The 56,255-nt window shown below is 67.6% G+C and carries 49 protein-coding genes, 1 tRNA gene and 1 pseudogene; 24 read left to right on the top strand and 27 right to left on the bottom strand.

Translation table 11 applies throughout. The features are described 5' to 3' along the window. Nucleotides 1-37: 37 nt before the first annotated feature. The 6 genes from FB600_RS35075 to FB600_RS35050 form a co-directional block, all read right to left on the bottom strand. Nucleotides 38-113, bottom strand: a tRNA-Ile gene (locus FB600_RS35075). Between the two features lie 139 nt (nt 114-252). Next, nucleotides 253-2,670, bottom strand: a complete 2,418-nt coding sequence (rpoD, locus tag FB600_RS35070) for an RNA polymerase sigma factor RpoD (RefSeq protein ID WP_013690881.1) — start codon at nt 2,668-2,670, stop codon at nt 253-255. A gap of 97 nt (nt 2,671-2,767) precedes the next feature. Further along, nucleotides 2,768-4,648, bottom strand: coding sequence for a DNA primase (gene dnaG / locus FB600_RS35065; protein ID WP_096751502.1), 1,881 nt, complete (start codon nt 4,646-4,648; stop codon nt 2,768-2,770). Between the two features lie 52 nt (nt 4,649-4,700). Continuing rightward, the gene (locus FB600_RS35060) at nt 4,701-5,147 is read right to left on the bottom strand and encodes a GatB/YqeY domain-containing protein (protein ID WP_013690883.1); all 447 of its coding nucleotides are present in this window, start codon (nt 5,145-5,147) and stop codon (nt 4,701-4,703) included. 188 nt (nt 5,148-5,335) lie between these two features. Continuing rightward, nucleotides 5,336-5,548: a 30S ribosomal protein S21 gene (gene rpsU / locus FB600_RS35055; protein WP_006479415.1), complete on the bottom strand. Its 213-nt coding sequence runs from the start codon at nt 5,546-5,548 to the stop codon at nt 5,336-5,338. Nucleotides 5,549-5,627: 79 nt separating this feature from the next. Next, a complete protein-coding gene (locus FB600_RS35050) occupies nt 5,628-6,956 on the bottom strand; it encodes an NAD(P)/FAD-dependent oxidoreductase (RefSeq protein ID WP_261383541.1) in 1,329 nt (442 codons plus the stop codon). On the opposite strand from FB600_RS35050, the gene tsaD reads away from it, so the two are divergent. From tsaD to FB600_RS35030, 5 genes are all read left to right on the top strand, one after another. Then, nucleotides 6,955-7,995, top strand: a complete 1,041-nt coding sequence (gene tsaD / locus FB600_RS35045; protein ID WP_025101834.1) for a tRNA (adenosine(37)-N6)-threonylcarbamoyltransferase complex transferase subunit TsaD — start codon at nt 6,955-6,957, stop codon at nt 7,993-7,995. The genes FB600_RS35050 and tsaD overlap by 2 nt on opposite strands. A 196-nt stretch (nt 7,996-8,191) precedes the next feature. Beyond that, nucleotides 8,192-9,049, top strand: a complete 858-nt coding sequence (locus FB600_RS35040; protein ID WP_145758134.1) for a DUF4123 domain-containing protein — start codon at nt 8,192-8,194, stop codon at nt 9,047-9,049. 43 nt (nt 9,050-9,092) lie between these two features. Then, on the top strand, nt 9,093-11,660 hold the full coding sequence (locus FB600_RS35035; RefSeq protein ID WP_145758133.1) for a T6SS effector BTH_I2691 family protein: 2,568 nt from the start codon (nt 9,093-9,095) through the stop codon (nt 11,658-11,660). Between the two features lie 4 nt (nt 11,661-11,664). Continuing rightward, nucleotides 11,665-11,967: a hypothetical protein gene (locus FB600_RS37990; protein ID WP_227742803.1), complete on the top strand. Its 303-nt coding sequence runs from the start codon at nt 11,665-11,667 to the stop codon at nt 11,965-11,967. Further along, on the top strand, nt 11,934-12,758 hold the full coding sequence (locus FB600_RS35030) for a DUF6708 domain-containing protein (protein WP_261383540.1): 825 nt from the start codon (nt 11,934-11,936) through the stop codon (nt 12,756-12,758). Before FB600_RS37990 ends, FB600_RS35030 begins: the two co-directional genes overlap by 34 nt. Nucleotides 12,759-12,881: 123 nt before the next feature. Here FB600_RS35030 and folE2 read toward each other — a convergent pair whose 3' ends face one another. The 4 genes from folE2 to FB600_RS35010 form a co-directional block, all read right to left on the bottom strand. Then, entirely contained in the window at nt 12,882-13,688 is an 807-nt protein-coding gene (gene folE2 / locus FB600_RS35025) for a GTP cyclohydrolase FolE2 (RefSeq protein WP_013690889.1), read from the bottom strand. Nucleotides 13,689-13,851: 163 nt separating this feature from the next. Then, nucleotides 13,852-15,756: a 1-deoxy-D-xylulose-5-phosphate synthase gene (dxs, locus tag FB600_RS35020; protein ID WP_096751506.1), complete on the bottom strand. Its 1,905-nt coding sequence runs from the start codon at nt 15,754-15,756 to the stop codon at nt 13,852-13,854. An 86-nt stretch (nt 15,757-15,842) separates the two neighbouring features. Next, a complete protein-coding gene (locus FB600_RS35015) occupies nt 15,843-16,727 on the bottom strand; it encodes a polyprenyl synthetase family protein (protein WP_013690891.1) in 885 nt (294 codons plus the stop codon). Further along, entirely contained in the window at nt 16,724-17,017 is a 294-nt protein-coding gene (locus FB600_RS35010) for an exodeoxyribonuclease VII small subunit (protein WP_025100639.1), read from the bottom strand. Before FB600_RS35010 ends, FB600_RS35015 begins: the two co-directional genes overlap by 4 nt. A 267-nt stretch (nt 17,018-17,284) precedes the next feature. On the opposite strand from FB600_RS35010, the gene FB600_RS35005 reads away from it, so the two are divergent. Together FB600_RS35005 and FB600_RS35000 are read left to right on the top strand one after the other, a co-directional pair. Next, nucleotides 17,285-18,391: an aromatic ring-hydroxylating oxygenase subunit alpha gene (locus tag FB600_RS35005; protein ID WP_098152873.1), complete on the top strand. Its 1,107-nt coding sequence runs from the start codon at nt 17,285-17,287 to the stop codon at nt 18,389-18,391. 103 nt (nt 18,392-18,494) lie between these two features. Next, nucleotides 18,495-19,364 (top strand): sulfurtransferase, encoded by an 870-nt coding sequence (locus FB600_RS35000; RefSeq protein WP_145758132.1) that lies wholly within the window; start codon nt 18,495-18,497, stop codon nt 19,362-19,364. Nucleotides 19,365-19,379: 15 nt separating this feature from the next. On the opposite strand, the gene FB600_RS34995 is transcribed toward FB600_RS35000, so the two are convergent. The 3 genes from FB600_RS34995 to polA form a co-directional block, all read right to left on the bottom strand. Beyond that, nucleotides 19,380-20,255, bottom strand: coding sequence for a dienelactone hydrolase family protein (locus FB600_RS34995; RefSeq protein ID WP_013690895.1), 876 nt, complete (start codon nt 20,253-20,255; stop codon nt 19,380-19,382). A gap of 294 nt (nt 20,256-20,549) precedes the next feature. After that, complete coding sequence (locus FB600_RS34990; RefSeq protein WP_098152877.1) at nt 20,550-21,887, bottom strand: NAD(P)/FAD-dependent oxidoreductase; 1,338 nt, start codon at nt 21,885-21,887, stop codon at nt 20,550-20,552. A gap of 238 nt (nt 21,888-22,125) precedes the next feature. Continuing rightward, nucleotides 22,126-24,885: a DNA polymerase I gene (polA, locus tag FB600_RS34985; RefSeq protein WP_145758131.1), complete on the bottom strand. Its 2,760-nt coding sequence runs from the start codon at nt 24,883-24,885 to the stop codon at nt 22,126-22,128. Nucleotide 24,886: 1 nt separating this feature from the next. Between polA and FB600_RS34980 the strand changes: the two genes are divergently transcribed. Beyond that, nucleotides 24,887-25,654 carry a TIGR00730 family Rossman fold protein gene (locus FB600_RS34980; RefSeq protein ID WP_043217843.1) on the top strand — a complete coding sequence of 256 codons (768 nt, stop codon included), beginning with the start codon at nt 24,887-24,889 and terminating at the stop codon, nt 25,652-25,654. 139 nt (nt 25,655-25,793) lie between these two features. Here FB600_RS34980 and FB600_RS34975 read toward each other — a convergent pair whose 3' ends face one another. After that, nucleotides 25,794-27,944, bottom strand: coding sequence for an FUSC family protein (locus FB600_RS34975; protein ID WP_098152881.1), 2,151 nt, complete (start codon nt 27,942-27,944; stop codon nt 25,794-25,796). A gap of 568 nt (nt 27,945-28,512) precedes the next feature. Between FB600_RS34975 and FB600_RS34970 the strand changes: the two genes are divergently transcribed. Next, nucleotides 28,513-28,752: a hypothetical protein gene (locus FB600_RS34970; protein ID WP_013690900.1), complete on the top strand. Its 240-nt coding sequence runs from the start codon at nt 28,513-28,515 to the stop codon at nt 28,750-28,752. 232 nt (nt 28,753-28,984) lie between these two features. Here the strand turns inward: FB600_RS34970 and FB600_RS34965 are convergent, their stop codons facing one another. Further along, complete coding sequence (locus FB600_RS34965) at nt 28,985-30,511, bottom strand: AMP nucleosidase (RefSeq protein WP_096751510.1); 1,527 nt, start codon at nt 30,509-30,511, stop codon at nt 28,985-28,987. 156 nt (nt 30,512-30,667) lie between these two features. On the opposite strand from FB600_RS34965, the gene FB600_RS34960 reads away from it, so the two are divergent. The 5 genes from FB600_RS34960 to FB600_RS34940 all read left to right on the top strand — a co-directional run bounded on the left by FB600_RS34960 (nt 30,668) and on the right by FB600_RS34940 (nt 34,115). Further along, nucleotides 30,668-31,066 carry a hypothetical protein gene (locus tag FB600_RS34960; RefSeq protein ID WP_013690902.1) on the top strand — a complete coding sequence of 133 codons (399 nt, stop codon included), beginning with the start codon at nt 30,668-30,670 and terminating at the stop codon, nt 31,064-31,066. Between the two features lie 104 nt (nt 31,067-31,170). Further along, the gene (locus FB600_RS34955; protein ID WP_096751511.1) at nt 31,171-32,169 is read left to right on the top strand and encodes a homoserine kinase; all 999 of its coding nucleotides are present in this window, start codon (nt 31,171-31,173) and stop codon (nt 32,167-32,169) included. Continuing rightward, a complete protein-coding gene (locus FB600_RS34950) occupies nt 32,160-32,966 on the top strand; it encodes a BPSS1780 family membrane protein (RefSeq protein ID WP_017920532.1) in 807 nt (268 codons plus the stop codon). Before FB600_RS34955 ends, FB600_RS34950 begins: the two co-directional genes overlap by 10 nt. Before the next feature lie 107 nt (nt 32,967-33,073). Next, complete coding sequence (locus FB600_RS34945) at nt 33,074-33,535, top strand: MarR family winged helix-turn-helix transcriptional regulator (protein ID WP_098183324.1); 462 nt, start codon at nt 33,074-33,076, stop codon at nt 33,533-33,535. Between the two features lie 160 nt (nt 33,536-33,695). Continuing rightward, the gene (locus FB600_RS34940) at nt 33,696-34,115 is read left to right on the top strand and encodes an organic hydroperoxide resistance protein (RefSeq protein WP_096751512.1); all 420 of its coding nucleotides are present in this window, start codon (nt 33,696-33,698) and stop codon (nt 34,113-34,115) included. Nucleotides 34,116-34,282: 167 nt separating this feature from the next. Here the strand turns inward: FB600_RS34940 and FB600_RS34935 are convergent, their stop codons facing one another. Both FB600_RS34935 and FB600_RS34930 read right to left on the bottom strand, forming a co-directional pair. Next, entirely contained in the window at nt 34,283-34,459 is a 177-nt protein-coding gene (locus FB600_RS34935) for a DUF3563 family protein (RefSeq protein WP_080562447.1), read from the bottom strand. Between the two features lie 97 nt (nt 34,460-34,556). Next, nucleotides 34,557-35,642: a PHB depolymerase family esterase gene (locus tag FB600_RS34930; protein ID WP_145758130.1), complete on the bottom strand. Its 1,086-nt coding sequence runs from the start codon at nt 35,640-35,642 to the stop codon at nt 34,557-34,559. A gap of 202 nt (nt 35,643-35,844) precedes the next feature. Here FB600_RS34930 and FB600_RS34925 point away from each other — a divergent pair, with 202 nt between their 5' ends. Continuing rightward, nucleotides 35,845-36,543, top strand: coding sequence for a phosphatase PAP2 family protein (locus FB600_RS34925; protein WP_036055724.1), 699 nt, complete (start codon nt 35,845-35,847; stop codon nt 36,541-36,543). Nucleotides 36,544-36,643: 100 nt separating this feature from the next. On the opposite strand, the gene FB600_RS34920 is transcribed toward FB600_RS34925, so the two are convergent. After that, entirely contained in the window at nt 36,644-38,308 is a 1,665-nt protein-coding gene (locus FB600_RS34920; RefSeq protein WP_145758129.1) for a CHAD domain-containing protein, read from the bottom strand. A gap of 120 nt (nt 38,309-38,428) precedes the next feature. After that, complete coding sequence (locus tag FB600_RS34915; RefSeq protein WP_013690911.1) at nt 38,429-38,812, bottom strand: tautomerase family protein; 384 nt, start codon at nt 38,810-38,812, stop codon at nt 38,429-38,431. Between the two features lie 117 nt (nt 38,813-38,929). On the opposite strand from FB600_RS34915, the gene FB600_RS34910 reads away from it, so the two are divergent. The 4 genes from FB600_RS34910 to FB600_RS34895 all read left to right on the top strand — a co-directional run bounded on the left by FB600_RS34910 (nt 38,930) and on the right by FB600_RS34895 (nt 43,149). Further along, nucleotides 38,930-39,787 carry a LysR family transcriptional regulator gene (locus tag FB600_RS34910; RefSeq protein ID WP_025100622.1) on the top strand — a complete coding sequence of 286 codons (858 nt, stop codon included), beginning with the start codon at nt 38,930-38,932 and terminating at the stop codon, nt 39,785-39,787. A gap of 37 nt (nt 39,788-39,824) precedes the next feature. Further along, nucleotides 39,825-40,742 carry a DMT family transporter gene (locus FB600_RS34905; protein WP_145758128.1) on the top strand — a complete coding sequence of 306 codons (918 nt, stop codon included), beginning with the start codon at nt 39,825-39,827 and terminating at the stop codon, nt 40,740-40,742. A 201-nt stretch (nt 40,743-40,943) separates the two neighbouring features. Next, nucleotides 40,944-41,732: a sensor histidine kinase gene (locus tag FB600_RS34900; protein WP_098152890.1), complete on the top strand. Its 789-nt coding sequence runs from the start codon at nt 40,944-40,946 to the stop codon at nt 41,730-41,732. Nucleotides 41,733-41,811: 79 nt separating this feature from the next. After that, nucleotides 41,812-43,149 (top strand): hemolysin family protein, encoded by a 1,338-nt coding sequence (locus tag FB600_RS34895; RefSeq protein WP_036036947.1) that lies wholly within the window; start codon nt 41,812-41,814, stop codon nt 43,147-43,149. Between the two features lie 134 nt (nt 43,150-43,283). On the opposite strand, the gene FB600_RS34890 is transcribed toward FB600_RS34895, so the two are convergent. Next, nucleotides 43,284-44,192, bottom strand: a complete 909-nt coding sequence (locus FB600_RS34890) for an NAD-dependent epimerase/dehydratase family protein (RefSeq protein WP_145758127.1) — start codon at nt 44,190-44,192, stop codon at nt 43,284-43,286. 102 nt (nt 44,193-44,294) lie between these two features. On the opposite strand from FB600_RS34890, the pseudogene FB600_RS34885 reads away from it, so the two are divergent. Then, a pseudogene (locus tag FB600_RS34885) lies at nt 44,295-45,198 on the top strand (LysR substrate-binding domain-containing protein). Next, on the top strand, nt 45,185-45,832 hold the full coding sequence (locus FB600_RS34880; protein ID WP_145758126.1) for a thiamine phosphate synthase: 648 nt from the start codon (nt 45,185-45,187) through the stop codon (nt 45,830-45,832). Before FB600_RS34885 ends, FB600_RS34880 begins: the two are co-directional and overlap by 14 nt. A 61-nt stretch (nt 45,833-45,893) precedes the next feature. Here FB600_RS34880 and FB600_RS34875 read toward each other — a convergent pair whose 3' ends face one another. Both FB600_RS34875 and FB600_RS34870 read right to left on the bottom strand, forming a co-directional pair. Continuing rightward, on the bottom strand, nt 45,894-47,537 hold the full coding sequence (locus FB600_RS34875) for a DUF3459 domain-containing protein (protein WP_098152896.1): 1,644 nt from the start codon (nt 47,535-47,537) through the stop codon (nt 45,894-45,896). Nucleotides 47,538-47,797: 260 nt separating this feature from the next. After that, on the bottom strand, nt 47,798-48,205 hold the full coding sequence (locus FB600_RS34870) for a VOC family protein (protein ID WP_098183325.1): 408 nt from the start codon (nt 48,203-48,205) through the stop codon (nt 47,798-47,800). A 151-nt stretch (nt 48,206-48,356) separates the two neighbouring features. Between FB600_RS34870 and FB600_RS34865 the strand changes: the two genes are divergently transcribed. Next, nucleotides 48,357-49,028: a glutathione S-transferase family protein gene (locus tag FB600_RS34865; protein WP_145758125.1), complete on the top strand. Its 672-nt coding sequence runs from the start codon at nt 48,357-48,359 to the stop codon at nt 49,026-49,028. Between the two features lie 40 nt (nt 49,029-49,068). Here FB600_RS34865 and FB600_RS34860 read toward each other — a convergent pair whose 3' ends face one another. From FB600_RS34860 to FB600_RS34840, 5 genes are all read right to left on the bottom strand, one after another. Next, entirely contained in the window at nt 49,069-49,722 is a 654-nt protein-coding gene (locus FB600_RS34860) for a DUF1345 domain-containing protein (RefSeq protein ID WP_036036930.1), read from the bottom strand. A gap of 47 nt (nt 49,723-49,769) precedes the next feature. Next, complete coding sequence (locus FB600_RS34855; protein ID WP_145758124.1) at nt 49,770-50,471, bottom strand: RES family NAD+ phosphorylase; 702 nt, start codon at nt 50,469-50,471, stop codon at nt 49,770-49,772. Then, complete coding sequence (locus tag FB600_RS34850; RefSeq protein ID WP_013690924.1) at nt 50,468-50,893, bottom strand: MbcA/ParS/Xre antitoxin family protein; 426 nt, start codon at nt 50,891-50,893, stop codon at nt 50,468-50,470. Before FB600_RS34850 ends, FB600_RS34855 begins: the two co-directional genes overlap by 4 nt. A 400-nt stretch (nt 50,894-51,293) precedes the next feature. Beyond that, on the bottom strand, nt 51,294-52,211 hold the full coding sequence (locus tag FB600_RS34845; protein WP_025101175.1) for a metal-dependent hydrolase: 918 nt from the start codon (nt 52,209-52,211) through the stop codon (nt 51,294-51,296). A gap of 380 nt (nt 52,212-52,591) precedes the next feature. Next, nucleotides 52,592-53,317 carry a response regulator transcription factor gene (locus FB600_RS34840; RefSeq protein WP_013690926.1) on the bottom strand — a complete coding sequence of 242 codons (726 nt, stop codon included), beginning with the start codon at nt 53,315-53,317 and terminating at the stop codon, nt 52,592-52,594. Nucleotides 53,318-53,627: 310 nt separating this feature from the next. Between FB600_RS34840 and FB600_RS34835 the strand changes: the two genes are divergently transcribed. After that, nucleotides 53,628-55,373 (top strand): ATP-binding protein, encoded by a 1,746-nt coding sequence (locus FB600_RS34835; protein ID WP_261383539.1) that lies wholly within the window; start codon nt 53,628-53,630, stop codon nt 55,371-55,373. After that, on the top strand, nt 55,363-56,163 hold the full coding sequence (locus tag FB600_RS34830; protein WP_145758123.1) for a response regulator: 801 nt from the start codon (nt 55,363-55,365) through the stop codon (nt 56,161-56,163). The genes FB600_RS34835 and FB600_RS34830 overlap by 11 nt, the downstream gene beginning before the upstream one ends. Nucleotides 56,164-56,255: the final 92 nt, after the last annotated feature.

Genomic DNA, 56,255 nt, shown 5'->3' with positions numbered 1-56,255 from the left:
CGGCACAGACTCAGGCAGACATGCTCGGGGGGAAGTGTGGTGGGCCCGGCGGGGTTCGAACCCGCGACCAATCGATTATGAGTCGACTGCTCTAACCGCTGAGCTACAGGCCCTGATCTGACGCAGTGGGAAGACTGCATTGACACGCGCCCCGACAGACTGCACTCGGGGACGGCATTGTACCGAACAATTGGGGAGAGAAGAACCGCCGCCGACCTTCACGGCCGGCGGCGGCCACATGCTTGACGCCGATCAGTTCCCTTCCAGGAACGACTTCAGCTTGTCCGAACGGCTCGGGTGACGCAGCTTGCGCAGCGCCTTGGCCTCGATCTGGCGGATCCGCTCACGCGTGACGTCGAACTGCTTGCCGACTTCCTCCAGCGTGTGATCGGTACTCATCTCGATACCGAAACGCATCCGCAGCACCTTGGCCTCGCGCGGCGTCAGCGAATCGAGCACGTCCTTGACGACGTCGCGCATGCTGGCATGCAGCGCGGCGTCGGCCGGGGCGACCGTGTTCGAATCCTCGATGAAGTCGCCGAGATGGGAATCGTCGTCGTCGCCGATCGGTGTTTCCATCGAGATCGGTTCCTTCGCGATCTTCATGATCTTGCGGATCTTGTCTTCCGGCATCTCCATCTTTTCGGCCAGGGTTGCCGGATCCGGCTCGAGGCCGGTTTCCTGCAGGATCTGGCGCGAGATCCGGTTCATCTTGTTGATCGTCTCGATCATGTGAACCGGAATCCGGATGGTACGTGCCTGGTCCGCGATCGAACGCGTGATCGCCTGGCGGATCCACCACGTCGCGTAGGTCGAGAACTTGTAGCCGCGACGGTATTCGAACTTGTCCACCGCCTTCATCAGGCCGATGTTGCCTTCCTGGATCAGGTCGAGGAACTGCAGGCCGCGGTTGGTGTACTTCTTCGCGATCGAGATCACCAGGCGCAGGTTGGCCTCGGTCATTTCACGCTTGGCCTGGCGCGCCTTCAGTTCGCCCGCCGCCATCTGGCGGTTGGTTTCCTTGAGGTCCTTGAGCGGCAGCACCACGCGCGCCTGCAGATCCAGCAGGCGCTGTTGCTGCTCGTGGATCGCCGGCACGTTGCGCTGCAGGATGGCGCTGTACGAATGGCTTTCCGTGGCGATCTTCTCGGCCCAGGCCAGATCCGTTTCGCTGCCCGGGAAGCGCGAGATGAATTCCGAACGCGGCATGCCGCACTTGTCGACCACGATGTGCAGGATCTGGCGCTCGACCTGACGCACCTCGTCGACCTGGGCACGCAGCGTGTCGCACAGACGCTCGACGGTACGCGCCGTGAAGCGGATCGACATCAGCTCGTTCTGGATCGTTTCCTGCGCCTTCAGGTAGGACTTCGACTTGTAGCCTTCCTTCTCGAAAGCGCGACGCATCTTGTCGAACCATTCGCTGATCAGGGCAAACTTCTCGAGCGAGGTGCGCTTGAGCGCTTCGAGCTGGGCGGCGTTGGCGGTGGCCTGCGCGGCACCGTCGTCGTCCTCTTCCTCTTCGTCCTCGGCGGCCTCCTCTTCGTCCTCGTCCGCCTGCTCGGCTTCTTCCGCTTCCTTCGCGTTGAAACCGTCGGCGTCCTCGGCGTTCGGATCGTTCAGGCCGTCGACCAACTCGTCGATGCGGATTTCGTCGTTCGCGACGCGCTCGGCCATCGCCAGGATATCGGCGATCGTGGTCGGGCATGCCGAGATGGCCATCACCATGTGGCGCAGGCCGTCCTCGATGCGCTTCGCGATCTCGATTTCGCCTTCACGCGTGAGCAGCTCCACCGTGCCCATCTCGCGCATGTACATGCGGACCGGATCGGTGGTGCGGCCGAATTCGGAATCGACCGTCGACAACGCGACTTCGGCTTCCTCCTCGACCTCGTCGTCCGACGACGCGGCGGGCGCGTTGTCGTTCAACAGCAGGGTCTCGGCGTCCGGCGCCTGCTCGTAGACCGCCACGCCCATGTCGTTGAACGTGCCGATGATGCCTTCGAGCGCTTCCGTTTCCGTGAAGTTGTCGGGCAGGTGATCGTTGATTTCCGCGTACGTCAGGAAGCCGCGATCCTTGCCCAGCTTGATGAGCGCGCGCAGCTTGACGCGCCGCTCCTCGAGCTCCTCGGCCGTGCCGGGCTGGCTCGTCGCGAACGCTTCCTTCAGCAGCAGCTTTTCCTTCGCGCGACGATCCCGCGCCTTGGTTTTTTCCTTGCCCGCTGCAGCGGCGGGCTGCTCGTCGCTCTGGGTTGCGTCGTCATCGACGGATACTTCGTTCAGCTTTTTCGTCATGGAGTTCGCCGTACCGGCTAAATCGACTCGCGGCTGCTGGACAACAGCCTCTTGAACCGTGGATGCTTGAGTAGTGCGTACTGCCGTTTCGTCCGCGGCGGCAGCCGCTGCCCTTGCGCTATTCGCACTTGCCCGCTTCGCCGACGGCTTGGCCGCCGTACGCGATTCGGACTTCGCGACGGCCCGTGATGCGCGAACCGTCGGTGCCGGCGCAGCCTTGGCGGTGCCGGCAGCAGTGCGTTTCCTGCCAACTGGCGACGCGCCGGACAACGACTTCGCGGAAGATGAAGATGCAGTGCTGGCCTTCGTGACCTTGCCGGTCGGCTCGTCGGAGCCCTTGCCTACTGATCTTTTCCCGCCTGTCGTCTTTGCCATTGCGAATCTCGCCCTTGTGCTTAGAAAACAAACCGCTGAAAACCTTGTATTATAGCACGTTGGGGTAGGCCTCTCGCCCTACCCCGTTGTTCCTCGTTTACAGTCCCAGTTTTGCCTTCATGTCCGTGCGTGCGCGATTGAGCGCCATCAGCTCGGTCAATTCCTCTGGAGAATGCGTCGACTGGCGCGACAACTGGTTAAGCCGGTCGTTGCAGGCGTCGTAGCGCATCTTCAGCACGGCGGCCTTCAGTTCCTCCCCCGCGATCCGTTCGCGCTCGCGCACGGCCTCCTGGCCGGCCTCGTCCTCGGGGCTTTGCAGCAGCAGCTCCCGGACGTTTTCATCATAGTCGAGAATTTCGCGGAAGATTTCGTCGTAGGTTTCGGCGTTCGTCGTATTGCGGAGAACGTCGGACAACAGCCGGAATTCGGCCGCATTGCCCAGCTCCCGCGAGATCGCCAACACCTCGTCGAATAGCTCCCCATTTCTCGGCAAGCCGCGTAGGGTCGCAACATCATCCTCGTCGAGCAGGGCCACGATGCGCGGGTACATCACCAGGTTGCGCAGCGTGCGTTTCTCGTGGTCGGTCACGCGGCGCCGGTCGGCGCGCGCGGGCGCCTGGCGTGCCGGCGCGGCGATCCGCGCGTCGACGTCGCTCAGCCCCGCCACTTCCTCGAACGGGATGTTCAGGCGATCGGCGAACATGTGCATGATCTGCGCGCGCAAGGCATTGGCCGGCAAGGCCTGCAGCAGCGGCTTCGCCTCGAACAGCGCCTTGGCGCGCCCTTCCGGCTGGTCGAGCTCCTTGCCGGCGATCGCCTCGTTGAGCAGGAACTGCGACAGCGGCATGGCGCGGCGCACCTGGTCCGAGAACGCCTCGGCGCCGAATTCGCGCACGTAGCTGTCGGGATCGTGCTCGGTCGGCAGGAACAGGAAACGGATCGTGCGATTGTCGGCCGCGTGCGGCAGGCAGGCCTCGAGCGCGCGGCGCGCGGCGCGGCGGCCGGCCGCGTCGCCGTCGAAGCTGAACACCACCGTGTCGGTCTGACGGAGCAGCTTCTGCACGTGGATCGGCGTGCAGGCCGTGCCGAGCGTGGCCACCGCGTTCGGGAAGCCGAGCTGGGCGAGCGCCACCACGTCCATGTAGCCCTCCACCACCAGCGCGTACTTCTGGTCGCGGATCGCGAGGCGCGCCTCGAACAGCCCGTACAGCTCGCTGCCCTTGTTGAACAGCGGCGTCTCGGGCGAGTTGAGGTACTTCGGCTCGCCCGAATCGAGCACGCGGCCGCCGAAGCCGATCACGTTGCCCTTGACGTTGCGGATCGGGAACATGATCCGCTCGCGGAAGCGATCGTAGCGGCGCGCGGTGCCCTGCGCGTCGGTTTTCTCGCTCACGATCACCAGGCCCGCGTCGACCAGCGTGTCGGCGCGGTAGTCCTCGAAGGCCGTCTCGAGGTTCTGCCAGCCATCGGGCGCGTAACCGAGCCCGAAGCGCATCGCGATCTCGCCGGTCAGGCCGCGCTTCTTCAGGTACTGGATCGCATTGGTCGCGCCGCGCAACTGCTTGCGGTAATAGTCGCTGGCCGTCTGCATCACGTCGGTCAGGGCGGTGGTGACCGATTTCGAGGCGGCCGGCAGCGAGCTGCCCTCGCCACCGTAGCCGCCCCCGCCCCCACCGCGCATCGAGGGCTCGTGCGGGACGGTCAGGCCGACCGACTGCGCAAGCTCCTGCACGGCCTCGGGGAAGCTGAGCCCGGCATGCTCCATCAGGAAGCCGATCGCGGTGCCATGGGCGCCGCAGCCGAAGCAGTGATAGAACTGCTTGGTCGGACTGACGGTGAACGACGGGCTCTTCTCGTTGTGGAACGGGCAGAGCCCCATGAAATTGGCGCCGCCCTTCTTGAGTTGGACGAAGCGGCCCACCACGTCGACGATATCGACGCGGTTCAGCAGATCCTGGAGAAAGGAACTCGGAATCACGATACAGGCGTGGACAGGAACCGGCGGACACCGCGGGGCGCCCGCCCGACGCTCACTTCGACAGGGCGGCCTTGACGCTCGCGGACACGGCCGTCATGTCGGCCTTGCCAGCCAGCTTGGCCTTCAGCACGCCCATCACCTTGCCCATGTCCTGCGGACCGGCCGCGCCCACCTCGACGATCGCGGTCCGCACCGCGTCGGCCACCTCAGCCTCCGAGAGCTGCGCCGGCATGTAGGCAACCAGCACCGCCACTTCCGACTGCTCCTGCGCGACCAGGTCGTCGCGGCCGGCGGCCTGGAACTGGGTGATCGAATCCTTGCGCTGCTTGAGCATCTTGTCGACCACGGCCACCACGCCGGCGTCGTCGATCGTGATGCGCTCGTCCACCTCGCGCTGCTTGATCGCGGCCAGCAGCAGGCGGATCGTGGCGAGCCGCGCGCTGTCCTTCGCGCGCATCGCGGCCTTCATGTCTTCGCTGATCTGGTCTTTCAAACTCATTGCTTCACCCGGAGAGAAAAAATACGGAATGCCCGAGCGCCCGGGCATCAACACAAAAACCCGCTTGAGAGCTTGCTCAAGCGGGTTTGCTCGAATTCGGCATCGACAGCCCGCTGCGTGGGACTACCGGCGCGCCGCCTGGCCAAACTGCGGCGCCTGAGATGTGAGGGGTGGGTGACGACCCGCGTTCAGTAGAGCTTCTTCGGCAGCGTCTGGCTGCGGATGCGCTTGTAGTGCCGCTTCACCGCGGCTGCCTTCTTGCGCTTGCGCTCGGCCGTCGGCTTTTCGTAGAACTCGCGGGCGCGAAGTTCGGTCAGCAGACCGTTCTTCTCGATCGTCCGCTTGAAGCGGCGCATCGCGACTTCGAAAGGCTCGTTTTCTTTAACGCGAATGATCGTCATGACCCGTCACTGAAAAAGGGAAACCACGGAAGAAAGGTTTCCGAGTATAGCAGACGCGTTGCACAAACGCACTAGCACGTCAAGCGCCGCGAGCCAGTTCCGCTGCCGCCTGCCCGGCCGCCACGCCCGAGGCCCAGGCCCACTGGAAGTTGTAGCCGCCGAGCCAGCCGGTCACGTCGATCGATTCGCCGATGAAAAATAGTCCCGGAACGCGCGCGCTCATCATCGTCGACGAGGACAGCTCGCGCGTATCGACGCCGCCCTTGGTCACCTCGGCCTTCTTGTAGCCCTCGGTGCCGTCGGGCACCAGGCTCCAGCGCGACAGCGCGCCGCCGACCTGGCGCAGCGTCTTGTCAGGCAGGTCGGCCAGGCGCGCGTCGGCCGCGACGCGCTGGGTATCGAGCCAGGCCTGGGCCAGCCGCGCCGGTACCCATTCCGACAGCAGCGCGCCGATCTGCCGCTTCGAGCCGGACTTGGCGGCCAGCAGCGCCTCGCTCGCGTCCTCGCGCGGCAGCAGGTCGACGTGGATCGGCTCGCCCGGCTTCCAGTAGCTAGAGATCTGCAGGATGCCGGGGCCGGACAGGCCGCGATGCGTGAGCAGCAGGTCCTCGACGAATTCCGCGCCGTCCTTTTTGCCGCCGGTCGCCACGCGCACCTCCAGCGACAGGCCCGAGAGCGCCGCGAACGGCGCCCAGTCGGCCGAGGCGAACGTCAGCGGCACCAGCGCGGGGCGCGTGTCGATCAGCTTGTGGCCGAACTGCTTGGCCAGCCGGTAGGCGAAATCGGTGGCGCCGATCTTGGGGATCGACAGGCCGCCCGTGGCGACGATCAGCGCGCGCGCGTTGATCGCGCCGGCGCTGGTGTCGAGCGTGAAGCCGGTGTCGTCGGCATGGCGCACCGCCTCGACCGAGACGGGGCGCCGCCAGGCGATGCGCCCCGCGTCGCATTCGGCGCGCAGCACGTCGATGATGCCCTCGCTGAGCTGGTCGCAGAACAACTGGCCCTTGTGCTTCTCGTGCCAGGTGATGTGGTGACGCGTGAGCAGCGCCAGGAAGTCGCGCGGCGTGTAGCGCGCCAGCGCCGATCGGCAGAAACGCGGGTTCTGCGACAGGTAGTTCTCTGGCCCCGCGTTGAGATTGGTGAAATTGCAGCGGCCGCCGCCGGAGATGCGGATCTTCTCGGCCAGGCGCGGCGAATGGTCGATCAGCACCACGCGGCGCCCCAGTTGCCCGGCGACGGCCGCGCTCATCATGCCGGCCGCCCCCGCGCCGATCACGGCGATATCGAAATTTTCCATGGCGCGGATTGTAACCGCCCGGCAAGCCGCGCCCGGCGCCGACCGGCCCCTCGCTGCTATACTGCCCGGTTGCCAATGCTGATCCGGCTGTCCAGCCGCCCCACCAACCATGCTTGTCCTCGGCATCGAAAGCTCGTGCGACGAAACCGGCCTCGCGCTCTACGACACGCAGCGCGGCCTCGTCTCCCATGCGCTCCACTCGCAGATCGCGATGCACCGCGAATACGGCGGCGTGGTACCCGAACTCGCCTCGCGCGACCATATCCGCCGCGCGCTGCCGCTGCTCGAGCAGGTGTTCGCCGAAGGCGGCGTGACGCGCGAGCAGGTCGACGCGATCGCCTTCACGCAAGGGCCCGGCCTCGCGGGCGCGCTGCTGGTCGGCGCGAGCATCGCGAACGCGCTGGCGATGGCCTGGGACAAGCCCACGGTCGGCATCCATCATCTCGAAGGCCACCTGCTCTCGCCGCTGCTGGTCGAGGCGCCGCCGCCGTTTCCGTTCGTCGCGCTGCTGGTGTCGGGCGGCCATACGCAGCTGATGCGCGTGACCGACGTCGGCGTCTACGAGACGCTCGGCGAAACGCTCGACGACGCGGCCGGCGAAGCCTTCGACAAGACCGCCAAGCTGATCGGCCTCGGTTACCCGGGCGGCCCCGAGGTGTCGAAGCTGGCCGAGCGCGGCACGCCCGGCGCGGTCGCGCTGCCGCGGCCGATGCTGCATTCGGGCGATCTCGATTTCAGCTTCAGCGGCCTGAAGACGGCGGTGCTCACGCAGATGAAGAAGATCGAGGCCGGCGGCGCGACGGGCGAGGCGCTCGAGGCGGCCAAGGCCGACCTGGCGCGCGGTTTCGTCGATGCGGCGGTGGATGTGCTGGTCGCGAAATCGCTGGCGGCATTGAAACAGACCCGGCTCAAGCGCCTGGTGGTGGCCGGCGGCGTGGGCGCGAACCGGCAGCTGCGCACGGCGCTGTCGGCAGCCGCGAAGAAGCGCGGTTTCGAGGTGCATTACCCCGATCTCGCGCTGTGCACCGACAACGGCGCGATGATCGCGCTGGCCGGCGCGCTGCGCCTCGCGCGCTGGCCCGAGCAGGCCAATCGCGACTACGCCTTTACCGTCAAGCCGCGCTGGGACCTGGGCTCGCTGGCAGCTTGAGCCTGGCGGCGCCACTCGGCGCCGATTCCAGCACGCCGGATGCGCACCGAGCGCGTTATCGCCACTCAAAAAAATAGCGGTAAACGAGATCGCATAATCAGATGGATTCTGATTATTCAGATGCCGGCGATTTTGATTCGCAGATAGACCCGAAAACCACCTGATATTTCCATTCCCGATCGATACGATCGGCCGCATGGTTTTCGTCGTTCCCCGTGGCTATATTCCCCTCGCACATCAAGTTCACGACGTCGCCGTGGTTCTTGCCGAACTTCCGGCGCGAGGGAAAGCCATCATCGCCATGCCGCATTCCACGCAAAAGTTAAGAGAACTGAAGTTCCATTGTTCCAGCGTCCTGCCTCACGGCTTCCTGTTGATCGATCCCGTCACTCGGATCGATACCCCCGAGCTTTCCGAATTCAGCGGACAGCCCTGCGTGCCGCGTGTACTGGCACATCGTGAAGAATGCATGCCGCTACTGGTCGATATAGCCACCCTCGACGACCCGGCAAGAACCCTGGCAACCCGATATCTGCTTGCCGAGAGGCATGTCGAACGAGCCCCCGTGATCTGTGCCTGGCTCGACAGCGAAGCAAGCGGCGATGCAATCAGGGAACACATTGCGAACCACCTCGTCGGTCCCGGCGCTGAAGGCGCGGACGTTTTCTGGCGCTTTTACGATCCGCGCGTGATGAGCATGGCGCTCGCGGTCCTGGATCCCTCGCAACGACAAGCGCTACTCGGACCGGTGACATCGTGGACGTTTCCATGGGCGGGGCATTACTGGTGCGTCGAGACGAGCGACAACGGGCGTGCCGCCGTCGACGCATCGTCCGGGTGGCCGCGCCCGGACCAATGGCCTCGCATCGACCGCAGCGATCTTGCCGACCGAATCGTGCGCCGGCGCCTCGCTTTTTCAATCGATCACCTCGCACATCTCCCCAGCACCCTGGATCGGATGTTTTGCGAAGCGGTGTGTCAGGGAATCACGAGCCCCGACGCACTCGTCGATTACGCGCTGCATTGCCTGCGACAAGCGTTCCTTGTTCCCTGACCCAGTATCACGGCGCTCCAGCCGGCTACCGAGGATGCCTTTCATGCCAGCTCGCAAAGCTTGCCCAATGTGTGATCGTCAGTCATTGCTGATCCATCCGGTTCGCTACGCAATCGCGTGCCCGCGTGGCGCGGACAAGGCGCCGCCCTTGTCCGGCAATTTCCGGACCGACGAACGCGCGCCGCAATCCGTCGCCTCCGCCCGATACACCTTGCGTGCATTGCGCGGCGGGTATCTCTATACCTACGACGAGAAGCGCAAGAACCTGCGCGCCTACATGGTGCTCGACAACGGCATCCTCTGGCGCTTCCCTGCCGACACCCAGCCACCGCCCGGCGACACACCAGACCGGTTCATTCGGCAGATATGCCCCACCAGCGACGAAGCCTACGACTCCTATGGTCGATGCGTGGATGTGCTGCATACTCCGGGCAGCGACGAGGCGACCAAGCTCTGGATCGGCTGGTCCAATGTTCGCTGGACTCGGCGGATCGTCTACGACAAGGTGGAAAGCGAAGCGTGGCGCATGCAGCACATGCAGTGCATCGATATTCCTGCCATGCTCGCCGGCGATGCGGATGACACGGGCGAGTTCCAGGCGTCACATCGGCAGATCGCGCATTTCGCGATGGACGACCAGGCGATGACCGAGGCTTTCGCCTTCAGCAATCAGCCTGTCAAGTACGAGACGCTCGCGCGCCGCAGCCAGGTGGCCAAACGTATCGGCGACGCGATGGCGGAATCACCGAACAAGAAAGGTTTCGTGGTCGCGGTCAATGATCCGGTCGGCATCACCAACGATCTCGCGGAATTGACGGTTCCCAGCCTGCATAACGGCTTCGACGAGCAGATTTATTGGAAATCCATCTCGGCACAGTTGCTGGAGCGCGCGGAAGCCGGCATTCGCGCCAACGCGCGAGCTACGGCCGGCTTGACGTATGGCGTGTCAAGGACGATTGCGGAGGCCAACGCTGTCAACACGAAGATCGGTCGCCCAGTATCGGCGGATGCAATGGGAGCTTTTCATGTGCTGCGCCGGTGGATCAAGACAGGAAGCCTCGAAAAGGCCGTGAAAGAGGAAACAAAGAAAGCGAGCGATATTCCCGCAACCCAGGAGGATGCGGCCAACGAAGCTTGGGAGGAGGCTTCGACCAGGGTTGGCGCCGACGGCAAGCGAGTCAGCGTGCTCGATTCAGAGGCCCTGAAGCGCTTCCCGCAGGAATACCAGCAAGCGCTCGATGCGTTCAGGCCGACATGGGAAGCCCTCGTGCAGGCTCACGCCGATTGGCTGAAATCGCTGCTGCTGGCTGAATGGATGGCGGGCAATCATGACGTGAAGGACTTGCGCAGCGGTTACGCCTACAGCGAATCCTGCGCGCAGGCGATCGGCGCCGCCGCAGGTACCGAAGCCTGCAAGAAGGTGCTCGACGACTGGCTGAACGGCCAGGCTTCGGATATCAGGAATCTGTATGCGCCGGCCCTGATGTTCAACCATGAGCAGTTGATGAAGGCGGCGGACGCGCATGTTCATGCCTCGGATATTCCGTACGAAAATTTCCTGAATATCTACAAGCTGGCCTTCGACCAGATCAAGGATCTGGGCAACGCCGCGAACTTGCGTGACAGGCTAGTGGTCACGACGGCCAATCAAGTCGTCAATGTATTGACGAAGGCTGCACACGGTTCCGCGGTGGGTTTCATCACGATCCGCCTAGCAATGCAATCGGGTGTTCGAATCAAGCGATCTCAGGCCAACAAGTTGGCGATACGCGATTGGACATTGGAGCAGGCCAAAGCGCTGGAAGTGAAGTTGGATGGCGATCGGACCAGCCAAAGGGCAGCCGCCACGCAGGTCGGCAAGCAGGTTCTGAGGGCGGCGCCCGCGACGGACATGAATATCGTCGCCTACGAGATGGACGTCGATACGTTGGTGAAGAACGGGAAACTCGAGGCCGGCGCGATCAAAGCGATCAGGGTGCCTGGGGTGGATGCGACGAAGAGGTGGCTCGGATCGTCCAAGGATTTCAGTCTCGGCGTCGTGACGATGATTTTCCAGCTTGTGACGCTGCGCTTCGCGACCAAGGAATGGGAGGGGCGTGATCGATTCACTCATGACGAAGCGGAGTTGAAGCTTGCCGGTGCCGTTGTATCGATTCTTGGAACGGTTGTCGAGACGGCTTCGGCAACGATCGCGAAGGCGCCTGCTCATCCGCTGTCGACGTTCATGATGAAGCAGTGGGCAAGAGCAGGCGAACGAGCCGCGATCGGCATTCGCATTGGACAGGACTTAAGTGCCCTCGCCGGATTTATGCTCGGAATCCATGACATCATAAAAAATTCCCCTCAAGCATATGAAAACAGAGAATACAAACTATCAAGCCTTTACCTCGCAAGCGGAGCACTAGGAATCTACATCAGTGCCGCACCGATATTCAATATTCCATTTTTCTGGCCAGCCCTCGCCTCCTCGATCCTGATCGCCACCGCAATATCAACTCACAAATCGTCAGCAATAAAAAATTGGATATCTCGATGCAAGTTCAGTAAATTCGAAAAATATCGCTCGCTGGAAAACGAGCTTGAGGCATTCAACTTTGCAATAGGCAACTAGGATCATGGACGAGCGGGCGATAAGAAAGTGCATCGGCAAGCCGATTCCGGAATGGGACGTCGCGCATCGATTGCACATCGATCAACCGGCAGGCCCCTGTATCGAGGATTTCGGAACAGTCTTCCGCTTCAATTCCATTTTCATGGATATAACAGAGCCATCGTTTCTGGAAAAACAGTGGTTTGCCGCAGGCGTTGCCATTTTATTTATTGGCACTGGAATTGGACCTTACACATATATTTTTACGCATACAGATCCGCCCCCGAATTCTGGATGTTTTTCTTTAATTGCATGGCAGCATCCATAACGATTTTCTTCGGATCATTTACGTGGCGATTCGGCCGGGGCCTGTTCTTTGGGCTGCGCCATCGCCCGATTCGCCTGCATCGGGAAGTACAAAAAATCTACGCAATCCGCTCCCGGCGTTACTTCGCGAAACCCGGCGAAGGCGACATAGTCTGGGAAGCCCCCTGGTCGACCGAATCGATCTTCTGCCTGCATCGGGAGCACACATCGTTCGGCACCATTTTCCACATCCGACACTACACGCTCGACAACAACGGCAACGTCGCACGCGTGTTCTCGATCGGCAGGGAATGGACCGGCTACCCGCAAATCGACATGGCTCTTGCCCAATGGAACTACTGGTGCACCTACATGAACGATGGACCGGAAGATCTACCCAAACCGATGTTGTTCCATACCCAGCAAGAAACGCTACGCGAGGCGTTCCTGTTCTCGCTTTACAGCTTCGGCTTGCGCGCCCCGGTCTTCGTCCGGCTGCTGCTGATGCCGCTCATCCTCGTCTTCACGGTCATGCGCGTATTCGCAAACGCAACCTGTCGCGCCCCCATCTGGCCTGAAACGATCGAACGCATCTCGAACATCTCCGTCGACGATCCCCACGCCGAACCCCGCCCGGGTACCCCTGTCGGCTGGGGCGACACCATCCTGGCCCAGCAACGCGGCGAATATCCAGACAATCCCCAAGCCCAAGTCAAAAACTGGAACGGGGAAATGGACGAGCAAAAAAACGCCGCTGCATGGATCGAAAATCCGGCCGCGGCCACCCGCCGAACCTCACAAGGCAAGCGGTGAAAGACGACCACGGACGACACGCGCCCCCGTCCCCGCGCCACCTACTCGCCCCAAGGAAAACAAAACCCCTCGTGATGGAAGTCACGAGGGGTTTTGTCCGTCCGCCCAGCCCGACGTCAGCCGTCAACCGATCCGCTTGTCGCGCTCGATCAACGCATACGCGCTGTGATTGTGAATCGACTCGAAGTTCTCCGCCTCCAGCACATAAGCGACAATCCGCTCGTCGGCATTGAGCCGCTGCGCGACATCACGCACCAGATCCTCGACGAACTTGGGATTCTCATAAGCGCGCTCGGTGACGAACTTCTCGTCGGGACGCTTGAGCAGCCCCCACAGCTCGCAGGAGGCCTCTTCCTCGGCAATCCGGATCAACTCCTCGACGGCCACCTCGCCATCGAGCTCGGCGTCGATCGTCACGTGCGAGCGCTGGTTATGCGCGCCGTACTGCGAGATCTTCTTCGAGCACGGGCACAGGCTCGTCACCGGCACCAGCACCTTCAAGAACAGGCGCGTCGCGCCATTGCGCACCTCGCCGGCCAGCGTCACCTCGTAATCGAGCAGGCTCTTCACCCCCGACACCGGCGCGGTCTTGCTGACGAAATACGGAAACGTCACCTCGATACGCCCGGCCACGGCCTCGAGCTTGTCGAGCATCGATGCCAGCAGCCCCCGCAACGCCTCGGGCCCGAGCGGCTCCCGGTTGTCCTCGAGCAGCGCGACGAACCGCGACATGTGGGTGCCCTTCTGCTCGGCCGGCAGATGCACGTCGAGGTTCCACGTGCCGACGCTCGGCTGGATCTCGCCGCTCGCGGTGCGCACCGTGAGCGGATGGCGGACCGCCTTCACGCCGACGCGCTGGATCGGGATCTGCCGCGTATCGACCGTGCTCTGCACGTCGGGCATCGCGAAGCCGGGATTCATCTGGTTCATCTTGTTCGAGTCCTTGTCGTCGCGCGACGCGCCGCTTGCGGCACGCGCGCCTCCGCTCGCAAGCGGGGAGCCGGAAAAGCAACATGGGCCCGCAGGCCCATGTGTTCCGTTCCGGAGATACGGGATGCCCGCCCGCCGAACCGGCCGGGCGGCGCCGCGATCCTCAGGCCACGCGCTTCGCCTGGTCGGCGACGCTGTCGGCCTGGTCGAGGAAGCGCTCGCGGATCGATTTCGCGATGCCGGCGGCGTCGAGGCCGCACAGCGACAGCAGCTTGGCCGGGTCGCCGTGATCGATGAAGCGGTCGGGCAGGCCCAACTGCAGCACCGGACGGATCACCCCGCCTTCCATCAGGGCTTCCACGCAGGCCGAGCCCGCGCCGCCCTGGATGCAGCCCTCCTCGATCGTGACGAGGTAGTCGTGCGTCTGCGCGAGTTCGCGCACCAGCTCGGCGTCGATCGGCTTCACGAAGCGCATGTTGGCAACCGTGGCGTCTAGCTCCTCGGCGGCGGCCAGCGACGGCGCGACCATCGTGCCGAAGGCCAGGATCGCGACGCGCTTGCCTTCCGGCTGCGCCGAACGGCGGCGTACCTCGCCCTTGCCGACCGGGATCGCCGTCATCGCCTTGACGGTCGGCACGCCGGTACCGGCGCCGCGCGGGTAGCGCACGGCCGTTGGGCTCGGCTGCTGGACCGCCGTGTAGAGCATCTGGCGGCACTCGTCCTCGTCCGACGCGGCCATCACCGTCATGTTCGGGATGCAGCGCAGGAAGGCCAGGTCGTAGGCGCCTGCGTGAGTCGCGCCGTCGGCACCGACCAGGCCGGCGCGATCAATCGCGAACACCACCGGCAGGTTCTGCAGCGCCACGTCGTGGATCAACTGGTCGTAGGCGCGCTGCAGGAAGGTCGAGTAGATCGCGACCACCGGCTTGAGGCCCTCAGTCGCCATGCCGCCGGCGAAGGTCACCGCGTGCTGCTCGGCGATGCCGACGTCGTAGTAGCGATCCTTGAAGCGCTTCTCGAACTCGACCATGCCCGAGCCCTCGCGCATCGCCGGCGTGATGCCGACCACGCGCGCGTCGAGCTCGGCCATGTCGCACAACCATTCGCCGAACACCTGCGTGTAGGTCTTCTTGGCGGGCGTGGTCGAGGGCTTGATGCCTTCGGCCGGATTGAACTTGCCCGGGCCGTGGTAGAGCACCGGATCGGCCTCGGCAAGCTTGTAGCCCTGGCCTTTCTTGGTGACCACGTGCAGGAACTGCGGGCCGCGCAGCTCCTTGATGTTCTGCAGCGTCGGGATCAGCGAGTCGAGGTCGTGACCGTCGATCGGGCCGATGTAGTTGAAGCCGAATTCCTCGAACAGCGTGGCCGGCACCACCATGCCCTTGGCATGCTCCTCGAGCTTGCGCGCGAGTTCGAGCACCGGCGGCGCGACGCTGAGCACCTTCTCCACGCCGGCGCGGGCGGCCGCGTAGAAGCGGCCCGACATCAGGCGCGCCAGGTGGCGGTTCAGCGCGCCGACCGGCGGCGAGATCGACATGTCGTTGTCGTTGAGGATCACCAGCAGCTTGGCATCCTCGGACACGCCGGCATTGTTCATCGCCTCGAAGGCCATGCCGGCCGTCATCGCGCCGTCGCCGATCACGGCGATCGAGAAGCGATCGTCGCCGTTCAGCTGGCTGGCGAGCGCCATGCCGAGCGCGGCCGAGATCGAGGTGCTCGAATGGGCGGTGCCGAAGGTGTCGTAGACCGATTCCGAGCGACGCGGGAAACCCGAGATCCCGTCGAACTGGCGCAGCGAGCTCATCTGGTCGCGGCGGCCCGTCAGGATCTTGTGCGGATAGGTCTGGTGACCCACATCCCACACGATGCGATCGTTCGGCGTATTGAAGACGTAATGCAGCGCAAGCGTCAGTTCGACCGTGCCGAGATTGGACGACAAATGGCCGCCCGTCTTCGACACGCTGTCGAGCACGAACGCGCGCAGCTCGTCGGCGAGCGGTTGCAGTTGGCGACGATCGAGGCGGCGCAGGTCCGCAGGGTCGTCGATGGTTTTCAGCAAGTCGTACATCGTCGTTCCATTGTAGGAAATCAAACGCGCCCGCACTCCTTATGCACGCTTCCTGGCGACCGGAAGCGCGGCGGCGGGCTTTCGCGTCAGCTGACCCGGTTCACCACCAGGTCGGCGAGTTCGGCAAGGCGCTGGGCGCGCGCGCCGAACGGTTGCAGCGCCGCGTGCGCGTCGGCGCGCAGTTGCGCGGCCAGCTCGCGCGAGGCATCGAGGCCGATGATCGACACGTAGGTCGGCTTGTTGGCCGCCGCGTCCTTGCCCGCCGTCTTGCCGAGCGTCGCGGAATCGGTCGTCACGTCGAGAATGTCGTCGACTACCTGGAAGGCCAGGCCGATCGCGTCGGCATAGACGTCGAGCGCGCGCATGGTGTCGTCCGACGGCGTCTCGCCGGCGAGCGCGCCCATGCGCACCGCGGCGCGCAGCAGCGCGCCGGTCTTCTTGCGATGCATCGTCTCGAGCTGCTCGCGCGTGAGCATCAGGCCCACGCTGGCCAGGTCGATCGCCTGGCCGCCGGCCATCCCTACCGAACCGCTCGCCAGCGCCAGTTCGCGCACCAGCGCGGCCTGCTGGACAGCCGTCAGCGCGGCCGCGTCCGTCAGCGCGACGAAGGCCTGCGATTGCAGCGCGTCGCCGACCAGCAGCGCGGTCGGCTCGTCATACTGGATGTGGACGGTCGGCTTGCCGCGACGCAGCGCGTCGTCGTCCATGCACGGCATGTCGTCATGCACCAGCGAGTAGACGTGGATCATCTCCAGCGCTGCCGAGGCGGCATTGCGCGCGGCCTCGGTCGCCCCCGTCAACTCGCCCGCGGCGTGGCACAGCAGCGGGCGCACCCGCTTGCCGCCGCCCATCACCGCGTAGCGCATCGCCTCGTGCAGTTTGCCCGGCACCACCGTCTCGGCCGGCAAGTAGTGGCCCAGCGCATCTTCGACGCGCGCCAGCACTGCGCGCATCCATTGTTCGAATGTCATAGATCGTCGTCTTCGCCGTCCGTGGCGCCCGCTCCGTTGGCGTGCGGCTTCAGCGTGGCCCCGTCGAGCACACGCACCTGCTGCTCCACCTTGTCGAGTTGTTGTTGGCAAAACGCAACAAGAACCGCCCCGCGCCGATAGGCGGCGAGCGAATCCTCGAGGCTCAGTGTCCCGCCCTCCATCCGTGCGACAAGCGTTTCGAGCTCCTCGAGCGCGGTTTCGTAGGAGGCCGGCACCGATTCGGGGCCGGCACCCGACGCCGCAGCGCCCGGAGTTGCGTTTTTCGCCATGGGACGAGGTATCAAATTAAAAACAAGTCGGACATTCTACGGCAAAAGCGGAATCCAGCACGGCTCGACGTGAGCGATCCGCCCCCGCCGGCTTCGCCGCAGCTCTGCCGGCAGGACGAGATGCTGCGGGCCGCGATACGAAATTTGACACAAATCAGGCACTTAACTTACCCCCGGGAAACAGTTCCGGGTATAATCGCCGGTTCCCCTAAATCGATTTTTCGATGGTTGGGTTGTTCACTGCTTTCACGCTTTCCGGGAGTGGGAATGTCCAATCTGAGCGACGCGCTGCAGTTGAAGTCGGCATCCAGCCAGCTTCCAGTCACGGCTTACTTCGATGAGGCGCTGCTCCAGCGCGAAGTCGAAACCCTATTCAAGAAAGGACCTCGCTACGTCGGGCACGAATTGATGGTGCCCGAGGCGGGAGACTATTTTGCCTTGCCTTCCGAGAAGGAAGGCCGCGTGCTCGTGCGCAACCAGGAGTCGCGCATCGAGCTGCTGTCCAACGTCTGCCGCCATCGGCAGGCGATCATGCTGAACGGCCGCGGCCACACGAACAACATCGTGTGCCCGCTGCACCGCTGGACCTACGATCTCGACGGGCAACTGCTCGGGGCGCCGTATTTCCCCGACAAGCCCTGCCTGAACCTCGGCAAGTCGCCGCTGCAGAACTGGCAGGGGCTTCTGTTCGAGGCCGAAGGCCGCAACGTCGCGCAGGATCTCGCGAACCTCGGCACGCGCCATCACTTCGACTTCTCGGACTACCAGTTCGATCACGTCGAGGTGCACGAGTGCGACTACAACTGGAAGACCTTCATCGAGGTCTACCTTGAGGATTACCACGTCGTCCCGTTCCACCCGGGCCTCGGCAGCTTCGTGTCCTGCGACGATCTCAAATGGGAGTTCGGCGACTGGTACAGCGTGCAGACGGTCGGCGTGCACAATGCGCTCGCCAAGCCGGGCAGCCCGACGTACCAGAAATGGCACGAACAGGTGCTGCGCTTCCGCGATGGCGTGCCGCCCGAGTTCGGCGCGATCTGGATGGTCTACTACCCGGGCCTGATGATCGAGTGGTATCCGCACGTGCTGGTGGTGTCCTGGCTGATCCCGCGCGGGCCGCAGAAGACCACCAACATCGTCGAGTTCTACTACCCCGAGGAGATCGCACTGTTCGAGCGCGAGTTCGTCGAGGCCGAGCGGGCCGCCTACATGGAAACGGCCGTCGAGGACGACGAGATCGCGATGCGCATGGATGCCGGCCGCCGCGCGCTGATGGAGCGCGGCGAATCGCAGGTCGGGCCGTACCAGAGCCCGATGGAAGACGGCATGCAGCACTTCCACGAATTCCTGCGACGCAAGCTGGGAAGCTTCTGAGGCAGCCGGCAGCGCCGGCATGCCAAACGAAAAAGACGGGCCGTGGCCCGTCTTTTTTTGTTTAGACTGGATGAATCCGGCCGTTTTCCTCGCAGGAGCCATCATGCCCCACACTCACTACACCACCCTCATCTCCGCCGGCAATCTCGCCGAGCGCCTCGCCGCCGCGCCCGACAGCGTCTTCGTGTTAGATTGCCGCTTCGACCTGGCCGATCCCGATTCCGGCTCGCAAGCCTATGCGGCAGGCCACCTGCCCGGCGCCCGCTACCTGCATCTCGATCGCGACCTGTCGGGCCCGAAGACCGGCAGCAACGGCCGTCACCCGCTGCCCTCGCGCAACACGCTGGTGGCGACGCTGGCCGCCAAGGGCCTGCGCGCGAACCAGCAGGTGGTTGCCTACGATGCGCAGGGCGGCATGTACGCGGCCCGGCTCTGGTGGCTGCTGCGCTGGCTCGGCCATGATTCCGTCGCCGTGCTCGACGGCGGGCTGCAGGCCTGGCAGGCCGCCGGCCAGCCGCTCACGCAGGCGGCCCCGGCCGACCAGGCCGGCGACTTCCGCGCCCAGCCGCCGCTCGCCACCGTGATCGACGCGGCGGCCGTGGTCGCGAACCTCGCCTCGAAGTCGCTGCTGGTGGTCGACGCGCGCTCGCCCGATCGCTATCGCGGCGAGAACGAAACGCTCGATCCCGTCGGCGGCCACATCCCGGGCGCGGCCAATCGCTTCTTCAAGGACAACCTCAATGCGGAAGGCCGCTTCAAGAGCGGCCATGAACTGCGCGAGGACTGGACCCGCGTGATCGGCGACCAGCCGGCCAACAACGTGATCCTGCAATGCGGCTCGGGCGTCACGGCCTGCCACAACGCGCTGGCGATGGAGATCGCCGGGCTCCACAACCCGCTGCTGTACGCGGGCTCCTGGAGCGAATGGAGCGCGGACCCGTCGCGGCCGGTCGCGACCGGCCCGAACCCCTGATCCGCGCGCGCGGCGTCACAGAACGCCGTGCTGATGGAACCACGCGAGCGCGCGCTTCCAGCCATCCTCGGCATCGGCCTTCACGTAGCTGGGCCGGTAGTCGGCGAAGAAGGCGTGCGCCGCGTCCGGATAAGCGAGGATCTCCGAGTCACGCGCGGCCTTCAGGTTGCTCGCCAGCAGCTTGCCGCGCATCTCGGAGAGCGTCGACTGCGGGATGCTGTCGTCCTTCGCGCCATATAGGCCCAGCACCGGCGCCTTCAGGTCGGCCACATGGTCGATCGGATTGAAGGGCGTCATCTCGTTGCGATCGCCCACCACCTTGCCGTACCAGGCCACCGCCGCGCGCACGTGCGGGTTGTGCTCGGCGAACAGCCAGGCCTGGCGCCCACCCCAGCAGAAACCGGTCACGCCCAGGCGCGTCAGGTCCCCGCCGTTCTTGCCGGCCCAGGCCACCGTCGCGTCGAGATCCTCGGTGACTTGCCGGTCCGGCACCTTGCTGACGATCGCCTCGTAGAGCCCCTGGATGGTCGGGTATTTCGAGGGATCGCCTTCGCGCGAATACAGGTCGGGGGCAATCGCGAGGTAGCCGAGCTTGGCGAAGCGACGGCACACGTCGGCGATATGCGCATGCACGCCGAACACCTCGTGGATCACCAGGATCACCGGCAGGTTGCTCTTGCCGTCCGGCTGCGCGCGATAGGCGGGCACGCTGGCATCGCCAGAGCGGATCTCGACGGTATCGCAGTCGAGGCCGTTGCTGTCGGTGGTGATGGTCTGCGCCGAGACCGGCAGCACGGCGGCGGCGAACGAGCCGCCCAGTGCCGCCTGCATGAAGCGGCGGCGATTGAACGGAACGTGCGGAACGAGGCTGTCCACTTCGGGTTTCAACATGGAGGGCTCCTTGAAATTCAGCGCGAGCGCATCGCCGAGGCACTCGGCAATGCCGGAAAGTCGAACGAGGAAAGCCGGTGGAGCGAGCCGCGCGGCGCAAGGCCGGCGCACCGCCCACGGGTTCCGGCGATCCGGACCCCGCACACGATGCCGAATCTTACATACCGCCGTCAACTGTTTCGCGCACCCGGGGCACGATCGGGCAGCGTCCTGTCAGCCCGGCGCCAGCCTGCTGCCAGCATCGCACCGGGCTTCCCCCTGCCCGCCGGGTCTCGCGCACTGCCCCGCTCCGCCTCAATGCAGCTTGACCCGCGGCAGGGTCGAGCGCCGCAGCCAGTGCGCGAAAGTGTCGAGCACCATGCGCGGATAACCGTGCAGCGCGGCGATATGCAGGCGATACAGCGACATGTACATGAAGCGCGCGAACAGCCCTTCGATCAGCATGTTGCCGCCGATCAGACCACCCATCAGGTTGCCGACCGCGCTGAAGTGGCCGAGCGAGACCAGCGAGCCGAAGTCGCGATAGCCGAAGGCCGGCAGCGGCCGGCCCTCGAGCCGGCAGGCCAGCGCGCGCAGCAGGAAACTGGCCTGCTGATGCGCGGCCTGCGCGCGCGGCGGCACGTTGCGATCGGTACCGGCCCAGGCACAGGCTGCGCAATCGCCGAGCGCGAACACGTCGTCGTCGAGCGTGGTCTGCAGCGTGGGACGCACCGCGAGCTGGCCGAGCCGGTTCACCTCCAGCCCGTCCAGTTGCGCGAGCACGGCCGGCGCCTTGATGCCGGCGGCCCAGACCGTCAGGTCCGCGCGCACCGCGGCGCCGCTCGCGGTGTGCACCATGCCCGGCGCGACCTCGGTCACGCGCTCGCCCATCATCAGCCGCACGCCGAGCTTCTCCAGCAATTCGGCGGTGGCCGTCGAGACGCGCTCGGGCAGCGCCGGCAGGATGCGCTCGCCCGACTCGATCAACACGATGCCGACGTCGTGCTTCGGATCGAGCTTGTGCAGGCCATAAGCCGACAGCACCTGCGCGGTATTGCGCAACTCGGCCGATAGTTCGACGCCGGTCGCGCCTGCGCCGACAATCGCGATCTGGATCGGCGGCTCGCCGGGCGTCGCGGCCTGCGCGGCCGCCTCGGGCGTGCGATGTTCGGCGCGGATGCAGGCTGCGATCAACCGCTTGCGGAAACGCTCCGCCTCGCCGACCGTATCGAGCGCGATCGCGTTTTGCTGCGCGCCCTCGACGCCGAAGAAATGCGTGGTGCTGCCGATCGCGATCACCAGCGTGTCGTACTCGAGCACGCGCTGCGGCATCAGCTCCAGGCCGTCGCTGTCGAGCACGGACGACACCACGATGCGCTTCGCGCCGCGATCGACCGAGCTCAGTTCGCCCTGCTGGAACTCGAAACCATGCCAGCGCGCCTGCGCGGCGTATTCGAGCTCCTGGGTAAACGGGTCCATGCTGCCGGCGGCCACTTCATGCAGCAGCGGTTTCCAGATGTGGGTCGGGTAACGATCGACCAGCGTGACGAGTGCCCGGGCTTCGCGCTTGCCGCGCGCGCCGTAGCGGTCGCCGAGCCGGGTCGCGAGTTCGAGCCCGCCGGCGCCGCCGCCTACGATGATGAAACGATGCATTCGAATCCCCTCAGTGCGTGATCCTGGCCTTCAGGAGTGCCGAGGGTCGCGCGCCCGTGAACGAGATGCGCAACCGCGTCGAACGCGCCGCGGCCGGTCGAACCGCGGCGGCATGCCCATTTGTCGATCGCGCCGGCATGTCGGCGCGTGCTTCCTCAGGCCGGCGCGAGGCGCGGGGCGCCGTCGCCGGCCGGGACGAGGCGACCGCGCGGCCGCCCCGCCCCGATTCCGGTGGCGCTCAGTGCGCCTCCTCCCAGTTGTCGCCGGCGCCGACCTCGGCGACCAGCGGCACCTTCAGCTTGGCGACCCCGCTCATCATCTCGGGCAGCTTCTCGCGAACCAGGGCGAGTTCGTCCTCGGGCACCTCCAGCACCAGTTCATCGTGCACCTGCATGATCATGCGCGAACGCAGCTTGTCGCGTTCGAGCCAGCCGTCCACGGCGATCATCGACAGCTTGATCAGGTCGGCCGCGGTGCCCTGCATCGGCGCATTGATCGCCGCGCGCTCGGCCGCCTGGCGGCGCGGGCCGTTGCCGCCGTTGATCTCGGGCAGCCACAGGCGACGCCCGAACACGGTCTCGACATAGCCCTTGTCCTTGGCCACCGCGCGCGTGGTTTCCATGTAGTTGGCCACGCCCGGGTAACGGGCGAAGTAGCGGTCGATATAGAGCTTGGCCGCATCGCGCGTGATGCCGAGGTTCGAGGCCAGCCCGAAGGCGCTCATGCCGTAGATCAGGCCGAAGTTGATCACCTTGGCGATGCGCCGCTGGTCGTTGCTGACCTCCAGCGGGGTCACGCCGAACACCTCGGCCGCGGTCGCGCGGTGGATGTCCTCGCCCTGCGCGAAGGCACGCAGCAGCGATTCGTCCTCCGAGATATGCGCCATGATGCGCAGCTCGATCTGCGAATAGTCGGCCGACACGATCCGGCAGCCCGGCGAGGCGATGAAGGCCTCGCGGATGCGCCGGCCCTCGGCGGTGCGCACGGGGATGTTCTGCAGGTTCGGATCGTTCGAGGCCAGGCGCCCGGTGACGGCCACCGCCTGCGCGTAGTTGGTGTGGACCCGGCCGGTCCGCGCATTGATCATGCGCGGCAGCTTGTCGGTATAGGTGGACTTCAGCTTCGACAGGCCGCGGTGCTCCAGCAGCAGCTTGGGCAGCGGGTAGTCCTCGGCGAGCTTCTGCAGCACCTCCTCGTCGGTCGAGGGCGCGCCGCTCGGCGTCTTCTTGACCACCGGCAGTTGCAGCTTCTCGAAGAAGATCTGGCCGATCTGCTTGGGCGAGCCGAGGTTGAATTCGCCGCCGGCCAGCTCGTAGGCTTCGCGCTCGAGCTCGATCAGGCGCACCGCGATCTCGTGGCTCTGCTTGTCGAGACGCGCGCTGTCGATCAGCACGCCGGTGCGCTCCATCTTGCGCAGCACCAGCGACACCGGCATCTCGATCTCGGCATAGACGCGCTTGAGGCCCGGCTCGCGCGCGACCTGCGGGTACATCGCCAAATGCAGCTGCAGCGTGATGTCGGCATCCTCGGCGGCATAGGCCGCGGCGGTCTCCAGCGGCACTTCGTCGAAGCCGATCTGCTGCGCGCCCTTGCCCGCCACTTCCTCGTACTTGATGGTCTTCACGCCCAGGTGGCGCAGCGCGAGGCTGTCCATGTCGTGCGTGCGATGCGATTCGAGCACGTAGGATTCGAGCAGCGTGTCGTGCTCGATGCCGTTCAGCGCGATCTCGTAGTTGGCGAGCACCTGCGCGTCGTACTTGAGATGCTGGCCGACCTTCCTGCGCTCGGCACTCTCCAGCCAGGGCTTCAGCTTCGCCAGCACCTCGTCGCGCGGCAGTTGCTCGGGCGCGTCGGGGCCGCGATGCGCGACCGGGATGTAGGCCGCGCTGCCGGGCTCGGTCGACAGCGAAATGCCGACGATCTGCGCGACCATCGGATCGAGCGAGGTGGTTTCGGTATCGAAGGAGGTCAGTTCGGCCGCCTCGATCTTCGCCAGCCAGGCGTCGAACTGCGGCCAGGTCTGCACGGTCTCGTAGTTGCGCTCGATGGCGGCGGCCGCCGGCACCGGCTCGGCGGCCGCTTCGCCCGACGGCACATCGCCGGGCGCGTCGGCAGACGCGGCCTCCAGCTCGCGACGCCAGGTCTTGAAGCCGTAGTTCTCGAAGATCGGCAGCAGCGCCTCGCGCGATTCGCCGAGCGTGGCCAGCGAGGCCTCGATCGATTCCACTTGCGGCTTCAGCTCGCAGGCCGTCTCGACCGTCACCAGCTTGCGCGCGAGCGGCAGGAAGTCGAGCGCGCGGCGCAGGTTGTCGCCGACCACGCCCTTGATCTCGGCCGCGTGCTCGACGACGCCGTCGAGCGTCTCGTATTGCGTAAGCCACTTGACGGCCGTCTTCGGGCCGCACTTTTCGACGCCGGGCACGTTGTCGACGGTGTCGCCGATCAGCGAGAGATAGTCGACGATGCGCTCGGGCGGCACGCCGAACTTGGCGATCACGCCGTCGCGGTCGAGCAGTTCATTGCTCATGGTGTTGACCAGCGTGACCCGATCCGTCACCAGCTGGGCGAGATCCTTGTCGCCGGTCGAGATCACCACCTTCATGCCGCGCACCTCGGCGGCATGCGCGAGCGTGCCGATCACGTCGTCGGCCTCGACGCCCTCGATCATCAGCAGCGGCCAGCCGAGCGCGCGCACCGCCTGGTGGATCGGCTCGATCTGCAAGGCGAGATCGGTGGGCATCGAGGGGCGGTTCGCCTTGTAGTCGGCGAACAGATCGTCGCGAAAGGTTTTGCCCTTTGCATCGAACACGCACGCGCTATACTCTGCTGTGACTTCCTTGCGCATGCGGCGCAGCATGTTGATGATCCCGTAGAGCGCGCCAGTCGGTTCCCCGCCCGGCCCGCGCAAGTCAGGCATCGCATGGTAAGCCCGATAGAGATAGCTCGAACCATCAACCAACAGCAGGGTCTTACCTTCCAGGTTCCGTTCTTCAGGCATTATGAATAAGAGAAAAGTGATTCCGAGCTTGCGTTCGCTCGCAGATCAAGAACGCGCGACAGCAAAGAAAGCCCGCGCTTCGTGGCAGATGTTCACGATTATGGCAGAGTTTATCGAGGCCACCGAGTACCTGTCCGAGATCCGCCCGGCCGTCAGCATCTACGGTTCGGCGCGCCTGAAAGCCGATTCCCCGCACTACCAGCTCACCGTGGAAATCGCCCGCAAGCTGTCCGACGCGGGCTTCGCGGTGATCTCCGGCGGCGGCCCCGGCATCATGGAAGCGGCCAACAAGGGCGCGCATGCCGGCAAGGCGCCGTCGGTGGGCCTGAACATCGAGCTGCCGCACGAGCAATCAGGCAACAACTACCAGGACATCTCGCTGCGCTTCCGCCATTTCTTCACGCGCAAGGTCACCTTCGTGAAGAATTCCGACGCGGTGGTGGTGATGCCGGGCGGCTTCGGCACGCTCGACGAACTGTCCGAAGTGCTGACCCTGATCCAGACCAAGAAATCGCGCCTGGTGCCGATCATCCTGGTCGGCAGCAGCTTCTGGCAGGGCCTGCTGCAGTGGTTCCGCGACCAGTTGATCCCGATGGGCCTGATCAATCCGGACGACATGAACCTGATGCAGGTGATCGACGATCCGGACCAGGTGCTCGAGGCGGTGCTCGCGTTCTACGAGGACACCGGCGAGGAAGGCGGCACGCCCGAGGAGCCGCAGCGCGCGCAGGACGACAGCCACGACGACGACCGGATGTTCTATCTGTAAGCAGCCGGACCGGTATTGAAAACGAAAAGGGCGACGTCGAATCGACGTCGCCCTTTTCCTTGGACGCTCATGCTTCGCAGTGCTTGCCTTCCTCGCGCGACCGGGCACCTCGTCCCGAGCCCCACCCGCCCTTCACGCTTCAGCCAGCACGTCGCGCCGCCATCACGCTGCGCCGCGCGAGCGGCCCGTCGTCGTGCTGCAGGTCGCCGATCAAGCGCTGCAGCAAGGCGATCTGCCCCACCGCATCCATCTCCAGTTGCGCGAGCTTCTCGCGCGGCGGCAAGGCGCGACGCGGCGGCACGCGTCCCGAGGACAGCATCGCGTCGATATCCTCGCTCGCCGTGGCCACCCATTCCACCAGGTCGATCTCCATGCGCGGCCCATGCACGCTCGCCCGCAGATGCGCGGCGGTACCGGCCATCCGACGCAGTAGCCCCAGCACGGTGGAGGCGGCCGTATCGAAGCGCGAATCGTCGAGCCGTTCGAGGCGGATCCGGTTGAAGGCTTCCTCGGCGTTGTTGCTGGCCAGCCCCGCCTCGCGACGCAGGCGCTCGGCCTCGCGATTGGCGCGCCCCGGCGCCTCGATCGCATCGACCAGGTAGCGCAGGTTGGCCGCGATCGCCGCGGCGAGCTGGCCGCGGATATCGATCTGCTCGCGGGTCGGCCACAGCAGGAAGGTCGCGGCCAGCGCGATCGCGCAGCCGAGCACGTTGTTGCCGAGCCGTGTCAGCGCATAACCGAGCTCGTTGGCGGCCGGGGTGGCGAAGTCGGCCACCAGCACGAAGGTCGGCGTGAGGAACAGCACGAACAGGCTGTAGCTGACCGGCCGCAGCGCCATGGTCGCGCAGACCAGCGGAAACACCACCAGCGAGATGCCGATCGGCGAATGCACCGCCAGCCCGATCGCGGCGGCCAGCAGGCCGCCGATGATGCTGCCGGCCGCCCGCTCGACGCTGCGCGGCCAGGTGCCGGCGATCGAGGGCTGCAGGATCAGCAGGGTCGCCATGGTGGTCCAGTAGCCGAAGGGCACGCCGAGCAGGCGCACCACCAGGAAGCCGAGCGTGGTCGCCACGCCCACCCGCGCGGCGTGGCGCAGGCCGATCGACTGCCACGACAGGTTGGCGCGCAAGCTCGCCCAGGACCTCGCCAGCACGCCGCGCAGGCTGCGCGTCCAGGTCAGTTGGCGGCGCGGCGTGGGTGCCACGTCGGCGGGATCGGGCTCCAGTTGCAGGGCCATCGTCATCGATTCGCCGAGCGCGGCGTCGAGCCCGCGCGCGAAGCGGCGCAGGCGCCGCTGCAGCATATCGGGCCGCTCCCAGGGCGCCGCGTCGATCGCGTCGCCGGTGCGATGCAGCAGCTCGGCGATGCCGGCCAGCACGCGCGCGGCGCGCGCCGGATCGCGCAAGGTCTGCCGGCCGCGCTGGCAGACGCCCGCCACCGCGATCAGGTGCGCGAACCAGCGCTCGCCCTCGGCCAGCGCGATCAGCAGGTTCGCATAGGATTCGCGGCGGTCGGTCCTGGCCACCGGCATGCGCGCCAGCGTGCGGCGCGCGGCCTCCAGCGCGGCGCGCGCGTCCGAGCGGTACTTGCTGGCATGCAGCTCCCAGGCGCGCTGGCCCGGGGCCGGGTCGGCCAGCAGACGGGAGGCGTCCAGCGCGATGTCGGCCAGCCGCACATAGATGCCGCGCACCGCGCCGCGGCTCTGCGCGAACGGGTGGATGCGCCAGACCGTCAGGCTCAGCACGATCGCGAACACGCAACCGCCGAAATAGACGCCGAGGAAGGCCAGGCCCGCGCGCCAGTCGTGCATCGGCCGGTCGGCCATCACCACGCAGGCGGTGGCGGCCAGGATCGAGACCTGCGCGGTGGCCGCGCCCCAGATCCGCCCGAGCGCGCCCAGCGAGGTGAACACCAGCACCGCCGCCAGCGCGGCCAGGGTGCCGACGCCGGAGGCGAAGGCGGTCACGCCGCCGCAGATGGTCGAGAGCACCGCGAAGCTCGCCATCGAGGCGAAGCGCGTGCGGTTGGAGCCGGCCGCATCGGCCAGGCAGGTCCAGAACGCGCCGATCGCCGCCCAGGCGAAATCAGGCTCGTGCAGGAGGTTGCCGATCACCAGCATCGCCGTCGAGGCGCAGGCGGCGCGCAGCCCTTCGGACAGACTCGCGTCGTTGACGGCGAAGGATACCATCCACAACGGCCGGCGACGCGACCAGGCGCCCGCGAGCACGTTGAGACTTCTCAGGCGCGCGACGACCAGATGCCGGACGCGATGGTGTAGATGGCGAAGCATTGCGAATTCGATCTTGAAGCAAGTGAAAAACCGGGGCCGCTAGCGAATCCGGCCACGACTGACTACTGCACAACGGCTGCCGACCCGGAATCGATGATAAGGGAAAACCCTTGGTTTCAGAAATCATCGGGCCGGATGGACGCGCGAACCGGAAAATCGCCGCCCGCGCGGACAGCCGGGGCGTCGCGCGGCAGGCGCCGGCAACGCTGCGCCATCGTATCGGAGCCGCACGGCGATTTCATGGATCCTCCCCTGCAACACTCGCCGCGATTCGTAACCAGCCGTTTCAGCAGACCCGAAGCCAATCCATATCGAGGCACCCGGCCGCGGCGCCCGCCCGCGCCGACTCGCGGCAAAGTTCGGGCCGGATCGCCGGCCTGCGTCGGCCGGGCCGGCGGCACCCCGCCCGGCGAATCCAAGGTTACAAATCCACACGCTAATTAATCTGCCCGATCGCCAGACTGAAGCCATGCCGTGACCGCCGCGGCACCGGGCAAGCGCGCCAGCCGGCCGCCCCCGCCATCGAGACGCGGCGGACATCCCCGATCCACCTTTCGAGGAGAAGACCATGAAACGCACCCTGATCGCCACGCTGCTGGCCGCCTTCGGTATCGCCCTGTCGGGCGGCGCCGCCAACGCACAAGTCGTCAACGTCCAGGTCGGCGGCCCGCCGGTGGTGGTGGGCTGGCATGGTGACCGTTACTGGGACGGCCATCGCTACTGGCAGCGCCGGGAGTGGATGGAGCATCATCGCCATGACCGCCCGCACTGCCCGCCGGGACACTGGGGGCACAACGAGTGCCGATGAACACGCGGCGCTGATCGACCGACAGGCCAATCAGCGGGCGAAAAACAGGCCGCGCCGACGAGAAGTCGGCGCGGCCTGTTTCGTCATCCGGGCGGCACGCGAAGCGCACGAAGCGTGATCAGGCCGCGCGAACTGTACTGGATCCCGCCACGCGATTCGCCGCCGATCGACAAAAAAGCACATAAGCCGATCGATCGCGAAGGAATCGATGCGCGAGCGCTGCCTTCCTTGATTACTGGAACGCCACCTCGGCGAAACTGCGCAGCTTGCGGCTGTGCAGTTTCGCCAGCCCGTTGGTGCGCAGGATCTCCATGGCGCGCACGCCGATCTGCAGATGCTGGTCGACCTGCGCGCGGTAGAACTGGTCGGCCATGCCCGGCAGCTTCAGCTCGCCATGCAGCGGCTTGTCGGACACGCACAGCAAGGTGCCGTACGGCACCCGGAACCGAAAGCCGTTCGCCGCGATGGTCGCGCTCTCCATGTCGAGCGCGATGGCGCGGCTCTGCGAGAGCCGCTGCACCGGCTCGCGATGGTCGCGCAGCTCCCAGTTGCGGTTGTCGACGCTGGCCACCGTGCCGGTGCGCATCACGCGCTTGAGCTCGCTGCCGTCGAGTCGGGTGACTTGCGCCACCGCGCGCTCGAGCGCCACCTGCACCTCGGCGAGCGCCGGGATCGGCACCCACAGCGGCAGGTCGTCGTCCAGCACGTGATCCTCGCGCACGTAGCCGTGCGCCAGCACGTAGTCGCCGAGCCGCTGCGTGTTGCGCAGCCCCGCGCAGTGGCCGAGCATCACCCAGGCATGCGGGCGCAGCACGGCGATATGGTCGGTGATGGTCTTCGCGTTCGAGGGGCCCACGCCGATATTGACCATCGTGATGCCGCTGCCGTCGGCGCGCTTCAAGTGGTAGGCCGGCATCTGCGGCAGCCGCGGCGGCGGCGAGCCCTCCATCGGCTGGTTGCCGAGGTTGGCGTTGTAGGTCACCACGTCGCCGGGCTCGACGAAGGAGGTGTACTGGCTGCGGTACTCGCGCACCTCGGGATCGTCGCTGGCCGACATCATGGTGCGGCCCAGCTTCACGAATTCGTCGATATAGAACTGGTAGTTCGTGTACAGCACGTAGTTCTGGAAGTGCGTCGGCAGCGTGGCCGTGTAGTGGCGCAGCCGGTGCAGCGAGAAATCGACGCGCGCGCCGGTGAACAGCGCGAGCGGATGCGGCTCGTCCGGCGCCGGCTCGTAGGTGCCGTTGACGATGCGGTCGTCGAGATTGGCCAGGTTGGGCACGTCGAACACGTCGCGCATCGCCAGCAGGCGGTCGCGGTCGAGATCGCCCTCCAGGTGGATGCCTTCCGAGAACGCGAAATGGATCGGAATCGGCTGGTCGGACACGCCGACCTCGATCTTCGCGCTGTGGTTCTTCACCAGCAGGCGCAACTGCTCGCGATAGTAGCTGGCGAACAGGTCCGGGCGCGTGACGCTGGTCTCGAACACACCGGGGCCGGCCACGAAACCGTAGGAGCGGCGCGAGTCGATATTGGTATTGACCTCGGTGCGCACCCGCACGAACGGGTAGCAGGCGCGCACATGGCCGCCGAGCGGCTCGCTGCGGCGGTAGCGGGCGAACGCCTCGCGCAGGAAGGCGGTATTGGTCTCGTAGATCGAGGACAGCCGCTCGAAGGCGGCGGCCGGGTCGTCGAAGGCCTCGACAGAGGGGCTCTCGGGCGAGAGCGGAAGATGCTGGCGATGCGTATCCTTGTTCATTGTCGATTGCCTCTTCGGTTGCGTTCGACATTATCTCGCAAGCGCGCGCGCGCCGGTGCCCATCGCGCGCCGACGCGGCGCCGCCACAGCGGCGCGACGGCAAGCTCGGCGCCCGGCCGGTTTTGCTAGAATCGTACGGTTAATCCGGAGAACCTCATGAAGCCGCTCATTTTCGCCGCCGCGCTCGCGACGGCCGTCGCCCTCACAGGGCCCGCATTTGCCGACGGCCAGCAGCCGAGCGACGAAGCACGAGCCCGGGCCGCGCAGGACGAAGCCGCCGGCCTGCCCGATCTCACCAAGATCAACCGCCCCGGCGCCGAAGTCAGCTCGAAAGTCGAATTCGACGACATCACGCGCACGCCGAGCTTCCACGAGAAGAGCGTGAGCGGCACCGAGGTCACCGAGTACCGCGATCGCGGCAAGCCGGTCGAGATCGACGTGCGCTCCAACTTCGGCACGCGCTACCAGATGAGCTCGACGCCCGACATCTCGCCGCGTCCGCACCAGGGCAACGTGCCGGTCACGCGCGTGCCCTCGATCAACCTGCACTATTGATCCATCCCGCCGGCATCGCCGGCCTGGCGGGGCGGCCCCGCCCGCCCCCTCCGCAGCCGCCGGCCCGCTCGCCGGCCTGCCAACCCGTTTCGACGCATCCCCGCATGGCAGTTTTCACCGCAGTCTCCGATTCCGATCTCGCGCACTGGATGCGCCACTACGATCTCGGCGAAGTCGTCGCGTTTCGCGGCATCCCGTCCGGCATCGAGAACAGCAATTTCTTCCTGACCACCACGCGCGGCGACTACGTCCTGACCATCTTCGAGAAGCTGACGACCACGCAATTGCCGTTCTACCTGGAGCTGATGCGCCATCTCGCCGGGCACGGCGTGCCGGTGCCGGACCCGGTGGTGCGCGCCGACGGCACGCTGTTCGGCGAGCTGCACGGCAAGCCGGCCTCGATCGTCACCAAGCTGGAAGGCTCGGCCCAGCTCGCGCCCGAGGTCGAACACTGCGTCGAGGTCGGCCAGATGCTGGCGCGCATGCACCTGGCGGGCCGCGACTACGCGAACCGCCAGCCGAACCTGCGCAGCCTGCCCTGGTGGCAGGACAACGTGCCTGCCATCGTTCCCTTCGTCGACAGCGCGCAACGGGCGCTGCTCGAGGGCGAACTCGCGCACCAGGCCGCCTTCTTCGCCTCGGACGACTACGCCGCGCTGCCCGAGGGCCCCTGCCACTGCGACCTGTTCCGCGACAACGTGCTGTTCGCGCACGCGGCGCCCGATACCGGCCACACGGTGCGCCTGGGCGGCTTCTTCGATTTCTACTTCGCGGGCTGCGACAAGTGGCTGTTCGACGTCGCCGTCACCGTCAACGACTGGTGCACCGAGCTGGCCACCGGCGTGCTCGACACGCGGCGCGCCGACGCGCTGCTGCGCGCCTACCAGACCGTGCGCCCGTTCACCGACGACGAACGCCGCCGCTGGCCCGACATGCTGCGCGCCGGCGCGTACCGGTTCTGGGTGTCGCGCCTGTATGATTTCCACCTGCCCCGCGCCGCCGAGATGCTCAAGCCGCACGATCCCGGCCATTTCGAGCGGATCCTGCGCGAACGCATCGCCCATGCGCGGGCGCTCCCCGAGCGACACGACCCATGCAACTGATCGAAGTCCCCGCCAAGACCGGTTACGTCTGGTTCCGCCAGGGCATCTGGCTGTTCCGCCGCAATCCGCTGGCCTTCATCACGCTGTTCTTCACCTACCTGCTGGCGATGATGATCGTCTCGCTGGTGCCGGTGATCGGCCCGGCGCTGCCCTTGCTGTTCATCCCCGGCATCTCGGTCGGCTTCATGGCGGCCTGCCGCGACGCGGTGGCCGGCAAGCCGGTGCTGCCGACGATCCTGATCGACGGCTTCCGCGCCTACGGCAGCCTGACCACGCAGCGCCTGTTCACGCTGGGCGGCATCTACATCGTCTCGATCGCGCTGGTGTTCGCCTGCTCGGCCTTCGGCGACGGCGGCATGCTGCTGCGCCTGATGTTCGGCCTGGGCGACGACAAGCCCGATCCGAACCTGATCCTGTCGATGGGCACCCTGGTCGCCCTGCTGATCTGCGCCACGCTCTACGTGCCGGTCGCGATGATGTTCTGGTTCGCGCCGGTGCTCACCGCCTGGCACGAGATCCCGCCCGTCAAGGCGCTGTTCTTCAGCGTGGTGAGCTGCTGGCGCAACCGCTGGGCCTTCACGCTGTACGGCCTGCTGTGGTTCGCGGTCGCCACCGGCGCCTCGTTCAGCCTGGCCGCCCTGCTGCAGGCGCTCGGCGTCGGCGTCTACGCCATGACGATCATGATGCCGGTCTCGGTGGTGATCACCGCGGCGCTCTACTGCTCGTTCTACGCCACCTATCGCGGCTGCTTCGGCGTGCAGGAGCCGGGCAGCACGGCCGCCCCGCCCCAGCACTGAATCCAGCGGGCGGCGGCCGTCATGCGCCGCCGCTCGCCAGCCGGGCAGGATCGGCGCACAATCCTTAGTGTGCGAATTTCTTGTGCCCGATCGACGGGCCGCCGATCATGACCGACCTCCCCGCGCTTCCCACGCTTCCCGCCACGCTCGACGAGCAGCTCTGCTTCGCGCTCTACTCCACCTCGCTGGCCATGACCAAGGCCTACAAGCCCTTGCTGGAGCGGCTCTCGCTGACCTATCCCCAGTACCTGACGATGCTGGTGCTGTGGGAAACCGACGACATCGCCGTCAAGGACATCGCCGCGCGTCTCAACCTCGATTCGGCCACGGTCACGCCGCTGCTCAAGCGGCTCGAGTCGCTCGGCTATATAGAGCGGGTGCGCGGCACCGCCGACGAGCGAGTGGTGCATGCCCGCCTCACCGCCGAGGGCACCGCGCTGCGCAAGGCTGCCCGCTCGGTACCGATCGATCTCTATTGCGCCATGCAGCAAACGCCCGAATTCCTCGGGCAATTGCGCGAAAACCTTCGCCAACTGCGCGAGGCGCTGAAGGAACACAACGAGGAGTAAAGGGAGTCGCCGGCACGCTATCGCCGGTCGTCGCCGGCTTCATCGAGAATTAATTTGCACACTAATCTTTTGTTCGATATATTTTGATCCATGGCTGGCGGACGCGATGCGGCAAGTCCGGGCCGGTTTCCCTTCTCACCGAGATGAACAGGAGTCGAGCATGAACATTCTGTACAAGACGAGCGCCACCAGCACGGGCGGCCGCGACGGCCGCGCGGTTTCGGACGACAACAAGCTGGACGTGAAGCTGGCCGCGCCGCGCGAGCTGGGCGGCACGGGCGCGGAAGGCACCAATCCGGAGCAACTGTTCGCCGCCGGCTATTCGGCCTGTTTCCTGAGCGCGATGAAGTTCGTGGCGGGCCAGACCAAGCAGACGCTGCCGGCCGATACGACGGTGACGGGGCAAGTGGGCATCGGCCCGAACGACAAGGGGGGGTTCGCGCTGGACGTCGAGTTGCGCGTCTCGCTGCCGGGCTTGGCGCCCGAAGCCGCCAAGGCACTGGTCGACAAGGCACACGAGGTGTGCCCGTATTCGAACGCGACGCGCAACAACGTGCCGGTGCGGATCGTGATCGCCTGAGGCAGGCGCCCGTTCAGACCCACGCCCGGCCAAGCCGGGCGCGGCACGGCGGATATGAAAAAAGCGTGGCAACCACGGTGGTTGTCACGCTTTTTTGTCTGCGCGAGACTCGCGCAACGGCGGGAAGATCAGGAACGCATCGCCCGGTTCGCAGCCGGAGCCGGCGATCAACGTGCGGCCATCCAGGCCGGCGCGCGATGTGCGGCTTCCTGGTCGAGCTTGCGGATGCGGAATTCGAGATCGTAGAGATCGGTGGCATCGGCCAGGTACGCATCGGCGCGTTCCTTGGCGATCTGTTCGGAAGACTTCGTCAGGAACAGGAACAGGCGGCTCAGCATGTACATCATGATAGGGCTCTCCAAATCCAGGGTTATTGCTTAAGTGTTAACCCGGATTATAGGGAAAACCCTTATCCTCGCCAAGCGTTTCAAAAATACCTAGTCACCTTGTCGCACCCTGGCGACAATGCTCCGCGAAAAAGCCCCAGATCATCGTGCTCGCATCGGGACCGACCGCCGCGTGGAACGGCACCGTTTCGTCGCCGCCGGCCCAGGCGTGGCCGAGCTTGCCGACATGGCAGACGCGCAGCACCGGCGTGCCGCCGCGGCGGTAATCGACCAGGCTCGCATCGCCCATGTCCGTCTCGGTCCGCGTGACGCCGCGCCGTGCCCCGTCCGCCTCGACCAAGTCGTTGAGCCGCAGGAATTCCAGCGCGAGGTGCTCGGCGTTGACGGGCGACACCACCGGATCCTCGTCGCCATGGACGATCAGCACCGGCATGCCGGGATAGCTGCCGGGTTCGGCGTATTCATCGGCGATCGCGACCGGATCGCGATGCAGGCCGCGCCGCATCACGTCCATCGCCGCGATGCTCGAGCGCGCATCGCCGAAGGCCGGCCCCGAATGCAGGGCGATCGCCGCGAAATGCGCCGGGAAATGCAGCGCCAGCAGCGTCGCCAGCCCGGCCCCCGCCGACAGGCCGGCGACGAAGACCCGAGATGCGTCTAAATGTCGCTGCTCGACCAGGCTGTCGACCAGATCGACCACCGCACGCGCCTCGCCGCGGCCGCCTCGCTCGGTATCGTCGTACCAGTGCCAGCAACCGTGCGAATGCGCCTGCGTCGACTGCTCCGGGTACAGCACCGCGAACCCGTGCCGATCGGCCAGCAGGTTCATGCGGGTGCCTTGCGCGAACTGGTCGGCATCCTGGGTGCAGCCGTGCAGCATCACCACCAGCGGCGCGCCTTCCGGGAGATCGCGCGGCACATACAGCGCGTAGCCGAGGTGCCGGACCAAGCGGCCGATCACGAAGGGCAGCGGATGCTCGCCGCGGCTCCATTCTCCGCCGGCCCAGGCGGCCGCGCGTGGCCGAACGCGCGATTCGCGCGGCGGCACCGGCGCGCGCGCATCGGCGCCGCGGGGCGTGGAACGGGGGGCGCTCGCGACGCCGGCGGGCGATCGCGGCGCGGGCGTGCGCAGCATTTTTTTCATACCGCCCAGCCAGAGTTTCGTCAGACTTTTGGTCATCGATCGGCTCGCAGTCGAATCGGGGCGCCAACAGCGACGCCACCACGTTGAATTTGTGCATTGCACAATAACATTGTTTCAGCCGCTTGACCGGGGGCCGGATCGTGTAGCGCCGGGATGGACCCCGTTATACTGGGCAGTCGCCGTCCGCCTCACGGCCCGCGTTCCGCCTCTTTCCACTTCATCTCGCCGCCGTTTCTCGATGTACGACCTACCGCTTCAACTATGGAACTGGATCACCTACTTCGGTAGTGCCGGCATCACGCTCCCCCTCGCCGCCACGCTCGCGATCTGGCTCGCGCTCGGCTACTCGGCGCGTCTCGCGCTGACCTGGCTGGCCGTGCTCGGCGTCGCGGTGGCCGCGGTCGGGCTGACCAAGATCGCCTTCCTCGGCTGGGGCATCGGCATCCGCGCCTGGGATTTCACCGGCTTCAGCGGCCATTCGATGCTGTCGAGCTCGGTCTACCCGGTCGCGATGATGATCGCGATGACGCGCGCCCATCCTGCCTTGCGCGCGGCCGGCGTGGCGGCCGGCCTGGCGCTGGGGGTGGCGGTCTCGTTCTCGCGCGTGGTGCTCTCGGCGCATTCGCCTTCCGAATCGATCACCGGCTGCGTGGTCGGCGCGCTGGCCGCGCTGTCCTTCGTGCTGATCGCCTGGCGCGCCGAGCCGCATCGCTGGTCGGTGCCGGCCGTGGTGGCCAGCCTCGCGATCGTCACCATCACCCTGCACGGCATCCCGGTGCCCTCGCAGCGCTGGGTCACCGAGGTCGCGCTGAAGGTGTCGGGCCACGAGCGCCCCTATGTGCGCGCCCGCTGGAAGGCCAACCCGAACTATCGGCCGGCCTCGCGCCCCGGCGCGGCCTCTTCCTCCTCCCGGCCGCCCGCCTTCCGCAGCATCTGAGCCATCCTCGCGATCCCACTGCAATCGGCTCCGTGACAGCGGCTCGCGCACGGCGGCCTCGCCTCGCTCAGCACCCAGTGCCGACGTTCGCCTCCGCGCGCTAGCCGCGCAGCTTGGGGCGCCGCAGCTTGCGCAGTTGCGCCTCGGCCACGATCGTCGCGTAATGCTGCGCGGCCGCGCCGTAGCCGCGCGCGAAGCCGAGTTGCTCGGGCGGCGCGGCGAGGCGCTCCAGGTGACGCAACGCAACCTCGACATCGTTGGCGTCGCCCAGCGTGCCCTGCACCTCCGAGACCCGCTTGATCAGCTTGCGGCGCGTGTCCTGCGAAGCGATCGAGGCGAAGAATTCGAGCGCGTAGCGCAGCCGTTTCGCGTCGATCCGCACGCGGTGGCGCTCGGCGGCATCGAGCGTGGCCAGGTCCGGCGCGCCGTAGACGCGTGCGAACAGCTTGTCGACGCGCCGGGCGGCATGGCGCCTTAGCGAGCGGCGCTGGCGCCGCGTGGCGGCCTGCTCGCCGCGCAGCGACAGCAGGCACAACCATTCGACCCAGCCCAGCACCAGCCGCGCGTAACGCGAGGAACCCAAGGCCTGCCGCAGCTCGCCGCGCGCCACGTCGCGCTGGCGCGCCGCCGCCTCCAGCGTGGCGGCCCAGGCCGGCGCGCCGGCGACATCGGTATCGGCCTCGGCCAGGCGCGGCAGCGTTTCGCTGACGCAGACATCCCAGTCGCGCACCACGCCGAGCTGTGCGCCGAACCAGGAGAGATCGGCCGCGAAGGCCTCGCGATAGGCCTCGTCGGCGTAATCGCGGAACAGCCGCATCAGCGTGCGCAGCCGGCGCAGCGCGATGCGCATCTGGTGGACATATTCGGGATCGCTGCTGTCGCGCACGCCGGCGTCGTTGCCGAGCCATTGCGCGACCACGTTCGCGCCGAACGCGAACAGGGCCTCGCGCTGCCGGCGCATGCCCGCCAGGTCGACGGGATCGGCGCGCACCGGGCCGCGCTCGGCATCGGGCGGCACGCCCGCGCAGGCGAGGTCGAGCAGCGAAGCCGGCTTCAGGAAGGCGGGCCAGGCGCCGCTCAGTTCGCGCGCCGCATCGAACAGCGATCGCAAGGCCAGTTCCCGGCCGGCATCGTCGTCGACATATTCCACCGCCAGCCGCAGCTCGCAGGCGCGGCCGGCGCCCTGCTCGCCGCGCCAGCCCAGGTCGTCGAGCGTGAGGTCGACCGGCACGCGATCCTCGCGCTGCCAGCGGCCGCGCCGGCGCTCGCAATCGAAGCCGAATGCATCGGCGGCCGGCGTTTGCGTCGGCCGCTCGCTTGCTTCGGATTCCGCATGATCCGCGCCGGCCCCCATCGCATGGGCAGGCACGCTCCCCTCGCGCAAGACGCGCCGCAGCTCGGCGGCCAGCGAGCCGTCGCTCGCGGCCGCCTCGGTATCCTGCGTCTCGTCGGGCAGCGTCTCGCGTATCGCGACGCCCGGCGCGAACGGCGTCGAGTGCACCGCCACCCACCGCTCGCCGGCCTGCCCCGTCTCGCGCCAGGCACGCCAGCGCGACGCGTGCGGCAGCGCCTCGGCCAGCGCCAGCGGGGTGATCGCGATGCTTTCGTGCCCGCGCTTCATCCGCACCGGCGGGCAGATCCGCCAGGCACGAACCAGTTCCGCGCCGAAGTCGCGCACCGCGCGCGCGGTGCCGCGGCGGCGCCCGGCGGTCACCCCGCCTGACGGCAAGGGCAGGGCAAGCACGATTTCCAGCACACGCGTCATGAGGCCTCCGCTCGCCAGCCTGCCCGTCGCGCCCATGCGCGCCGTCGACGGCTGTCGATGACGAGCATGGTACACGGCACGGCCTGACCGGGAACGCGGCGCCCGACGCGCCGCCGGCGCTCAGTTCGCGTACTGCGCGAGGCCCATCCCGAACGACCAGTCGTCGAGCTTGACCTCGACCAGGCTGATCAGCACGTCCTCGGGACGCACGCCCGGCGAGGCGCCCAGTTCCTCGACGATCAGCCGATACAGCTCGCGTTTCTGCTCGCGCGTGCGCGTATCGCTGACGGTGATCTGCAGCATCACCAGGTCGTCGCTGCGCTCGATGCCGAGGTAGTGGCGCCCGAAGATGAAGTCCTCGGCGGCGTGTTGCGTGACGAGCATGAAGATGTCGTCCTCGGGCACGTTGAAGGCGCGCTGCAGGGCGCGATGGACGCCGGCGGACAAGGCGCGGCGATCCTCGACGGAACGGCCTTCGCGAACGGCGATACGGGTGAAGGGCATGACGGGCTCCTGGCGGTTGAAGGGGAAACGGGTGTTTCCCATCGATGTCTCCCAGCATAGACAGGCCCATCTATAATCAACAGACATCACCAGATATATCATCCATTTTCATTTGAAATGAAACCACTCGATCTCGATGCCGTCCGCGCCTTCGTGCTGGTCGCCGAGCTGGCCAGTTTCACGCGCGCCGCCGACGCGCTCGACACCACGCAATCGGCCGTCAGCCTCAAGATCAAGCGCCTCGAGGCGCATCTGGGCCGCGCCCTGCTGGAGCGAACGCCGCGCGTGGTGCGGCTCGCCGTCGACGGCGAGGCCTTCCTGCCGGCCGCGCGCGAGCTGCTCGACGCGCATCAGCGCGCGCTCGGCACGGTGGCCGCCGAGCCGCGTCGGCTGTCGATCGGCGTCAGCGAGCACGTGGCGGTGCCGGACCTGCCCGCGCTGCTGACCAGCCTGCACCGGCACGATCCCTCGCTGTCGCTGGAGATGCACCTGGGCTCCTCGGCCCGGCTGCTGGCCGACTACGACGAACGCCGCTTCGACGCGGCCGTGGTGCGCCACGAGCCCGGCGAGGACCCGCCGCGCGAGGATGCCGTGCCGCTGTTCAGCGAGGCCTTGAGCTGGCTGGCCGCGCCCGACTGGGCGCCGCGCGCCGGCGAACCGCTGCCGCTGTCGGTGCTGGCCGGCCCCTGCGGCGTGCGCGCCGCCGCGCTGCGCGCGCTCGAGCGGGCCGGCATCGCCTGGCGCGAGCGCTTCACGGGCGGCGGCGTGGCGGCCGTGGCCGCCGCCGCCGCCGCGGGCCTGGCGGTCTGCCCGCTGGCGCGCCGGGTGGCGCCGCGCGGGCTGGTGGAGGTCGGCGCGCGCTTCGGCCTGCCGGCGCTGCCCATCTCGCAGGTGGTGCTCTACTCGCGCGTGCGCGAGCCGCGCTCGGCCGACACGCTGCGGCGTTTCACCGCCAGCCTGGCCGCTTCGGCATAAACTCTCTCCTTTTGCGCCTTTTCGAATCCCCTCGCCGATGACGCCCGTCGCCCGCCTCCACCTCCGCGCGAACCTGCTGATGCTGGCCGCCGCCGTCATCTGGGGCTCGGCCTTCGTCGCCCAGCGGCTCAGCCTGTCGGTGATCGGGCCCTTCCTCTACACCGGGCTGCGTTTCCTGCTCGGCGCGCTGGCGCTGGTGCCGCTGCTGCTGACGCGCCAGTGCGCGCGCCGCGAGATCGCCGCGCTCGCGCAACGGCCGGCCGGGCTGCTGCCGGGCCTGTTGCTCGGCCTGCTGCTGGCCGCCTCGATCTCGCTGCAGCAGATCGGCCTGCAATACACCAGGATCGCCAATGCCGGCTTCATCAGTTCGCTCTACGTGGTGCTGGTGCCGCTGATCGGCGTGCTGCTGCGCCATCGCGCCGGCACCGGCACCTGGCTGGGCGCCACGCTGGCCGCGATCGGCCTGTACTTCCTCAGCGTCGACGAGCACTTCAGCGTGATGTACGGCGACGGTTTCCAGCTGGTCGGTGCGATCCTGATCTCGATCCACGTGATCGCGGTCGGTTATTTCGCGCGCCGCCACGATCCGCTGGTGCTGGCCTTCCAGCAGTTCCTGGTCTGCGGGCTGCTGTGCGGCGCGATCGGCCTCGGCGTCGAGACGCTCGATGCCAACACCCTGGCGCGCGCGCTGCCGACCCTGCTCTACGGCGGCCTGCTGTCGGTCGGCGTCGCCTATACGCTGCAGGTGGTGGCGCAGCGCGACGCCGCGCCCGCCCACGCGGCCGTGATCTTCAGCATGGAAGGCGTGTTCGCCGCGCTGGCCGGCTGGGCCGCGCTGGGCGAGACGCTGAGCCTGCGCGTCCTGCTCGGCTGCGCGCTGATGCTGGCCGGGCTGCTGGTCTGTCAGTTGCTGCCGAACCGCGCCGCCGCGCGCGAGGACGGCGTGCCGGCCTGACGGCCGGCGCGGGGCCGCGATCACGCCGAAACCGCGCGAAACCAGGAAAATCGGCGGCATGCTGCGGGCGGCCGGTCCCGATCAATAGGCGCCGATCGATTCGCAACATCGCGCATCGGCGCGCATTCGCCCTCGAAGTCGGCGCGACGCGCCCCGGTCCGGTCCCTATAATGTGGATTCCGTCATCTCAGCACCGCCCTCGTGACCCTCTCCCCCGCCGATCCCCGCACCGAGCTGCTGCGCGAGCGCGCCGCCCGTTACGCCGCCGAGGCCGCGCTGTTCTCGCGCGACCAGGCGCTGTCCGTCGCGTCGCACGATCTGCGCAGCCCGCTCAACGCCATGCATAGCTGGGCCTATGTGCTGGAGCGCCAGTTGCCGGCCGGCGACGCGTCCCTGCAACGCGCGCTGAGCGGCATCCGCACCGGCATCGAGCAGCAGACCCGGCTGATCGAGAGCGCGCTCGACGCGCCGCGCGCCGATACGCGCGCGCTGGCGATCGCGCCGGCCCCGGTGGTACTCGCCGAGCTGCTCGACGAGGTGGCCGCGCTGGCCCGCGCCGCGCTCGCCGACGCCCGCGGCACCCGCCTCGAGATCCATCTCGAAGGCGCGCGCGAAGCCACCGTGCTGGCCGATCCCGAACGGCTCGCGCAGGCGCTGTGGACGCTCGCGGTGTTCGCGATCGAGGCGGCCGCGCCGGGCTCGACCGTCACGCTCGCCTGCGATGCGCTGCACTCGGCCGACAACGTCGGCTTCGAGCTGGCCTTCGTCGCCGAGCCGGACGCGATCGTCGACGCCTCGCTGCCGCACGCGCTCGATCCCGGCGCGCGCCGCGAAGCGCTGCTGGAGCGCGACGGCCGCCGCCCGCCCTGGGCGATCGCGCTGTGCCAACGCGTGGCGCTCGCCCACGGCGGCAGCTTCACGGCACCGGAACTCGCCGCCGGCAGCGCGGCACGCAGCACCCTGACGCTGCCGCGCAAGGCCAGCGCATGAGCTTTTTTCCGGCGCACGAACTTTACGTGCGCCTTTCCGCCTCTATACTGACGCTTCCTTTATTCCCGGAGTCGTTTCGTTGATACAGATCATCGCGCTGATCGGCGCGTTGTTGCTGGTGGCCCTGAACGGGTTCTTCGTGGCCGCCGAATTCGGTCTCGTCAAGCTGCGCGCCACGCGCGTCAAGACGCTGGCCCGTCAGCACGGCCTACGCGGCCGCATCCTGCGCATCGTCCATGCGCGCCTCGACGCCTACCTGTCCGCCTGCCAGCTCGGCATCACGCTGGCCTCGCTCGGCCTCGGCTGGATCGGCGAGCCCGCCTTCGCCGAGATCCTCTCGCCGCTGCTCGACGCGCTGGGCATCGAATCGCCGCAACTGGTGCACGCGATCTCGCTGGTGTTCGCGTTCTCGGTGATTTCCTTCCTGCACATCGTGGTGGGCGAGCTCGCGCCGAAATCGATGGCGATCCGCCAGCCCGAGCAGGTCGGCCTGTGGCTGGCGCTGCCGCTCTATGCCTTCTACTGGATGATGTACCCGGCGATCTGGGTGCTGAACAGCAGCGCCAACGCGGTGCTGCGCATCGTCGGCCTGTCCGCCGAGCACGGCGGCGATTCGCATTATTCGACCGACGAGCTGAAGCTGATCCTGCGCAGCCGCCGCAACGCGGCCGGCGCCAAGGCGCCGGTGGCCACCTACAGCAACGACGAGTGGAACACGCTGGCGCATTCGCTCGACTTCTCCTCGATGACGGTATCGGACCTGATGCGCCCGGCCAACGAGATGATCGGCCTGCGCCGCGACCTGCCGCTGCCCGACAACATGGAGGTGGTGGCGCGCCATCGCTTCAGCCGCTACCCGCTGTTTACCGACGCCTCGCGCGAGCAGGTGACGGGCCTGATCCACCTGAAGGACCTGCTGCTGGCGCGCCATGCCGGCGCCGCGCTGGAGGACCTGTCCGACTACGTGCGCCCGGTCCAGTACGTGCGGCCCGACACGCCCGCGCTCGAGCTGTTCCGGCGCTTCCGCAAGGGCGCGCCGCACTTCGCCCTGGTCGGCAACAAGCACGAGAAGCCGATCGGCTTCCTCACGCTCGACAACCTGCTCGGCGCGCTGGTCGGCCAGATCCACGACGAGTTCCGCCAGGGCGACGCCGACTGGGCGCGCCTGGACGACGGCACGCTGATGGGCAAGGGCAGCCTGCCGGTGGTGTCGCTCGAGCAGGCGCTGGGCATCGACATCGACGAGGGCCGCGCCGAATCGGTCGGCGGCCTGGTGATCCAGGCGCTCAGCGACCTGCCGACCGAGGGCCAGCGCGTGTCCTTCGACAGCTTCGACGTGGTGGTGAAGAAGATGAACGGGCCGCGCATCGTGCTGGTGCGCGTCTACCCGAAGGCGCTGAAGGAAGCCGACGAGTAAGCGCGACGGCGGCGGCACCCTCCCTCGCCGCCGTTTTCTCTCCCCAAAACAAAAACGCCCGCGCGCGACGGCCCCGAGGCCATCGCGCGCGGGCCGGCTTGCGCCGCCGTCACGCGCCGGATCGGCGCGCCGCCTCAGGCGCGCTCGTGCCGCATGTCGGCGGCGATCCAGTCGAGCACCGAGGCGTGCTTCGGCTGCCAGCCGAGCAGGCGCTTGGCGCGTTCGCCGCGCACGCGGCTGTTCGAGCCCAGGCCGTAGTTCGCCATCTCGTAGCCCCATTCCGCCTCGGCGTCCTTCAGCGGCCAGTCCTGCGCCGCGCCCAGGCCCATCGCCCTGGCGATCGCGGCCGACATGTCGCGGAATGCCGCCTCGCCGTTCTCGACGAAGTAGAAGATGCCTTCGGCCGGCGTGCGTTGCAGCGCGAGCCGATAGACCTCGACCACGTCGTCGATATGCACGTTCGACCAGATGTTGCGGCCCGGGCCGACGTGGCGCACCACGCCGCTCTTGCGCGCCTGGCGGATCAGGCGCGGCAGTTGCACGCTCTCGCGCGGCAGCCCCAGGCCATGGCCGTAGATCAGCGTATTGCACAGCACGGCGGGACGAATGCCTTGCCGCGAAGCGTCCAGCACGAGATTGTCGATCGCCACGCGCGCGGCCTTGTCGGCGGTCGGCTCGGGCAGCTTGTCCTCGTGATAGATCGTCTCGCTGCCCTCGCCGCCCGAGGCGTCGCCGACGATGCTCGAGCCGCTGGTATGCAGCAGCACCTTGCCCGAACCGCTCAGCCCTTCGATCAGCGCCTCGACCGCGCCGCGATGGTCGCTATCGGCCGCGTTGATCACCGCATCGGCCGCCTGGGCCTCGCGCACCAGCAGCGCGCGATCGTCGAGCGAACCGAGCCGCGGCTCGACGCCGATCGCGCGCAGTTCCTCGGCCTGCTCCTCGCGGCGCACCAGCCCGACCACCTGGTGCCCGTCGCCAGCCAATCCAGCGGCGATCGAGCCGCCGATGAAACCACCTGCGCCCGTGACGAAAATCTTCATGTCGCACTCCCTGTATCGATTCGTGAATGCAGCCAGTGTGAGCGCGATCGGGCCTCGCAAAAACCGTGTTAGGCTCAAGTCATTCTTGAATCAGGATCAAAAATGAAGACCTCGACCGAGGAATTGCAGACCTTCGTCGCGATCATCGACAGCGGTTCGATTACCGCCGCCGCCGAGCAGCTCGGCCAGACCGTGTCGGGCGTGAGCCGCGCGCTGAACCGGCTGGAGCGCAAGCTCGGCGTCACGCTGCTGCGTCGGACCACGCGCAGCTCGCAGTTGACCGACGAGGGCGAACTGCTGCTCACGCGCGCGCGACATCCTGCAATCGGTGGAAGAGGCCGAGACGGCCGTGTCGCTGGGCCGCGTGAAGCCGGCCGGGCGGCTGCGCGTGGACGCCGCCACGCCCTTCATGCTGCACGCGATCGTGCCGAACCTGCCCGCCTTCACCGCGCGCTATCCCGACATTCAGCTCGAACTGACCAACAACGAACGTTTCGTCGACCTGATCGAGCAGCGCATCGACATCGCGATCCGGATCGGCACGCTGCCCGATTCGACGCTGCATGCGCGAGCGCTCGGCGCCTGCCCGCTGCACATCCTGGCCAGCCCCGCCTACCTGGCCGAGCACGGCACGCCGCGCAGCGTCGCCGACCTGAAGCGGCACAAGCTGCTCGGTTTCAGCGACATCGAAACCCTCAACCGCTGGCCGCTGCGCCGGCGCGGCGCGGGCGGCCAGCCCGACGGCGAGGGCCTCGTCATCGAGCCGGCCCACACCGCCTCGAGCGGCGAGACGCTGCGCCATCTCGCGCTCGGCGGGCTCGGCATCGTCTGCCTGTCCGATTTCATGAGCGCCGCCGATATCGCGGCGGGGCGCCTGGTCCCACTGCTCGGCGAGCTGATGAGCGACTATCGGCAGCCGATCAATGCCGTCTACTATCGCCACGCCGCGCTGACCGGGCGCGTGCAGGGCTTCCTCGATTTCCTGAGCCAGCATGTCAAGCTCTGAGACCGCGGCGCGTCCCGCGCTGCCGGCCGTCTACCTGATCACGCCGGAGCCCGCATCCGCCTCGGGCGATGCGCTCGACGCGTTCGTGGCGCGGCTCGAAGCCGCCTTCGCGAGCGGCATCGCGTTGCTGCAATTGCGCGTGAAAAGCCTCGATGCAGGCGCCTATGCCGCGCTCGCCGCGCGCGTGATCGAGCTCGCGCATGCAGCGGGCGCACGCGTGATCTGCAACGGCGCGATCACGCCGGCCGCCGCACTCGCGCTCGGTGCCGATGGGGTGCATTTGAGCGAGGCCGCGCTATTCGCCACCTCGTCGAGGCCGGTGGCGCCTATGGTGCTGTTGTCGGCGGCCTGCCACGATGCGACGTCCTTGCGGCAAGCGCAGCAGATCGACGTCGATCTCGTCACGCTCTCGCCGGTCAAGCCCACCCTCACCCATCCCGGCACGCTGGCGCTCGGCTGGCAGGGCTTCGCGCAATGCATCGCGCAGGCGGGGCCCGCCATCGAATCCGCGGCGGCGCTGCCAGCGCGCCCCGCCATCTACGCGCTCGGCGGCATGACGCGCGAGGACCTGCCGGACGCGCGCGCCCACGGTGCGCATGGCGTCGCGGGTATTCGTGGTTTCGGGGTGTTCTGAGAGAGGGAATGCGCGCGGCGCCGCCGACCCGGCAACACCGCGCGACAGGGAGAAACGCCGCTCAGGCGTTGAACGCCGCGGCACCCTCGCGAGGATAGAAGCGCGCGTCATGCGAGAGCGCATAACGATTGACGTCGCCCGTCACCCAGGCGACCAGCGCATAAGGCGGCAACTCGCCGAACAGCACGCGATCGCGCGAGCGCGCCGGCGTCTCGAACACGATGGTGCCCTTGGGCACATGCGCGAGCGTCAGCGGATCAGGCGACAGGTTCAGCGCGAGACTGAGCAATTCGCCGTCGCCGAGCCGCCAGACCGCCAGCAGCGCATCGGCCTCGACGCCATCGGCCAGCCTCAGCAACTCGGCCGATTGCGGCCGCGAATCGAGCAGGCGCGGCGCGATCAGCTTGGCGCGCACCGCCAGCGCCGATTGCACGAAACGCTCGCTGGCCGCGTCGGGCGCGGCCTCGGCGAACACCAGCGGGATCTGCGGCGTCAGCAGCGACAGCGCGAGCGCCGCCAGCCCCGCCTCGCGCGTGGCGGCCGTCGGTCGACGAGCGCCGTCGGACAACACCAGCGAGGTGATCGGCAGCGTGATGTCGTTGCCGCCGCGTTCGTCGCCGACGCGCTGGTAGGCCGAGCCGCCGGCCGTCAGCGCGCGGGCCAGCGTGTGGATGGTCTGGCGCGTCGAGATCGCCTCGCGATACGGATGCGCGGCGCGCCCGGTCAGGCGATGCAGCGCGCGCTCGCCGCATTCGTTCCATTGCGCGTCGAAATGGGTATCGGCCAGGTGCGAGGGATGGCGCTCGCTGCCGAGCACGAAGTGCACGAGGCGATCGGACGAGACGGCCCCGCGCACGCGATCGGCGATCTCGCGCAAGCCCGCGTTGCTGATCCGGTCCGCCTCGCGCAGGCGCAGCCCGTCGCAGCGATACTCCTCGATCCAGTAGAGCGCGTTGTCGCAGAAGAAATCGCAGACTTCGGGATGCTCCAGCGCGAGCGGCGCCTGCTGGGGATCGTCGCGCAGCTGGAAGAACGGCACCGCGTAGCGCCGCAAGGCTTCGTTGCCGGCACCGAAGCGCGCGTAGTCGAGATCGAGCAGCACCGCGAGGCCCAGGCCATGCGCCGCGTCGATCAGCGCCTTGAGCGCGTTGGGGCCGCCGTAGGCGGCCACCGGCGCGAACGGCAGGCTGTCGTGCGTGGCATCGGGCGAGGCCAGCAACTCGATGGCGGTCACGCCGAGCCGCGCGAGCTGCGGCAGGCGCTGGCGCACGGCATCGTAGCCGCCGAGCGCGCCGGGACGGATCGCGTACAACGCGATCTCCTCCCAGGGCCGGCCGCGCCAGAAGGTGTTGCGCCACTCGAAGGCGCGCGGATCGATCACCTCGCTCGCGCCGCCGATGCCCTCGGGCTGCGAGCGCGAGGCCGGGTCGGGAATCAGCAGCGTGTCGTCGAGCCGGTAGCGGTAGCGCGCGCCGGGGCCGCATTCGGCGAAGGTCTCGAACCAGCCGTTGCCGGCCGGCGCCATCTCGATGGCGGGTTCCGCCGCGCCGTCGATGCCGAATTCGAGGCGCACCTCGGCGCTGGCGGGCGCCCACAGGCGGAAGTGGGTACGAAGCGTGGCGGCGGAGGCGCTGCAGGGTTGGGCGCCGAACGGCAGGCAATGCGTGTAGCGGTGTGCGTAAGGGTCGTGCGGACAGTCGGACATGTGATGCGCTCCTTTAGGGAGGCATGGCCGGCACTGCAAGCGACGTGCCGGGCAGCAGGAGCAAGCAGTATGCGCCGAATAGCGAGCGCGTGCGAGTGTCGGACTCCGCTTTTAAATGCGTCTTGACCCTTGCGCACCGTGCCCAGGCAGCGTCGCGCAAGGCTGGTGCTCGATGCACCTGCCGCGCGCGCCGAGCGCATTGCATGTCGCTCGACGGTGCACGCGATTCGACAGGAACCCGAAACGATCGAGGCCAGCGTTCAGCTCGTGGCGGCACCTGCCGCATCGGCCTGCATCAACTGGAACACGTTGCCTTCCGGGTCCGTGCCGTCGCAAAGGCGATAGGGAAAACCGTCGTAGCGCTTGATGCCGCGCATCGGCACGCCGGCCTGCAGCAAACTGTCGTGCAAGGCCTCGATGCCCGCTTCGACCTGGAACACGAATTTCGCGTTGGAACCCGTTCCCGAGCGTGCCGCGCCTTCCCCGGGCGGGCTCCTATACGCCTCGCCGACATGATGCAGGGCGAGCTCGATACCGCCCGCGTCGAGCACCACCCATTCCCCTTCGATCTCCTCGCGCAGCGGCAGCGCGAAATACGTTTGGTAGAAACACTTCAACTGGCGCACGTCGTGCGTGTATAGAATCACCCGGGTCATCGGAATCGGCATCGGCAAGGTCTCTCTCGTCTGGATCTGGAACGCGGGCCGTCACCCGCCCGCCAGCGCGAGCATAACCCGGCCGGCCCCGTTCCGGTCCGCTCGCCCGTCGCCATCGCGAGCGGCACGCCCTGCGTGCGAGGCGCCCCCATCCCACAGGCTCATGCTGATCGTCCACCACCTGAACAACTCGCGCTCGCAGCGCGTGCTCTGGCTGCTAGAAGAACTCGGCGTTCCCTACGAACTCAAGCGCTACGAGCGCGATCCCAAGACCATGCTCGCGCCGCCCGAGCTGCGCGCCATCCATCCGCTCGGCAAGTCGCCGGTGCTCACCGACGAAGGCTTCACGCTGGCCGAGTCGGGCGCGATCATCGAGTATCTGGTCGAGCGCTACGGCGAGGGCCGTTTCGCGCCGCCGCCGGGCACGCCGCAGCGGCTGCGCTATACCTACTGGCTGCACTACGCGGAAGGCTCGGCGATGCCGCCGCTGCTGCTCAAGCTGGTGGCGCTGCGCATCGCGCAGGCGCCGATGCCGTTCTTCGCCAGGCCGATCGCGCGCAAGATCTCGTCGACCCTGCAATCGAGCTTCGTCGATCCGCAGTTGAAGCTCCATCTCGGCTACGTCGACGCGGCGCTGCGCGAGACCGGCTGGTTCGTCGGCGACAGCTTCAGCGCCGCCGACGTGCAGATGAGCTTTCCGCTGGAAGCGGCGGCCTCGCGCGCCGACACGCTCGCGCAACTGCCGGCGATCCGCGCCTTCCTGGAGCGCATCCACGCGCGGCCCACCTACCAGCGCGCACTGGAACGCGGCGGCCCCTACGCGATGGTCGGCTGAGGCACGGCGATACCGGGCGCGGAGCGGGCATGCACCGCGCCTAGCCCAGCAGCCCGGCCGCCACGTTGATCGACAGGCCCAGCACCGCCATGTTGAAGTAGAACGAGAGGATCGACTGCGCGAGGCCCGCGCGCCGGATCGAGCGATTGTTCAGCATCACGTCCGAGGTCTGCGAGGCGACCGCGATGGTGAACGAGAAGTAGAGGAAGTCCCAGTAATCGGGCTCGAGCTCGCGATCGGGAAACTGCAGCGCGCGCGCCTCGGGCGGCGACTGATAATAGAGCCGCGCGTAATGCAGGGTGAAGATGGTCGGGATCAGGAACCAGGCGCCGAACAGCGTCGCGCCCGTCACCGCGTAATGCTCGATGCCGGCGCGCAGGCCCACGCTCTTGGCGCTGGCCAGCTCCACCGCGATCGCGGCCACGCTCGCCACCGTCGCCAGGCAGATGATGGTCAGCACGGTGGTGGCGCTTTCGTCCTCGCGCATCGCGATCTCCCGCACCTTGTCGTAATGCGCGCGCGTCATCTGCCACCACATCAGCGCCAGATAGAACCACACCGTCACGTCCCAGCCGATCAGCATGCGCGCGAAACGGCTGTGCACGGCCGGCAGCAGGGCCGCGGCCACCATCCCCACCAGCAGCGCGACCCACATGCGCGGACGATTGCGAAACAGCATCGGCAGACTCGACATCGGTATCTCCGGAGAACGCGGGAATACTAGGGAATACGCGGCCGGCCTCAGCCGACCTGGTTCAGCTCGAACACCACGTCGACGGCCGAGCCGTTCCAGTTGTATTCGAGGTAGGCGGCGTGATGGCAGTCGCGCAGCAAGGTGGTGCGGAACGCGGCCAGGCACTCGCCGCCGCGATCGCGCACCGAGGGATAGGCCAGGCCCGCGAAACCGGCGCCGCGCACCATGCGCCCGAAGGCCTGCCCCGCCGAATAGTCGAGCGCGTCGAGCAGGGCCGGGTCGCGCTCGGGCCAGGCGCGGATGTCGGCCACCTCGCCCTGCGCGGCCACGGTATAGAGCCGCATCTGCTGGCGCATCGGCTTCTCGCGCGTGGCGGCCAGGAACAGGCCGGTGTGATGGCGCGTCTCGGCGATCGCGGTGGCGCGCGAGCGCGCGCAGTAGAACACGCCGTAGCTGCCGTCGGAGAAACGGCTGCCCTGCGGATTCAGGTGCGTGAAGGCCGCCATGATCGGCCCGTAGCCGGGGCCGTAGCGGCGCTCCGCCGTCGGCACCAGCTCGAGCTGGCCGAGTTCGGCGCGCACCCGGTCGTTGGTCATCGCCTCGAGCGCGTAGAGCGCGTCGAAATCCTCGGGCGAGGCCACCCGGTCGAACAGGTTGATGGCGGGAAAGCGGGTGGGAATCACCCGGTAGGCGGGCGCCCAGTCGAGCGTGGTGACGGGCCAGCGGGTCGAGCGATCGGCCGCGCTCACGCCCAGCCCCCCCGCACCGCGTCGAGATACTGGCGCACCGCCACCAGGTCGCTGACGTTGCCGGCCAGCATGCGGTCCAGCGCGCGGCCGCCGTTGAAGGGCGCGGCGCTGTTGCTGCGCTTGAGCCAGCCGTCGGCCGCCTCGGGCGGCAGCAGGATCTGCAGCGCCTTGTAGATGCCGAGCATCAGCGACAGGCGCTCCAGCGTGTCGCGCGGCAGGCGCGCCGCCTGCGGCGCGTTCTTCCATTTGAAGAAGGTCGAGCGGCCCGGCGAGCCGAGCAGGACGATCTGCTGCTCGGTCGACAGGTCCCAGTCGCGCGCGATGTTGAAGAACGCACGCAGGCCGGCGGCGGACATCTGCGCCGGGGTCGCTTCGGGCACCGGATGCGAATCCGGTAGCGGGGTCGGTGCGGGTCGAGACATGGCCGTTAGTCTCAAAGTGAATTGACTAACAAGATTAGTCCATTCCCGGATGATTGCAAGGGCCCGATGATAGGAAGTTGCGGTCGCGGCGGCGGGGACAGCCGCCGATTGGTCGCCGGCGTGGCCCGGCAAGCCCTTCCGGCGGTACCGCTGCCGCGCTGGCCTGGCGCGAACGCCGCGCCGATCGGCGCGGCGTTCGCAGCAAAAAGTCAGAGGAATCGCCATCGAAAGATGCGGCGGCGCGCGGTCATCACGCCGTCGCGACGTCATCGGCCCGCGCAAAAAAAAGCGGCGACGCATCGCGCCGCCGCCTTGCCTGCCTGCCGGGTCGTGCCCGGCTTCATCCTCGTGCCGTCTTGCTGTCGTTTCGATGGGGTTCGGGCCGCCGCCCCCGCCGCCCTCAGGCCGCGCCGAGCCGCCTGCGCACCGCCGAGACCTGCGGCTCAACCCAATCGGCCTGCCGCGCCTCGTTGGCGGCGACGATCTGCGACATCATTGCCAGATGGCGCCGGTTGTCGTGATCCCAGGGATGGAAACCGGGCCGGAAGAAATCGAGCCATTCGCGCGCGATGCGCGGAAACACGCCGTGGCGCGGCCCGTAGAGGAACTTGATCACGCGCCACATGCCGCGCACGCGGTGGTCGGCCTGGCGATCCGAGCGGATCAGCCGCGTGTGGATCAGGAACACGGTCGGCCAGAAGGTCAGCGTGGTCATCAGGTAGGTGCCCACGCGCAACAGGTAGCGCTTCGCGCCCGGCTCCATCACCGCGTTCCAGACGTCGAAGGACACCGCCTTGTGCTCGGTTTCCTCCAGCGCGTGCCACAGCCACATCTGCTTGTAGCCCTCCTCGGCGCCGTTCATGCGGGACGGGTCGTCGAGCAGCAGCCCGGCCAGCATGGCGGTGTAGTGCTCGGCCGCCACCGTGTGGGCGAGCTGCATCGAATGCGGCATCACGCGCTTCATCCAGCCCAGCACCTTCCAGACGCGCTGGTCGAGCTTGCGCGCCGGCAGCCGGTTTGCCTGCAGCGCCTCGTTGTACTCGACGTGCTCGCGCGTGTGCATCGCCTCCTGGCCGATGAAGCCCAGCACCTGTTGCTTGAGCACCGGATCGTCGATGCGGTCGCGGTAGTTGCGCACCGAATCCATGAAGAAGCGCTCGCCGGCCGGGAACAGCAGCGACAGCGCGTTGAAGAAGTGCGTGACGGCCGGGCCCTGGCCGTGCCAGTCCTTGGCGCGCTCGATCGCGAGCGGGAAGCGCAGGTCCCGGCGCACGGGCATGATGTCGGCCGCGACGGCGGCTGCTGACGGATGAGGCATCGTCGATGCTCCTTGGCGGCACGCGCGGTTCGCGGGTTCGCCGGGCACCTCGCCCGGCTCGCGGATCGATCGCGCGCCGAATTGATTACATTGGACGATGTAAAGATACGGCGATTCGCCGCGCCCGCGCAAGTCCCCCGCTAGTGCCGCGCTTCCAAACGAGACGCCCGGCGCGGCGGGCCGCCGGGCCGGGCAGGGCCGCCCCGCTTGAAACCGCGCCTGTCTGAGGAATCGATGAAAAAGGGGGCGGCACCGGCTGAAAAAAATCCGGCGACGGCGAAAAACGACAGGCTCGGGGCCTGCTCGGGATGGGGTCGAAACGTTCGAGGCCGGTTTCGGCGGCAAATTCGGGCGCTCCGGCGCTCCGGCGCTCCGCTGTCTCAGGCGGCCACCGCCGCCGGCTCCTCGGCCGGCGGCACGAAGATGTAACCGCGCCCGCGCATGGTCTGGATATGCCGGGGCCGGTCGGGATCGTCCTCGATCAGCGCGCGCAGCCGGAACACCAGCACGTCGAGGCCGCGCTCCGAGCGCGATTCGTCGCCGACCTGCAGCAGTTGCAGCAGGGTCGCGCGCGACAGCACCTGCAGCGGATGGCTGACGAAGGCCTTGAGCAGCGCGAATTCGCTGGGGCGCATGCCAAGATCGCGGCCGTGCTTGCGGGCGCGGCGCGCGGCGAAGTCGATCTCGATCGCGCCCAGCATGCGCGGGCGCGGCACCTGCATCACGCCGAGCGCCGGGCCCACCGGGCGCTGCACGATGGTGCGGATGCGGGTGGACAGCTCCAGCAGGTTGAGCGGCTCGGCGAGGAAATCGTCGGCGCCGAATTCGAGCGCGAGCACCTTGTCGCTGACATCGGGCGCCTCGCCGATCATCACCACCGGCATCTCGTAGCCGGCCGCGCGCAACTGGCGCAGCGAGGCATAGGTATCGGGATAACCGGGCCCGGCGCGCATCACGATCGCGGTGGGCTGCTCGCGCTCGACGCGTTCGACCAGGGTGGCGCTCGAATACCAGACCGACATCTCCATCCGGTGCTTGCTGAAATGGCTGCGCAGCGCGTCACGCTGGGCTTCGTTCGGTTCGATGACGAGGATGTTGATGCTCATGGGCGATCCGTGGTTGACGTCGGTGCGTGCGCGAGGCGCCACCGGCCCGCGCCGCCGGGGCGCATCGCGGGCGGGGCGATGCACGATGGCCCCTGAGACTAAGCACAGAATGCGCATCAAAAATGGGGGAAATGAGGAGAAAATATGAAATCCGCCCGCGCCGGCACGCGGGCCGCCGCAAAACCGGGACAATCCGCAGTTGACCGCCGCCTCGGCCCTGCATCCGGCCCCGCATCCGGCCCCGAGTAAGCCCCGCAACCGGCCGGCGCCGGACCTTCCAGCCCCGCCCTGCTCGACACCACCGCTGCGCATGAAAGTCGGCATCACCTCCAAGCTGTTCCTCGCGATCCTCGCGACCTGCGTGGCCGTCGCCGTGGCGATGGGCGCGGCGATGCGCTACAGCTTCGAGAGCGGCTTCGGCCACTACCTGGTGGGCCGCAACGACGAGGAAATCACGCGCGTGACCAAGGCGCTCGAACGCGAGTACGCCGAGCACGGCAGTTGGGCCTTCGTCACCGATCGGCCCGGTGCCTGGATCGGCTTCGTGCGCTCGGTCACGCCGATCTTCCCGCACGAGGCGACGGGCCCCGAGGGCTGGGGCTGGGACCAGCCGTCCGGCGCCTATCGCGGCCCGCGCTGGGGCGAGGGCAGGTTCGGGCCGCCGGGCGGCGGCGATGGCGACCGCCGCGACGGCCGCGGCTGGGGCCGGGAGCCCTGGGCCGACGAGCCGCCCGGCAGCGCGCCGGCCGGCTTCGACGGCCCGAGCCCTGCCTCGCGCGAAGCCGCCGACGCAGCGGCTTCGACCGGCACCGCGGGAGGCGCGGCCTCGACGCCGGCCGCCTCGCCTCGCATCCAGGCAAGCAAGCGCGCCGACACCAGCACCGATCCGGCCTCCTCCACGCCACCGCCCTACCCGGGCCCGAGCCCCCGAGACGGCTGGCGCGAGCACCCGCCCGGCTTCCATCATCCGCCGCCGATCGCGCTCTACGACGCCGGGCGCCACCGCATCGCCGGCTACCCGCCGCCGCCCGGCACGCCGCTGCATGCGCTGAGCTCAGGCGGCAAGCTGGTCGGCTGGCTCTCGGTGGCGCGCCCCGGCGGTCCGTTCTACGCAGCCGACCAGCGCTTCCAGATGCAGCAGTCGCGCGCCACCTGGGTGATCGTGATCGCGGCGGCGGTGCTCTCGGCCCTGGTCTCGATGGTGCTGGCGCGGCTGATCCTGGCGCCGGTGCGACGCATCGTGCGCGCCACCCACCGGCTCGCCGAAGGCCAGTACGCGGTGCGCGTGCCCGAGCGCGGCAGCGACGAGCTGAGCCAGCTGGCGGGCGACTTCAACCGGCTGGCCGAATCGCTGGCCGCCGCCGAGCGCGCGCGGCGCAACTTCATCGCCGACATCTCGCACGAGCTGCGCACGCCGCTGGCCGTGCTGCGCGGCGAGATCGAGGCGCTCGAGGACGGCGTGCGGCGCCCCGACGCCGGCACCTTCGCCTCGCTGCAGGCCGAGATCGCGCTGCTGAGCAAGCTGATCGACGACCTGCACGAGCTCTCGCTGGCCGATATCGGCGCACTCTCGTTCGAGATGATCGCGGTGGACCTGGCGCGGGTGGCCGAGATCGCCGCCGAGTCCTTCGTCGACCGGCTCGGCGCCAAGCGCATCGCGCTGGAGACGCGGATCCCGGCCGGCCCGGTGCTGGTCTCGGGCGACCCGCACCGGCTCGCGCAACTGCTGCAGAACCTGCTCGAGAATGCGCTGCGCTACACCGATGCCGGCGGCAGCGTGCGGGTGGCGGTCAGCGCCAGCGGCCGGCACGTGCAGCTCGACGTGCTCGACTCCCACCCTGGCGTGCCCGAGCCGATGCTCGGCCAGGTGTTCGAGCGGCTGTTCCGCGTCGACGTCTCGCGCAGTCGCCAGAGCGGCGGCTCGGGCCTGGGCCTGGCGCTCTGCAAGCACATCGTCGAGGCGCATGGCGGCAGCATCGCGGCGCGCCGCTCGCCGCTCGGCGGCCTCTGGATCATGATGCTGTTTCCCCTGCTCGAGCCGGACCATGAACCCTGATCGCCCTGGACCCTCCATCCTGATCGTCGAGGACGAACCCAAGCTCTCGGCCCTGCTGGCCGACTACCTGCACGCAGACGGTTACGCCACCGCGATCGTCGCCGACGGCCGCGAGGTGGTGCCCCACGTGCGCGCTCACGCGCCCTCGCTGGTGCTGCTCGACCTGATGCTGCCCGGGCGCGGCGGCCTCGACATATGCCGCGAACTGCGCGGCTTCTCGACCATCCCGGTAATCATCCTGACCGCGCGCGTCGACGAGATCGACCGCCTGCTCGGCCTCGAGCTCGGCGCCGACGACTATGTCTGCAAGCCCTTCAGCCCGCGCGAGGTGGTGGCGCGCGTCAAGGCGATCCTGCGCCGGATCGAGCAGGCCGAGAGAAAGGGCAAAGGCGAGGCGGGCCATGAGGCAAACGCGGCCGACGGCGGCGCGGCGCCGTTCGAGATCGACCCCGAGCATCACGTGGCGCGGCTCGACGGCCGCAACCTGCACCTGACGCCGGTCGAGCTGCGCCTCCTGGCGCTGCTGGTGGCCAACCCGGGCCGCATCTATTCGCGGGATTTCCTGCTGCGGCGGCTCTACGACGACCATCGCGTGGTTACCGACCGCACCGTCGACAGCCATGTGAAGAACCTGCGCCGCAAGCTGCAGGCGGTACGCCCCGAGCGCGACTTCATCCGCTCGATCTACGGCGTGGGCTACCAGTTCGAACTCGACGCCGAGGACGCCGGCAACCCCGCCGACAAGCACCCAGACCAAAACGCCAGCAGCGCACCCGCGCCACGTCGCTAAGAGGCCATGTATGAACGCGTCCCTTTGCGCAAGTTTTCGGGTGTTCCGACTTCGACAGGATGGGTTGCAGCTATGTATTCGGCCTTGTTGCA

Source organism: Burkholderia sp. SJZ089, from assembly GCF_007828315.1.
In the GTDB taxonomy this organism is placed as follows: Bacteria; Pseudomonadota; Gammaproteobacteria; order Burkholderiales; family Burkholderiaceae; genus Burkholderia; species Burkholderia gladioli.
This window is presented reverse-complemented; position numbering and strand designations above follow the sequence as displayed.

Bases quoted from the DNA above. Each gene is read 5' to 3' on its own strand.
- rpoD (WP_013690881.1), bottom strand. From the start codon at position 2,670: ATGGCAAAGACGACAGGCGGGAAAAGATCAGTAGGCAAGGGCTCCGAC.
- FB600_RS35060 (WP_013690883.1), bottom strand. From the start codon at position 5,147: ATGAGTTTGAAAGACCAGATCAGCGAAGACATGAAGGCCGCGATGCGC.
- rpsU (WP_006479415.1), bottom strand. From the start codon at position 5,548: ATGACGATCATTCGCGTTAAAGAAAACGAGCCTTTCGAAGTCGCGATG.
- tsaD (WP_025101834.1), top strand. From the start codon at position 6,955: ATGCTTGTCCTCGGCATCGAAAGCTCGTGCGACGAAACCGGCCTCGCG.
- FB600_RS35050 (WP_261383541.1), bottom strand. From the start codon at position 6,956: ATGGTTGGTGGGGCGGCTGGACAGCCGGATCAGCATTGGCAACCGGGC.
- FB600_RS35040 (WP_145758134.1), top strand. From the start codon at position 8,192: ATGGTTTTCGTCGTTCCCCGTGGCTATATTCCCCTCGCACATCAAGTT.
- FB600_RS35035 (WP_145758133.1), top strand. From the start codon at position 9,093: ATGCCAGCTCGCAAAGCTTGCCCAATGTGTGATCGTCAGTCATTGCTG.
- FB600_RS37990 (WP_227742803.1), top strand. From the start codon at position 11,665: ATGGACGAGCGGGCGATAAGAAAGTGCATCGGCAAGCCGATTCCGGAA.
- FB600_RS35030 (WP_261383540.1), top strand. From the start codon at position 11,934: ATGTTTTTCTTTAATTGCATGGCAGCATCCATAACGATTTTCTTCGGA.
- folE2 (WP_013690889.1), bottom strand. From the start codon at position 13,688: ATGAACCAGATGAATCCCGGCTTCGCGATGCCCGACGTGCAGAGCACG.
- dxs (WP_096751506.1), bottom strand. From the start codon at position 15,756: ATGTACGACTTGCTGAAAACCATCGACGACCCTGCGGACCTGCGCCGC.
- FB600_RS35015 (WP_013690891.1), bottom strand. From the start codon at position 16,727: ATGACATTCGAACAATGGATGCGCGCAGTGCTGGCGCGCGTCGAAGAT.
- FB600_RS35010 (WP_025100639.1), bottom strand. From the start codon at position 17,017: ATGGCGAAAAACGCAACTCCGGGCGCTGCGGCGTCGGGTGCCGGCCCC.
- FB600_RS35005 (WP_098152873.1), top strand. From the start codon at position 17,285: ATGTCCAATCTGAGCGACGCGCTGCAGTTGAAGTCGGCATCCAGCCAG.
- FB600_RS35000 (WP_145758132.1), top strand. From the start codon at position 18,495: ATGCCCCACACTCACTACACCACCCTCATCTCCGCCGGCAATCTCGCC.
- FB600_RS34995 (WP_013690895.1), bottom strand. From the start codon at position 20,255: ATGTTGAAACCCGAAGTGGACAGCCTCGTTCCGCACGTTCCGTTCAAT.
- FB600_RS34990 (WP_098152877.1), bottom strand. From the start codon at position 21,887: ATGCATCGTTTCATCATCGTAGGCGGCGGCGCCGGCGGGCTCGAACTC.
- polA (WP_145758131.1), bottom strand. From the start codon at position 24,885: ATGCCTGAAGAACGGAACCTGGAAGGTAAGACCCTGCTGTTGGTTGAT.
- FB600_RS34980 (WP_043217843.1), top strand. From the start codon at position 24,887: ATGAATAAGAGAAAAGTGATTCCGAGCTTGCGTTCGCTCGCAGATCAA.
- FB600_RS34975 (WP_098152881.1), bottom strand. From the start codon at position 27,944: ATGCTTCGCCATCTACACCATCGCGTCCGGCATCTGGTCGTCGCGCGC.
- FB600_RS34970 (WP_013690900.1), top strand. From the start codon at position 28,513: ATGAAACGCACCCTGATCGCCACGCTGCTGGCCGCCTTCGGTATCGCC.
- FB600_RS34965 (WP_096751510.1), bottom strand. From the start codon at position 30,511: ATGAACAAGGATACGCATCGCCAGCATCTTCCGCTCTCGCCCGAGAGC.
- FB600_RS34960 (WP_013690902.1), top strand. From the start codon at position 30,668: ATGAAGCCGCTCATTTTCGCCGCCGCGCTCGCGACGGCCGTCGCCCTC.
- FB600_RS34955 (WP_096751511.1), top strand. From the start codon at position 31,171: ATGGCAGTTTTCACCGCAGTCTCCGATTCCGATCTCGCGCACTGGATG.
- FB600_RS34950 (WP_017920532.1), top strand. From the start codon at position 32,160: ATGCAACTGATCGAAGTCCCCGCCAAGACCGGTTACGTCTGGTTCCGC.
- FB600_RS34945 (WP_098183324.1), top strand. From the start codon at position 33,074: ATGACCGACCTCCCCGCGCTTCCCACGCTTCCCGCCACGCTCGACGAG.
- FB600_RS34940 (WP_096751512.1), top strand. From the start codon at position 33,696: ATGAACATTCTGTACAAGACGAGCGCCACCAGCACGGGCGGCCGCGAC.
- FB600_RS34935 (WP_080562447.1), bottom strand. From the start codon at position 34,459: ATGTACATGCTGAGCCGCCTGTTCCTGTTCCTGACGAAGTCTTCCGAA.
- FB600_RS34930 (WP_145758130.1), bottom strand. From the start codon at position 35,642: ATGACCAAAAGTCTGACGAAACTCTGGCTGGGCGGTATGAAAAAAATG.
- FB600_RS34925 (WP_036055724.1), top strand. From the start codon at position 35,845: ATGTACGACCTACCGCTTCAACTATGGAACTGGATCACCTACTTCGGT.
- FB600_RS34920 (WP_145758129.1), bottom strand. From the start codon at position 38,308: ATGACGCGTGTGCTGGAAATCGTGCTTGCCCTGCCCTTGCCGTCAGGC.
- FB600_RS34915 (WP_013690911.1), bottom strand. From the start codon at position 38,812: ATGCCCTTCACCCGTATCGCCGTTCGCGAAGGCCGTTCCGTCGAGGAT.
- FB600_RS34910 (WP_025100622.1), top strand. From the start codon at position 38,930: ATGAAACCACTCGATCTCGATGCCGTCCGCGCCTTCGTGCTGGTCGCC.
- FB600_RS34905 (WP_145758128.1), top strand. From the start codon at position 39,825: ATGACGCCCGTCGCCCGCCTCCACCTCCGCGCGAACCTGCTGATGCTG.
- FB600_RS34890 (WP_145758127.1), bottom strand. From the start codon at position 44,192: ATGAAGATTTTCGTCACGGGCGCAGGTGGTTTCATCGGCGGCTCGATC.
- FB600_RS34880 (WP_145758126.1), top strand. From the start codon at position 45,185: ATGTCAAGCTCTGAGACCGCGGCGCGTCCCGCGCTGCCGGCCGTCTAC.
- FB600_RS34875 (WP_098152896.1), bottom strand. From the start codon at position 47,537: ATGTCCGACTGTCCGCACGACCCTTACGCACACCGCTACACGCATTGC.
- FB600_RS34870 (WP_098183325.1), bottom strand. From the start codon at position 48,205: ATGCCGATTCCGATGACCCGGGTGATTCTATACACGCACGACGTGCGC.
- FB600_RS34865 (WP_145758125.1), top strand. From the start codon at position 48,357: ATGCTGATCGTCCACCACCTGAACAACTCGCGCTCGCAGCGCGTGCTC.
- FB600_RS34860 (WP_036036930.1), bottom strand. From the start codon at position 49,722: ATGTCGAGTCTGCCGATGCTGTTTCGCAATCGTCCGCGCATGTGGGTC.
- FB600_RS34850 (WP_013690924.1), bottom strand. From the start codon at position 50,893: ATGTCTCGACCCGCACCGACCCCGCTACCGGATTCGCATCCGGTGCCC.
- FB600_RS34845 (WP_025101175.1), bottom strand. From the start codon at position 52,211: ATGCCTCATCCGTCAGCAGCCGCCGTCGCGGCCGACATCATGCCCGTG.
- FB600_RS34840 (WP_013690926.1), bottom strand. From the start codon at position 53,317: ATGAGCATCAACATCCTCGTCATCGAACCGAACGAAGCCCAGCGTGAC.
- FB600_RS34835 (WP_261383539.1), top strand. From the start codon at position 53,628: ATGAAAGTCGGCATCACCTCCAAGCTGTTCCTCGCGATCCTCGCGACC.
- FB600_RS34830 (WP_145758123.1), top strand. From the start codon at position 55,363: ATGAACCCTGATCGCCCTGGACCCTCCATCCTGATCGTCGAGGACGAA.